At 58.0% G+C, this 52,794-nt stretch carries 54 protein-coding genes and 2 tRNA genes; 31 read left to right on the forward strand and 25 right to left on the reverse strand.

Annotated features, from left to right (window positions below; all coding sequences use genetic code 11):
* From HOC_RS15710 to HOC_RS15725, 4 genes are all read right to left on the reverse strand, one after another.
* Positions 1 to 323: sugar transferase (locus HOC_RS15710; RefSeq protein ID WP_162174880.1), on the reverse strand; the 323-nt coding region annotated here is incomplete at its 3' end.
* Positions 324 to 681: 358 nt separating this feature from the next.
* The gene (locus HOC_RS15715; RefSeq protein ID WP_035540361.1) at positions 682 to 1,272 is read right to left on the reverse strand and encodes a polysaccharide biosynthesis/export family protein; all 591 of its coding nucleotides are present in this window, start codon (positions 1,270 to 1,272) and stop codon (positions 682 to 684) included.
* 56 nt (positions 1,273 to 1,328) lie between these two features.
* Positions 1,329 to 2,243: a metallophosphoesterase family protein gene (locus HOC_RS15720; protein ID WP_084146388.1), complete on the reverse strand. Its 915-nt coding sequence runs from the start codon at positions 2,241 to 2,243 to the stop codon at positions 1,329 to 1,331.
* A gap of 70 nt (positions 2,244 to 2,313) precedes the next feature.
* Positions 2,314 to 3,333, reverse strand: a complete 1,020-nt coding sequence (locus HOC_RS15725; RefSeq protein ID WP_084146389.1) for a glycosyltransferase family 2 protein — start codon at positions 3,331 to 3,333, stop codon at positions 2,314 to 2,316.
* A gap of 282 nt (positions 3,334 to 3,615) precedes the next feature.
* Here HOC_RS15725 and HOC_RS15730 point away from each other — a divergent pair, with 282 nt between their 5' ends.
* From HOC_RS15730 to HOC_RS15745, 4 genes are all read left to right on the forward strand, one after another.
* Positions 3,616 to 3,906 (forward strand): putative quinol monooxygenase, encoded by a 291-nt coding sequence (locus HOC_RS15730; RefSeq protein ID WP_035540362.1) that lies wholly within the window; start codon positions 3,616 to 3,618, stop codon positions 3,904 to 3,906.
* Positions 3,907 to 3,922: 16 nt separating this feature from the next.
* Positions 3,923 to 5,146: an acyl-CoA dehydrogenase family protein gene (locus tag HOC_RS15735; RefSeq protein ID WP_035540363.1), complete on the forward strand. Its 1,224-nt coding sequence runs from the start codon at positions 3,923 to 3,925 to the stop codon at positions 5,144 to 5,146.
* Positions 5,147 to 5,173: 27 nt separating this feature from the next.
* Complete coding sequence (locus HOC_RS15740) at positions 5,174 to 6,631, forward strand: MFS transporter (RefSeq protein ID WP_035540364.1); 1,458 nt, start codon at positions 5,174 to 5,176, stop codon at positions 6,629 to 6,631.
* Positions 6,632 to 6,704: 73 nt separating this feature from the next.
* Positions 6,705 to 8,111: a Do family serine endopeptidase gene (locus HOC_RS15745; RefSeq protein WP_035540366.1), complete on the forward strand. Its 1,407-nt coding sequence runs from the start codon at positions 6,705 to 6,707 to the stop codon at positions 8,109 to 8,111.
* Here HOC_RS15745 and HOC_RS15750 read toward each other — a convergent pair.
* Both HOC_RS15750 and HOC_RS15755 read right to left on the reverse strand, forming a co-directional pair.
* On the reverse strand, positions 8,108 to 9,370 hold the full coding sequence (locus tag HOC_RS15750; RefSeq protein WP_035540369.1) for a cytochrome P450: 1,263 nt from the start codon (positions 9,368 to 9,370) through the stop codon (positions 8,108 to 8,110). The two genes, HOC_RS15745 and HOC_RS15750, sit on opposite strands and share 4 nt — an antisense overlap.
* A 69-nt stretch (positions 9,371 to 9,439) precedes the next feature.
* Positions 9,440 to 10,282 (reverse strand): TauD/TfdA dioxygenase family protein, encoded by an 843-nt coding sequence (locus tag HOC_RS15755; protein ID WP_035540372.1) that lies wholly within the window; start codon positions 10,280 to 10,282, stop codon positions 9,440 to 9,442.
* A 57-nt stretch (positions 10,283 to 10,339) separates the two neighbouring features.
* On the opposite strand from HOC_RS15755, the gene HOC_RS15760 reads away from it, so the two are divergent.
* Both HOC_RS15760 and HOC_RS15765 read left to right on the forward strand, forming a co-directional pair.
* Complete coding sequence (locus HOC_RS15760) at positions 10,340 to 11,653, forward strand: replication-associated recombination protein A (protein WP_035540373.1); 1,314 nt, start codon at positions 10,340 to 10,342, stop codon at positions 11,651 to 11,653.
* A complete protein-coding gene (locus HOC_RS15765) occupies positions 11,650 to 12,387 on the forward strand; it encodes an RluA family pseudouridine synthase (RefSeq protein WP_035540375.1) in 738 nt (245 codons plus the stop codon). Before HOC_RS15760 ends, HOC_RS15765 begins: the two co-directional genes overlap by 4 nt.
* On the opposite strand, the gene HOC_RS15770 is transcribed toward HOC_RS15765, so the two are convergent.
* Entirely contained in the window at positions 12,372 to 13,376 is a 1,005-nt protein-coding gene (locus HOC_RS15770; RefSeq protein WP_035540377.1) for an NAD-dependent epimerase/dehydratase family protein, read from the reverse strand. The two genes, HOC_RS15765 and HOC_RS15770, sit on opposite strands and share 16 nt — an antisense overlap.
* Before the next feature lie 161 nt (positions 13,377 to 13,537).
* A complete protein-coding gene (sppA, locus tag HOC_RS15775; protein WP_035540379.1) occupies positions 13,538 to 15,310 on the reverse strand; it encodes a signal peptide peptidase SppA in 1,773 nt (590 codons plus the stop codon).
* Positions 15,311 to 15,507: 197 nt separating this feature from the next.
* Between sppA and HOC_RS15780 the strand changes: the two genes are divergently transcribed.
* The 8 genes from HOC_RS15780 to HOC_RS15815 all read left to right on the forward strand — a co-directional run bounded on the left by HOC_RS15780 (position 15,508) and on the right by HOC_RS15815 (position 22,128).
* Positions 15,508 to 15,582, forward strand: a tRNA-Gln gene (locus HOC_RS15780).
* Between the two features lie 381 nt (positions 15,583 to 15,963).
* On the forward strand, positions 15,964 to 16,731 hold the full coding sequence (locus HOC_RS15785; protein WP_035540382.1) for a DUF3450 domain-containing protein: 768 nt from the start codon (positions 15,964 to 15,966) through the stop codon (positions 16,729 to 16,731).
* Between the two features lie 33 nt (positions 16,732 to 16,764).
* The gene (locus HOC_RS15790; RefSeq protein ID WP_035540385.1) at positions 16,765 to 18,165 is read left to right on the forward strand and encodes a MotA/TolQ/ExbB proton channel family protein; all 1,401 of its coding nucleotides are present in this window, start codon (positions 16,765 to 16,767) and stop codon (positions 18,163 to 18,165) included.
* A gap of 40 nt (positions 18,166 to 18,205) precedes the next feature.
* A complete protein-coding gene (locus HOC_RS15795; RefSeq protein WP_035540388.1) occupies positions 18,206 to 18,715 on the forward strand; it encodes a MotA/TolQ/ExbB proton channel family protein in 510 nt (169 codons plus the stop codon).
* Entirely contained in the window at positions 18,715 to 19,131 is a 417-nt protein-coding gene (locus HOC_RS15800; protein ID WP_035540391.1) for an ExbD/TolR family protein, read from the forward strand. The genes HOC_RS15795 and HOC_RS15800 overlap by 1 nt, the downstream gene beginning before the upstream one ends.
* Before the next feature lie 13 nt (positions 19,132 to 19,144).
* A complete protein-coding gene (locus HOC_RS15805) occupies positions 19,145 to 19,564 on the forward strand; it encodes an ExbD/TolR family protein (RefSeq protein ID WP_035540393.1) in 420 nt (139 codons plus the stop codon).
* 11 nt (positions 19,565 to 19,575) lie between these two features.
* Complete coding sequence (locus tag HOC_RS15810) at positions 19,576 to 20,199, forward strand: energy transducer TonB (RefSeq protein ID WP_035540396.1); 624 nt, start codon at positions 19,576 to 19,578, stop codon at positions 20,197 to 20,199.
* Between the two features lie 528 nt (positions 20,200 to 20,727).
* Positions 20,728 to 22,128: a tetratricopeptide repeat protein gene (locus HOC_RS15815; protein WP_035540398.1), complete on the forward strand. Its 1,401-nt coding sequence runs from the start codon at positions 20,728 to 20,730 to the stop codon at positions 22,126 to 22,128.
* Positions 22,129 to 22,359: 231 nt separating this feature from the next.
* Here HOC_RS15815 and HOC_RS15820 read toward each other — a convergent pair whose 3' ends face one another.
* From HOC_RS15820 to HOC_RS15830, 3 genes are all read right to left on the reverse strand, one after another.
* Entirely contained in the window at positions 22,360 to 22,887 is a 528-nt protein-coding gene (locus tag HOC_RS15820) for a bactofilin family protein (protein ID WP_035540401.1), read from the reverse strand.
* The gene (locus tag HOC_RS15825) at positions 22,877 to 24,094 is read right to left on the reverse strand and encodes a M23 family metallopeptidase (protein WP_035540404.1); all 1,218 of its coding nucleotides are present in this window, start codon (positions 24,092 to 24,094) and stop codon (positions 22,877 to 22,879) included. The genes HOC_RS15820 and HOC_RS15825 overlap by 11 nt, the downstream gene beginning before the upstream one ends.
* 207 nt (positions 24,095 to 24,301) lie before the next feature.
* The gene (locus HOC_RS15830) at positions 24,302 to 24,766 is read right to left on the reverse strand and encodes a peroxiredoxin (RefSeq protein WP_035540407.1); all 465 of its coding nucleotides are present in this window, start codon (positions 24,764 to 24,766) and stop codon (positions 24,302 to 24,304) included.
* A 99-nt stretch (positions 24,767 to 24,865) separates the two neighbouring features.
* Here HOC_RS15830 and HOC_RS15835 point away from each other — a divergent pair, with 99 nt between their 5' ends.
* Positions 24,866 to 28,252, forward strand: a complete 3,387-nt coding sequence (locus tag HOC_RS15835; RefSeq protein WP_035540410.1) for a YhdP family protein — start codon at positions 24,866 to 24,868, stop codon at positions 28,250 to 28,252.
* A 7-nt stretch (positions 28,253 to 28,259) separates the two neighbouring features.
* Here the strand turns inward: HOC_RS15835 and tyrS are convergent, their stop codons facing one another.
* The gene (tyrS, locus tag HOC_RS15840) at positions 28,260 to 29,510 is read right to left on the reverse strand and encodes a tyrosine--tRNA ligase (RefSeq protein WP_035540413.1); all 1,251 of its coding nucleotides are present in this window, start codon (positions 29,508 to 29,510) and stop codon (positions 28,260 to 28,262) included.
* Positions 29,511 to 29,559: 49 nt separating this feature from the next.
* Between tyrS and HOC_RS15845 the strand changes: the two genes are divergently transcribed.
* Entirely contained in the window at positions 29,560 to 30,690 is a 1,131-nt protein-coding gene (locus tag HOC_RS15845; protein WP_241767059.1) for an anhydro-N-acetylmuramic acid kinase, read from the forward strand.
* On the opposite strand, the gene HOC_RS15850 is transcribed toward HOC_RS15845, so the two are convergent.
* Entirely contained in the window at positions 30,687 to 31,364 is a 678-nt protein-coding gene (locus HOC_RS15850; RefSeq protein ID WP_034742076.1) for an alpha/beta hydrolase, read from the reverse strand. The genes HOC_RS15845 and HOC_RS15850 overlap by 4 nt on opposite strands.
* Before the next feature lie 112 nt (positions 31,365 to 31,476).
* On the opposite strand from HOC_RS15850, the gene HOC_RS15855 reads away from it, so the two are divergent.
* The 8 genes from HOC_RS15855 to HOC_RS15890 all read left to right on the forward strand — a co-directional run bounded on the left by HOC_RS15855 (position 31,477) and on the right by HOC_RS15890 (position 38,802).
* A complete protein-coding gene (locus tag HOC_RS15855) occupies positions 31,477 to 32,622 on the forward strand; it encodes a cysteine desulfurase family protein (RefSeq protein ID WP_035540417.1) in 1,146 nt (381 codons plus the stop codon).
* On the forward strand, positions 32,622 to 34,184 hold the full coding sequence (sufB, locus tag HOC_RS15860) for a Fe-S cluster assembly protein SufB (protein ID WP_156950513.1): 1,563 nt from the start codon (positions 32,622 to 32,624) through the stop codon (positions 34,182 to 34,184). The genes HOC_RS15855 and sufB overlap by 1 nt, the downstream gene beginning before the upstream one ends.
* A gap of 99 nt (positions 34,185 to 34,283) precedes the next feature.
* A complete protein-coding gene (gene sufC, locus HOC_RS15865; RefSeq protein ID WP_035540419.1) occupies positions 34,284 to 35,045 on the forward strand; it encodes a Fe-S cluster assembly ATPase SufC in 762 nt (253 codons plus the stop codon).
* Positions 35,042 to 36,268, forward strand: a complete 1,227-nt coding sequence (locus HOC_RS15870) for a SufB/SufD family protein (protein ID WP_035540421.1) — start codon at positions 35,042 to 35,044, stop codon at positions 36,266 to 36,268. The genes sufC and HOC_RS15870 overlap by 4 nt, the downstream gene beginning before the upstream one ends.
* On the forward strand, positions 36,265 to 37,488 hold the full coding sequence (locus tag HOC_RS15875) for an aminotransferase class V-fold PLP-dependent enzyme (protein WP_035540423.1): 1,224 nt from the start codon (positions 36,265 to 36,267) through the stop codon (positions 37,486 to 37,488). Before HOC_RS15870 ends, HOC_RS15875 begins: the two co-directional genes overlap by 4 nt.
* 10 nt (positions 37,489 to 37,498) lie before the next feature.
* On the forward strand, positions 37,499 to 37,888 hold the full coding sequence (locus HOC_RS15880; RefSeq protein WP_035540424.1) for an SUF system Fe-S cluster assembly protein: 390 nt from the start codon (positions 37,499 to 37,501) through the stop codon (positions 37,886 to 37,888).
* Positions 37,889 to 37,923: 35 nt separating this feature from the next.
* Positions 37,924 to 38,283, forward strand: coding sequence for a HesB/IscA family protein (locus tag HOC_RS15885; protein ID WP_035540426.1), 360 nt, complete (start codon positions 37,924 to 37,926; stop codon positions 38,281 to 38,283).
* A 30-nt stretch (positions 38,284 to 38,313) separates the two neighbouring features.
* Positions 38,314 to 38,802 carry a DNA-deoxyinosine glycosylase gene (locus tag HOC_RS15890; protein WP_035540428.1) on the forward strand — a complete coding sequence of 163 codons (489 nt, stop codon included), beginning with the start codon at positions 38,314 to 38,316 and terminating at the stop codon, positions 38,800 to 38,802.
* A gap of 11 nt (positions 38,803 to 38,813) precedes the next feature.
* Here the strand turns inward: HOC_RS15890 and HOC_RS15895 are convergent, their stop codons facing one another.
* The 4 genes from HOC_RS15895 to purC form a co-directional block, all read right to left on the reverse strand.
* On the reverse strand, positions 38,814 to 39,620 hold the full coding sequence (locus HOC_RS15895; RefSeq protein ID WP_035540430.1) for a lysophospholipid acyltransferase family protein: 807 nt from the start codon (positions 39,618 to 39,620) through the stop codon (positions 38,814 to 38,816).
* A 38-nt stretch (positions 39,621 to 39,658) separates the two neighbouring features.
* Positions 39,659 to 40,267 carry a TetR/AcrR family transcriptional regulator gene (locus HOC_RS15900; RefSeq protein WP_051624992.1) on the reverse strand — a complete coding sequence of 203 codons (609 nt, stop codon included), beginning with the start codon at positions 40,265 to 40,267 and terminating at the stop codon, positions 39,659 to 39,661.
* A 124-nt stretch (positions 40,268 to 40,391) separates the two neighbouring features.
* On the reverse strand, positions 40,392 to 40,637 hold the full coding sequence (gene purS, locus HOC_RS15905; RefSeq protein WP_035540432.1) for a phosphoribosylformylglycinamidine synthase subunit PurS: 246 nt from the start codon (positions 40,635 to 40,637) through the stop codon (positions 40,392 to 40,394).
* Between the two features lie 81 nt (positions 40,638 to 40,718).
* Positions 40,719 to 41,492: a phosphoribosylaminoimidazolesuccinocarboxamide synthase gene (gene purC / locus HOC_RS15910; protein WP_034742042.1), complete on the reverse strand. Its 774-nt coding sequence runs from the start codon at positions 41,490 to 41,492 to the stop codon at positions 40,719 to 40,721.
* Between the two features lie 174 nt (positions 41,493 to 41,666).
* Between purC and HOC_RS15915 the strand changes: the two genes are divergently transcribed.
* On the forward strand, positions 41,667 to 41,996 hold the full coding sequence (locus HOC_RS15915; RefSeq protein ID WP_035540434.1) for a DUF1476 domain-containing protein: 330 nt from the start codon (positions 41,667 to 41,669) through the stop codon (positions 41,994 to 41,996).
* Here HOC_RS15915 and HOC_RS21890 read toward each other — a convergent pair.
* The 4 genes from HOC_RS21890 to HOC_RS15940 all read right to left on the reverse strand — a co-directional run bounded on the left by HOC_RS21890 (position 41,986) and on the right by HOC_RS15940 (position 45,626).
* Entirely contained in the window at positions 41,986 to 42,492 is a 507-nt protein-coding gene (locus tag HOC_RS21890) for a thioredoxin domain-containing protein (RefSeq protein ID WP_084146391.1), read from the reverse strand. The genes HOC_RS15915 and HOC_RS21890 overlap by 11 nt on opposite strands.
* A gap of 50 nt (positions 42,493 to 42,542) precedes the next feature.
* The gene (locus HOC_RS21470; RefSeq protein WP_051624993.1) at positions 42,543 to 43,541 is read right to left on the reverse strand and encodes a family 16 glycosylhydrolase; all 999 of its coding nucleotides are present in this window, start codon (positions 43,539 to 43,541) and stop codon (positions 42,543 to 42,545) included.
* 136 nt (positions 43,542 to 43,677) lie between these two features.
* Complete coding sequence (locus HOC_RS15935) at positions 43,678 to 44,301, reverse strand: 5-formyltetrahydrofolate cyclo-ligase (RefSeq protein WP_035540442.1); 624 nt, start codon at positions 44,299 to 44,301, stop codon at positions 43,678 to 43,680.
* A 257-nt stretch (positions 44,302 to 44,558) separates the two neighbouring features.
* The gene (locus HOC_RS15940) at positions 44,559 to 45,626 is read right to left on the reverse strand and encodes an esterase-like activity of phytase family protein (RefSeq protein WP_162174881.1); all 1,068 of its coding nucleotides are present in this window, start codon (positions 45,624 to 45,626) and stop codon (positions 44,559 to 44,561) included.
* A 142-nt stretch (positions 45,627 to 45,768) separates the two neighbouring features.
* Between HOC_RS15940 and HOC_RS15945 the strand changes: the two genes are divergently transcribed.
* From HOC_RS15945 to HOC_RS15970, 6 genes are all read left to right on the forward strand, one after another.
* Positions 45,769 to 46,233, forward strand: coding sequence for a winged helix-turn-helix transcriptional regulator (locus tag HOC_RS15945; RefSeq protein WP_051624994.1), 465 nt, complete (start codon positions 45,769 to 45,771; stop codon positions 46,231 to 46,233).
* A gap of 171 nt (positions 46,234 to 46,404) precedes the next feature.
* Positions 46,405 to 46,479, forward strand: a tRNA-Gly gene (locus tag HOC_RS15950).
* A gap of 126 nt (positions 46,480 to 46,605) precedes the next feature.
* Positions 46,606 to 48,003, forward strand: coding sequence for a DUF6538 domain-containing protein (locus HOC_RS15955; RefSeq protein ID WP_035540446.1), 1,398 nt, complete (start codon positions 46,606 to 46,608; stop codon positions 48,001 to 48,003).
* A 211-nt stretch (positions 48,004 to 48,214) separates the two neighbouring features.
* Entirely contained in the window at positions 48,215 to 49,690 is a 1,476-nt protein-coding gene (locus tag HOC_RS15960) for a vWA domain-containing protein (protein WP_035540448.1), read from the forward strand.
* Between the two features lie 370 nt (positions 49,691 to 50,060).
* Positions 50,061 to 50,228 (forward strand): hypothetical protein, encoded by a 168-nt coding sequence (locus HOC_RS22590; RefSeq protein ID WP_206741590.1) that lies wholly within the window; start codon positions 50,061 to 50,063, stop codon positions 50,226 to 50,228.
* Positions 50,229 to 50,260: 32 nt separating this feature from the next.
* Positions 50,261 to 51,399 (forward strand): IS3 family transposase gene (locus HOC_RS15970; protein ID WP_241767061.1). Its coding sequence is split into 2 segments (ribosomal slippage): positions 50,261 to 50,519 and positions 50,519 to 51,399, totalling 1,140 coding nucleotides; the frame shifts between segments, so codons are not numbered across the junction.
* Between the two features lie 65 nt (positions 51,400 to 51,464).
* Here the strand turns inward: HOC_RS15970 and HOC_RS22210 are convergent.
* The 4 genes from HOC_RS22210 to HOC_RS15990 all read right to left on the reverse strand — a co-directional run.
* Positions 51,465 to 51,653, reverse strand: a complete 189-nt coding sequence (locus HOC_RS22210; protein WP_156950515.1) for a hypothetical protein — start codon at positions 51,651 to 51,653, stop codon at positions 51,465 to 51,467.
* Positions 51,654 to 51,688: 35 nt separating this feature from the next.
* Positions 51,689 to 52,006, reverse strand: coding sequence for a DUF736 domain-containing protein (locus HOC_RS15980; protein WP_035540453.1), 318 nt, complete (start codon positions 52,004 to 52,006; stop codon positions 51,689 to 51,691).
* 4 nt (positions 52,007 to 52,010) lie between these two features.
* The gene (locus HOC_RS15985; protein WP_035540455.1) at positions 52,011 to 52,247 is read right to left on the reverse strand and encodes a DUF2274 domain-containing protein; all 237 of its coding nucleotides are present in this window, start codon (positions 52,245 to 52,247) and stop codon (positions 52,011 to 52,013) included.
* A 14-nt stretch (positions 52,248 to 52,261) separates the two neighbouring features.
* The coding region (locus HOC_RS15990; RefSeq protein WP_035540457.1) for a TraB/TrbI/VirB10 family type IV secretion system protein at positions 52,262 to 52,794 on the reverse strand (533 nt) is incomplete at its 5' end.

Here is a 52,794-nt window from a genome sequence, read left to right on the forward strand (position 1 = left end):
GAATTTACACCAAGTCCCGGGACGCTACCAAGTTGCTCGCGGGCATCCGGAACCATCGAGCGCAGCTTGAAGCAATTAAAGGTCTCGCCGTTCAGGCCATAGCGCTTCTGGGAATAGAAAGCCCGACTGCCATCCTGCATGCGGATAAGAAGCGCGATGGCGAGAATGAGCGGGGCCAAAAACAAGAGCGCGGCGCCAGCGACAACAATGTCGACAAGTCGTTTGAATTGCGCGTGATCGCCACTCGAAGGCTGGCGCATTGTCGCTGCTGCATAAGCGGCGGCTTCTGCCTGCCTTGACGGGTTACTTAATCTCAAGCCCATTCTGGTCCCCTAATAATCTACTTGCGGTTTTGCTAATCGGCCGCGTCCACTCGACCTATTTGCAAATTTCCTGCCGCATCTGACTCTGACGCTTATTGCGTTCGAGCCCAGATTTGCAATCGTTATACCGCGAATTCCGCAAATAATTAACTGGTTGTATACATTTTCTGTCGTTTTCGCGTCTCTGGGGAAGTATTGGATAAATATTCATTCATACTCGGCTTTTCGACGAGTTTTGTGTATCGATACGAGACACACTGCTCAAAACACTGGCACAATATGTAAGCGCCCGCGTGTCCCTGAATCGGACACGCGGGCGTGCATATGTTTGGTAATGACTGACTGATTCGTTTGGAACCTAGAAGATGCGCTCGCTTACGCGAAGCGTGTCGCCAGGTTTCACAACCGTGTTGGTGTTAAGCTCGTACTTAACTTCCTGTTCAGCGCCCACACTCTTGATGTACACGACCTTCTTGTTGGCCCGATAGGTGAAACCTCCAGCAGCGGCTACAGCATTCAAAACGGTCAAACCTGAATTGAAGGGGTATTCGCCGGGCCGGCCCACTTCGCCAAGGATGTAAAACGGGCGGTAATTTGTAACCTCTACGCTGACACGTGGCTCAAGGAGGAAACCGTCCGACAGCTTCTCTGCGATGGCGGTTTCAAGTTCCTGGCTGCTGCTGCCCGTCGCGGCCACCTGACCGATCAATGGAAGGGAGATTGCGCCAGTTCCGTCGATTACAAATTGACCCGAAAGTTCGGGCTGACCAAAAACATTGATGCGAAGTTTGTCGCCCGTGCCCAAAGTATAAGCAGTATTCGTTTGGGCCTGTGTCGGTGCGGAGTTATCGACTACCTGACGGGTAGCCGTGCCGCCGGATTCACATGCTGTCACAAACATGAACATGGCGACCATCGCCGTAAAAATTGCCGAACGAAGCAGCGACATTTTGAAATCTCCATACAGAGGCGCTTAAAGACGCCCATCGTTTCACACTGACACACTCAGGTGGTCAGAAAGCTAATGTCCTTGCCGAAGAACCTTGCCGCAGACAGTTTGCCGCTCAGGAAGGCCCCGGTATCGAGGCCAATGCGGCGATTGTCACGGAATATACCTTCGGCTGGCGTATGCCCGTGGACTATGAGATGCGAAAATTGCTTCGTGTCGTCAAGGAACTCGTCCCGGATCCAGAGCATGTCGCGAATGGTCTGGTCTTGCATGGCCTTTTCAGGCCGCAAGCCAGCATGGACAAACAAATAGTCGCCAGCCGTATAGTAGGGTTTTAGGGATCGGTAAAAGTCGAGGTGGGCTTCAGGCAGCCTTTCCCGAAAGGCCGTCCAAAGCGTGGCCCAGGCATCGCGGGCCGCCGCCATGGCCTCATGCGAGCCGAGACTTCCGCGTGTATTCGGTGGTTGAAAACCGTAGGAGTAAAGTGTCTCTCCGCCGCCAAAACGAACCCATTGGCTGCCGAAAGAGGCATCCTCAAGAAACTTGAGGAATGCCTCTTCATGGTTGCCCATCAGGAAGACCGTGTTGAACTTATCCAGGCGGTCTCCGAGGAAGAATTCAATGACATCGCGGGATTGCAAGCCACGGTCAATATAGTCGCCAAGGAAGACAAGCGTGACGGTTGTACCTTCAGGCAAATTGGCCGAATCGGCTTCGATTTCCTCGACCAACCGTTCAAGCAAGTCACGCCTTCCGTGAATGTCTCCGATTGCGTAAAGGCACTCTCCATCAGGAGCCGATGTCACACGGGTCACCGCACTGCGGGCAGGTTGCGCCACCGACGGGGACTCCAGATGGACGCCACGCGTGCTGCCCGCACGAATCCGGGCGCGCAGCGACGTCGCCGAGCGCGTTAGGCGCCCGAACTGTTCCAGGAAAGACCTCTGCAAGAGTTGTGGCAATCTGGACATGGTTACTTTCTGGTCAATCTCTCTCTTTATAGTGGTTTCGTGATAAACGCCAATTTCCTGCCTCACCTGATTATCGAGCTCCCATAAGGGATTGCTTGATGAATCCTGCAGCCCAGCTCATATGCATCGTACCCGACGCAAGCCCTGCAAGAAGCCCGCAGGTAGAGCGTTTCGAGACGCTGACGATGATTGACGCAGCAACAAGTATGCCGAGATAACCAAAGGGCAGGATTAAGGCGACTGGAAAAAAGGGCGAGGCCAGGAGCCCGGCCACGCTGCCAAGCAGCGCCAGAACAGGCAACATCTGGCGGATTTTTGGTCTCTGGCGATGCTTGAATATGGTCCGCGCGCGGCCTTTTCCGTAATTGAAATACTGCTTGGCCAGCGTCCCGACAGTTGAGCGCGGGATGTAGATCTTGCGGATGGTGGCATCGAGGTATATGCGGCCGCCAGCCTGAGCGACCCGTTCGTCATACTCGGCGTCTTCGTTATGCGAAAATGATCCGTCATAGCCCCCCAGGGACCGGAAAACGGTAAGATCAAAGCCGGCATGATGGCCGTGATCGACATAGCCGGACTGGCGCCCGCCGCGGTGGGCTGATCCGCCGGATCCGAGCGGCGTGTCGACGATCCAGGCATTTGCCTTCTCAAAACAGGTTTTGCCGCGGGCATCCATTGGGATGACAACCGAAGCGGCGCTGGTGTGAATGAGGACGCTGGTGACTGACAGGATGAAGTCTTGAGGAAATACGGAATGGGCATCGCAACGAACGAGGAAACGGGTGTCCGCATCGGCACACTCGGTTACTGCACGATTGACCGCCGCCGACTGGAACCGTTCAGGATTGTAAAGAATCTTTAGGTTTGGGAATTCGTGGATAAGTCTTTCCACGATCTCTGCTGTGCCATCCGTACTGCCCCCGTCCACCACAACGAGCGGGACGCTGCGCAGCCAGACGTCACCTGTCATGAGCGAGCGGATGCAGGTCTCGATATGCCGCGCCTCATTCAGCGCCGGTATCACGGCCAGAACGTGCGAGGCATCGATCCTAATATCTGTTCTCTCAAGAGGGATGACGCTTGATTCCACTGTGAATCCTGTAAGTTGGCTCGTTTCAACGGGACATGAGCAAGTCCCGTTCCAAATTACGCGCAATACACGAATTAGCGGCCGCTGAGACTCGAAATACTACACTCGAACATCGAAAAGCTGTCAGGACCAACGGATTTTGATCCACATGCCTAACGTTTCAGCCGGACCTTCCCGCCTTGAACCATCTTTTTTGGAGTCCGCGCCCTTAGGTCAAGCTTGCCCCCGCCCGGGAAGCTCATAGTGTGCAAAAAAACAAATCGTACTTAAGGGAGAGACCACATGATCGGCGTTGTTGCGAAACTCAAGATTCAGGACGGCAAGCAGGCCGAGTTCGAGCAGATTGCCAAGGATTTGATGGCCAAGGTCAAGGCGAACGAGCCGGGCTGTCTGACCTACCAGCTTTACAAGACCAAGGGTTCTGAAACCGACTATATCTTCATGGAGCAATACGCTTCGGCCGATGCTCTCAAGTCTCATGGCCAAACCGAGTATTTCAAGGCAGCTGGCCCGAAACTGGGGGGTGTCCTCGGCGGAGCGCCGGAAATCCAGTATTACGACATCGTAGAATAAGGCGGAGTGCCGAAGAATGGATCTGTCATTCACGCCCGAAGATACCGCGTTCCAAAAAGAAGTACGCGACTGGATTGCCCAATCTTACACGCCTGACCTTCGGGCAAAGATGGCGCTGTCCAAGAATGGTTATCTCGACAAGGAAGGGCAGGTCGCCTGGCAAAAGAAGCTGTATGAGAAGGGCTGGATTGCACCCAACTGGCCTGAGCAATACGGCGGTCCGGGGCTGACCCCGTCGGAACGGTATATTCTGAACATGGAACTATCCTCAGCGGGAACGCCCATTGTCAGCCCTATGGGCGTTGCGATGGTTGCGCCGGTGATCATGGCTTTCGGATCAGAGGCGCAGAAGAAGCGACACCTACCGTCAATCCTCTCGTCCGATGTCTGGTGGTGCCAGGGATATTCTGAGCCCGGCTCTGGTTCGGACCTTGCGTCCCTCCAAATGAGCGCAGTGCGCGATGGCGACGACTATGTGCTCAACGGATCGAAGATATGGACCACGCTGGCACAATGGGCTGACTGGATCTTCTGCCTCGTGCGGACAGACAAGAGCGGCAAAAACCAGGAAGGCATCAGCTTCATTATCTTTCCGATGAACCTGCCTGGCATCACGATTTCAGCTCTGCCCACGCTCGACGGCCCGCCTGAAGGCGAGCAGGAAATCAATCAGGTCTTCTTCGAGAACGTACGCGTTCCGATAGCGGAATCCCTGATTGGCGAGGAGAACAAGGGATGGACATACGCCAAGTACCTCCTTCAGTTCGAGCGCGGCAATGCCTATGCGCCGGGGCTTCGCAACATGTTGAAGAAGGTGCGCAAGCTGGCCAAGGTCGATAGTGTCACGGGTGGTGATCTCCTGAATGACCCTGATTTTGCGCGCAAGCTCACGCAAATGGAGATCGGTATCGAAGCACTTGATGCCACGGAACAGCGCATATTCTCTGCGCTGTCGGCAGGTGAGGCGGTAGGGCCGGAAAGCTCGATGCTGAAATGTGCCGGTTCTGAAATGCAGCAAGCGATCACTGAACTCGCGATTGAGGCGGCAGGCACCTACGGGGCGCCATTCGTGCGGAACACTATGGAATTGGCACGCGACGGTGCGAACGCCGACACGCTAACGCCGATTGAGGCCGTTACGACCGTGCCGAGCTATTTCAGCTATCGCAAGACATCGATCTACGCCGGCTCGAACGAGATCCAGCGTAACATCATGTCCAAGATGGTCCTTGGTCTTTAAGTCTTTACGCTGAACAGGGGGCTGCGCATGGCCATTGGATCCCAAGGCAAACCGAGCCACCTGACCCGCATCGCGTTTGGCGTAGGGGGCATCGCAGATGGCGTGAAGAATAACGGCTTCGATTATTTCCTGTTGTTCTATTACAGTCAGGTTCTGGGCGTATCGGCCTCGCTTGTGGCGGCGGCGCTGTTCATCGCACTCATTGTCGATGCAGTTTCAGACCCGGTGGTCGGATACTGGTCGGACAATTTCCGGACACGCCTCGGGCGACGACACCCGTTCATGTATGCTGCTATGGTACCCGTCGCCATTGCGTATTTCTTCGCGTGGAATCCACCCGCCGGGTTGGAGGGGAATGATCTTTTTGGCTGGCTGGTTGCGCTGACGATCTGTGTGAGACTGCTCTTCACAATTTATGAAGTGCCACAGAACGCCCTCGCCGCCGAGCTGACCAGCGACTATGACGCCCGTACGTCGCTGATGTCGTATCGATATTTCTTTGCCTGGGTCGGCGGCCTGAGTATCCAGATTGCGCTTCTGGCCCTGCTGTTGCGGCCAACCGAGGCGGATCCGTCCGGGTTCTTCAACAAGGAGGGTTGGCATACTTACGGGCTTTGGGCGGCCATCGTCATTTTCCTAGCTGTCCTCGCGACGACGGCAGGAACGCATGGTCATATTCCACATCTGAAGTCCCCGCCGCCTCAGCGGAAACTTACGGTCGGACGCATTTTCAAGGAAATCCTGGAGACGGTTTCAAACCCGTCATTCCGCGCGCTCTTCCTGGCGACGCTATTCGGGCTCCTTGCGACAGGTATCTCTGCGTCGCTGAACCAATATATCAATGGACTCTTCTGGGGCTTCACGACGGACCAAACGGCACTTCTTACGGTGGCGGTTTATATATCGGCCGTTATTGCCCTCTTTGTGGCGCCTCTTGTAGGTAAGACGCTTGGCAAGAAGCGAGGTGCAATCATCGTGGGGCTGATGGCTTTCACGATAGCGCCGGCGCCGGTTCTGGCGCGCGTGATTGGCATCATGCCGCCTAACGGGACGGACCTTCTGTTCAATATCGTGATAACCGTCACGGTGTTCGACGTCGCCCTTATCATCGCCACCCAGATGCTGATGGGCTCCATGATTGCCGATATCGTTGAGGATAGCGAACTCCAGACCGGAAGGCGGTCGGAAGGCATATTCTTCGCGGGTATCAGCTTTATCCGCAAGCTCGCACAGGGCTCAGGCGTGATGCTTGCGGCGATTGTCCTGTCAGTCGCCTCCATTACGCCGGGCATGCGGCCGGGCAATGTGCCGGAATCGCAGCTACAATTGCTGGGCATCGGTTATGCTGTCTCGCTGCTCTCGATCTGGATGCTCATGATATTCTGCGTCTCGTTCTATCGGATCAGCCGGGAAGGGCATGAGGCCAATCTTCGGGCACTGGCAGAGCGGGCTGGTACGATTGGACCAAATCCGCATTCTGACTGAAATGTCATATATTGACGAATTGCCTCCTGAGTGATGCCGCAATAGAGCCATAGTCATGATGCACTCACTACCTATGACGAAACACATCTCGAAACTGTTGGCTGTAGCGGGTCTGGCAGTTCTGGCGCTCCTCATCGTCGCGCTTTTGCCCTTGTTTGCCGAAGCCGAGGAAATCGTCCCACAGAGCCGCACCGAGATGGAACTCTCGTTTGCGCCACTGGTGAAGCAGACCTCTCCTTCAGTTGTAAACGTCTACACACAGAAGCGTGTGACTTCACGCGTTTCTCCAATGGAGCAGTTCTTTTCCGGCGGTGTTGCGCCGCGCGAGCGCGTGCAGAACTCCTTGGGATCAGGCGTGATCGTCGGGGCGGATGGTGTGATCGTCACCAATAATCATGTCGTGGAGGGCGCTGAGTCATTTCGTGTCGTGCTCAGTGACCGCCGGGAATATCCTGCTGAACTGGTTCTGGCGGATGAGCGCACCGATTTGGCCGTGCTGAAGATCGACACGAATGGCGCCAAGCTGCCAACCTTGCCCTATGCCGATACGCGTGCATCGCAGGTTGGGGATCTCGTGCTGGCCATCGGGAACCCGTTCGGTATCGGGCAGACAGTCACCAGCGGCATCCTGTCGGCAACGGCGCGTACGGATGTCGGCATTTCCGACTATGCCTTCTTCCTGCAGACCGACGCGGCCGTGAACCCTGGCAATTCCGGTGGTGCGCTCATCAATACCAAGGGCGAGCTCGTCGGCGTCAATACGGCGATCTTCTCGCGTTCAGGAGGTTCCAACGGTATCGGCTTTGCCATTCCTGCTGAGATGGTGAAACGGGTGGTGAATGCGGCCATCAATGAGGGGTCGTTTGTGCGCCCTTGGCTGGGCCTTGCCGGGCAGGCCGTCAGTTATGACATGGCGAAAGCGCAAGGGCTGGACCGCCCGATCGGCGTGATGGTGACGGAAGTTTACGATGATGGTCCGGCGGATCGCGCGGGCCTGCGTCGGGGCGATCTCGTGACGGACATCGACGGTCGCGAAGTGTTTGACGAGAAAGGCCTGAAGTTTCTGGCTGCGATCAAAAGCCCGGGTGAAACGACAGAGCTGACCCTGTTGCGCGGTGGCAAGCAGATGACCAAGAAGGTGAAGCTGGCGCCGCCGCCGGGCGCAACCGAAGCTGATGTCGTCTTGCTCGATGGCCAGAATGTATTCTCAGGTGCGCGCGTCGTTGAGCTTTCGCCACGCCTCGCGGAAGAGAATGGTCTCGACCCATTCCAGAAGGGGTCTGGCATTTATGTGCACTCGGTTCTGCGCCGTTCGGTTGCGCGGGGTTATTTTCGGCCCGGCGATATCATCCGCTCTGTGAATGGCGTTCAGACAAAGTCCGTCAAAGACCTGAAGGCCTTGCTCAAGCCCGATACCCATACATGGAATATCGAACTTGAGCGGAACGGGCACATGATCCAAGGCACCGTGACCCTCTAGTCAGCCTGGCGCGCATGAACGATTACCGGCACATTCTCAAAGCCAAGCACGAAATTCGACAGGACGCGCTCCGGTTTGCCGACGACTTCGATATGTTCAAACCGAGCAAGGATTTCTTCCCAGAGAATGCGTAACTGCATCTCGGCGACGCGGTTGCCCATGCAACGATGGATGCCGAAGCCGAACGACAGATGCCGACGTGCGTTCGCCCGGTCGATAATGAACTGGTCGGGGTTCTCGATGACGGAACCGTCCCGGTTGCCTGAAACATACCACATGACGACCTTGTCGCCCTTGCGCATCTGCTTGCCCTGAAACTCGACATCCTCGAGCACCGTCCGGCGCATGTGGGCCAGCGGCGTTTGCCAGCGAATGATTTCAGACACCATGTTGGGAACGAGGGAAGGATCGGCCTTCAGTTTCGCGTATTGCTCCGGAAAATCATTAAGCGCGACAACGCCGCCCGAGATGGAGTTGCGGGTCGTGTCATTGCCGCCGACGATGAGCAGCATGAGGTTGCCCAGAAGTTCCATTGGATTGTTGATCATGTCCTTAGTCTTGGGATCATGGGCAAACAGGGAGATGAAATCGAACTTGCGTGGCTGGGCCGCGCGTTCCTGCCAGAGCCCCATGAAATAGGCGAGGCATTTATGGAGTTCCGCTTCGCGGTGCTTCATGTCGACTTCAATGCCCACGGTTTCAGACGTCGTCGTGACATCGGACCAGTAGGGCAGGAGGTGGCGGTCTTCGAAGGGGAAGTCGAAGAGTGTTGCCAGCATCTGGGTAGTCAGCTCCTTCGAGACATGCTCGACCCAGTTGATCTCTTCCCCGATTGGTAGTGCATCCAGAATGGTGCACACGCGCTGGCGTATCAGGGCTTCGATGTCGCTGAGCTGCGTGGGCGCGACAGCGGGCTGTACCGCCTTGCGCTGGACGTCATGTATCGGCGGATCCTGAGCAATGAACATCGGCGTGTCGAAATCGTCCGGGGCGTCGCCAATCACGATATCCCGCTTGGATGAGAACACGCCGTGGTTTGAGTCCACGGCCATTATGTCTTCATACCGGGTTATCGACCAGAAGGGGCCGAACTGGCTTTTCTCGCAGAAGTGAACGGGGTCTTCTTCACGGAGGCGCCGGAAGTAGTCGCCATGGCGATTGTGGAGAAAGAGCTCCGCCCGCGACACATCGAGTGTCGCGAGTGGGATATCCCACGGATTAGGTATGTCAGGTCCCACCTGATGCAGGGTGTCCGCCATAGTATCCTCCCATGTGTTTTTATTCTTATGGGAAACACGCTACGCCTGATTGCGCGTACAGGGAAGACGTCAGGCCGAACCGATTGTTGTGCGATGCAACAGACGGTCGTAGCCCTTGTATCCGCCAGTTGCCATGTGGAGCAGGCTACGATTGTCCCACATCAGAAGCATTTCCGATTGCCATTTATGCCGATACTGGAATTGCGGCTGCGTTTGCCACCGGTAAATTTCGCTCAGGAGGTCCCAGGATTCTGCTGGGTCCATCCCTTCAATGCCGATGATGTAGCCGGCGCAGCCAAAGAGCGCGTCGCGCCCGGTTTCAGGATGGGGCTTGATCAGAGGGTGCCGCTGAGTGGCATCTGCGTCTGCGGAAGGACGGATATCCATTGAGCGACCGGCGGCCCTGTCAGATTCGCCGTAAGCGCCGGAGGGAGCGTAGGCGTTGCGGGCAGAGTGAATGGCGTAGCGCCCTTCGATCCTCTGGCGCAGCGAGTCGGGCATCTGCTCAAGTGCCAGGTGCTGGTTCGCGAAGAGCGTGTCGCCACCTTCGGGCGGAATGGTAATGCCGTAAAGGCACGTTCCGGCCGGCGGCGTGGCCTGGAAACTCCAGTCGGTATGCCAGGTTTCGGCGAATATGGGGGCTGTTTCATCTGCGGCACGTTTGACGGCGATGATGTGTTTGCGACCGGGAATGGGGGCGATGAAGGGATCGTCGCCGAAGGGCCCGAACAGGAGTGTGAAGCGCTCCAGATCGTCATCGCTTATGGACTGGCGGGGGAAGGCGAGGACGTGGTGCTTGAGCCATGCATTTCGTATTTCCTGCACCAGATCAGGCGATACGGGCTGGGACAGGTCAAGCCCGGTTACGGATGCGGCGAATGGCTGTCCTGACGGACTAATCTCTATCGACATGTTATTTTCCTCCATGGTCACCTTATCATGCAGCTAGTTCCCGCCTAGGAGTGCTTTATGTCCGATCTGTTTGCTGCTTCAGGCCTTTCCGAGTCCGCTCCGCGACCACTCGCGGACCGTTTACGGCCCGCGCGGCTGGCCGATGTGGTTGGCCAGGACCATTTGATCGGTGCGGACGCTCCGCTGAGCCGGATGCTTGAGGCCGGGCGTTTGTCCTCCATTATCCTGTGGGGCCCTCCCGGCGTGGGGAAGACCACGATTGCCCGGCTGCTGGCCGCAGAGACGGATCTCGAGTTCGAGGCGATCAGTGCGATCTTTTCGGGCGTGAAAGACCTGCGCGCCGTGTTCGACAAGGCGCAGGCGCGCCGCGATATGGGAAAGGGCACGCTGCTCTTCGTTGATGAGATCCACCGGTTCAACCGGGCCCAGCAGGATGGGTTCCTGCCGTATGTCGAAAGCGGCGCCGTGACGCTTGTTGGCGCCACGACCGAGAATCCGAGTTTCGAGATCAATGGCGCGCTTCTCTCGCGCTGCGCGGTTCTCACGCTGAAGCGGCTGGAGCCGCAGGCGATGGAGACGTTGCTGCAACGGGCCGAAGCGCTGGAGGGGCGGCCGCTGCCTGTTGTTGATCGCGCGCGGCAGGCCGTGATCGACATGGCGGACGGCGATGGTCGCTATTTGCTGAATTTGGCCGAGCAGGCTTTCATGATGGCGAGCGCGCCGCGTCTCCTGTCGCTTGAGGAATTGAGCGCGGCTGTTCAGAAACGGGCACCAGCCTATGACAAGGACCGGGAAGAGCATTACAATCTCATCTCGGCCTTGCATAAATCCATTCGTGGGTCTGACCCGGATGCAGCGCTGTATTGGTTTGCGCGCATGCTGGAGGGCGGTGAAGACCCGCTTTTCCTGGCGCGCCGCCTGGTGCGGATGGCGAGCGAGGATATCGGATTGGCGGACCCGACAGCGCTTATGATTTGCGGGGAAGCAGCCCGCACGTATGAGCGGCTAGGTAGCCCTGAAGGTGAACTTGCGCTTGCACATGCCGTTATCCACTTGGCGACCGCTCCGAAATCCAACGCGGCCTATGTGGCTTACAAGGCGGCACGCCGTGCGGCGGCCCAGACGGGAAGTCGTATGCCGCCAAAGCACATTCTCAACGCGCCGACGTCCATGATGAAGGATCAGGGTTATGGCGACGGCTATCAGTATGATCATGATACTGAAGAGGGCGTGTCAGGGCAGAATTACTTTCCGGACGGCATGGAAAGTGAGCGCTATTATGAGCCGAAAGGGCAGGGGCGGGAGCGCCCCATTGCCGAGCGCCTGAAAGAAATCGCGGCTATCCGTGCGCGTAAGCAGGGGGGCAAATGACACGAAACAAGCCAGTGCCGGATATTTCACCCGAAGATGTCGCGTTCATGCGTGGACTGATAATTTATCAGGACTTCGACTTGATCGGCTTTGACAAGCCATCTGGCCTGCCTGTCCAGGATGGGCGAGGCATTGATCGTTCTCTGGATTCCCTTCTGGTCGCCTTTGCGCGATCCAACGGCAAAAGACCAAAGCTGGTGCACAGGCTGGACGCTGGCACATCGGGTGTCATCATCGTGGCAAAGACGCAGCCAGCCGCCGCTTTCTTTTCTGCTGAGTTCGCGGAGCGGCGGACGCGCAAGACCTATGTTGCGATGGTCAGTGGCGCGATCCCATCCGGGCGTGAGGGCGTCATCAATGCACCGCTTGTAAAGGTGCAGGAAGGCGGGCGGGCGCGCATGATTGTTGCGAAGGCCGGACGTAAGGGCGCGCAAGCTGCTCGAACAGGGTGGAAGGTGCTGGCAGCATCAGGAACGCATGCGCTGATACAGCTAAGTCCGGAAACAGGCCGCATGCACCAGATACGCATTCACCTTGCGCATCTCGGCTGTCCGATTCTCGGCGATACAATATATGGCACAGGCCTGCAGGGCGCCCCGCGCCTGATGCTGCATGCCCTGAAGCTGGAAATCGCCCGGCCGTCAGGTGTGACTGCGACGCTGGAGGCGCCGCTGCCCGACATTTTCGGTGAACTCGCGGAAGTGCACGGGCTCGAAGATTATTCGGGCTTGTAATACTCGCGATACCATTCGACGAATGCGGTGACGCCAGTTCTGACATCCGTTGTCGGAACATATCCCGTGAGCGCTTTCAGCAGGCTGGCATCAGCATAGGTCTGCTTCACATCACCGGGCTGCATGCCGATCATGTTTTTGACCGCCTTGCGGCCAATCGCGTCCTCGATCGCCTCAATATAATCCATGAGACGTACGGGTGTCTCATTGCCGATATTGACGAGGCGATAGGGCGCAACCGGGCTCAGGGAGTCGGTCTGGCTCACGGGCGCGCCCATTTCAGGCGGCGTGTCCATCAAGCGGCGGATCGCCTCTACAAGGTCTTCAACATAGGTGAAGTCACGCAGCAGATCGCCGTGATTAAAGACATCAATCGGGATGCCTTTGAAGATCTTGTCGGTGAACAGGAAGAAGGCCATGTCCGGCCGGCCCCATGGTCCATACACGCTGAAGAAGCGGAGCATGGTTGTCGGTGTCCCATAGAGATGGGAGTGGCTGTGCGCGATCAGTTCGCTGGCAAGCTTGGTCGCCGCATAGATGGTAAGCGGGTGTGGCGCGGCATCTGTTTCCTCGAATGGAAACTTCTGGTTCGCGCCATAGGCCGAGCTTGTCGATGCCATGACGAGATGCTTGGCGCCTGTCTGGCGCGAAAGCTCGATTACATTGAACGAGCCGACGACGTTGGCGTCGATATATTCGCGCGGATGGTCGAGACTGTAGCGTACTCCAGCCTGCGCTGCGAGATGCACGACAATCTCCGGCATGAAGTCGTGAAACACCTTTTTCATTGCGTCGTCGTCTTCGACGCGGATCGGGTGCATTTCGAACGATGGGAAAGGCGTCAGGCGCGCGACGCGGTCATGTTTGAGCTGTACGTCATAATAGGGTGTGAAACAGTCAACGCCGCAGACGTCGTGGCCTTCAGAGAGCAGGCGGTGAGCCAGTTCGCTTCCAATAAATCCGGCAGCACCGGTCAGCAGGACTTTCATGGGTAAACTCGTATCTCTCTACTTGGCCCAGATTGGGCGCCGTGTAACAGGGGCGAGGCCGCTATTGCACACAATACCGGTCTCGCGAAGGCTTACGGCCCGAGTGTGCAAAAGGCCTGCCAGTTTCCCGGCAGGCCTTTAGGTAAATATCGATGGATGTATCAGTGCTCGCGAATGCGAGGGCCGATGGCCATCATCTGCCCTGAGTTTGCCGCGTCTGCTGCGGTCATCTCTTCGAGCAGTACCTGCATGCGGTCGTCATTGGCGACGGTTCCGAGCATATAGGCGACCTTCGCGCTTTCCTCCGAGACACCGAAAATGCTTTCGAGGGCTTCAAAGCCCGACTTGCGGCGCGGGTAGTAAGTCAGGCGCGGCGTGACATCGGCCTCGATGCCGCCGAGTTCCTTGGCCTTTTCAATGGCATCCATGAAACCACCGATCTCATCGACCAGGCCTTTGCTGATGGCATCCTCGCCGCTCCACACGCGGCCACGTGCAATTTCATTGACTTCATCATAGGTCATGCCGCGACCGTCGCCGACAATGCCGAGGAAGCGGTCATAGCCGCGCTTGAGCCACGCTTTCACTTCAGCTTCCTGGCTTTCGGTGAACTTGCCCGTCCCATAGGCATCAGCGAACTCGCCCCCGACACTGACCGTATCGAACGTTACGCCGATCTTGTTGAACGCGCCTTCAAGGGCGAACTTGCCGCCGAAGATGCCGATCGAGCCAGTGATCGTCGAGCGGTCCGCCATGATATAGTCAGCGCCTGCGGAAACGTAATAGCCGCCTGAAGCGGCAAGCGAGCCCATCGATACGACCACCGGCTTGCCGTTTTCCTGGACGCGTTTGATGGCACGCCAGATCTGGTCAGAGGCTGTGGGCGATCCGCCTGGGCTGTCGACGCGGAAGACGATGGCCTTTACCTTGTCATTGTCACCTGCATCAAGAATGGCGCGGGCTATCGCGTCTGATGCAAAGGCTGGCGGGCTGGAGAAGGGGGAGCCCCCCTCGGCGCCGCCTGTTACAATCGCACCTTCGCCACCGACGACGGCAATAAGTGGAGCTTTCAAGCTGACCATTGGCGCGATGTAGCCTGCGAGCTCGACAAGCTCGGCATCCTTGCCTGCGCGTTCCTTGGCAGCGTCTTCGGCTTCTTCCGGCCATCCAAGCTTGTCCATGATCTTGAGATCGATGACTTGCTGGGCCGTTTTCGGGCCGCTTTCGAGTTCTGCCTTGAGCTTGTCGACTGGGATACCGCGATCTTCTGCAATCTCGCGGAGCGAGACATTCCAGATCGATTCAGCCAGAGCCGTCATCGCCTCGCGGTGTGGTTCCGTGTAGGCGGTCTCATTATATGTGTTGGGTGCGTTCTTGTACTCGTAGAACGGGTAGATTTCCGAGGTCACGTCGATCTTGTCGAACAGGCCTTTGAGAAATTCAGTCTCAAAAGTGACGCCTGTGGCGAACAGGTCCGTTCCAGGTTGGATCCAGATCTCGTCGGCAGCCGTGATGGAGCGAAGCGCGGACGGGCCGCTCATGCCGTAAGTGCCTTGCGTATGCGCGATGATGAACTTCCCCGAGTCGCGGAAACTGTGGAAAGCCTGGCGCAATTCTTCCGCGCGAGAGCTGCCGACACCGATCATGGCGCCCCTCACATAGAGGCCTTTGACGGAATCGTCGGTCTCAGCTGCCTTAAGTTTGGTCAGCAGGTCTATAAAACCGGGCGTTTGTGAAAAAGCTGCCAATCCACCAACAGGACTTTGATCGGGGTATTCTGCATTGAGATCGAGGCTCAGAACAATTTTATCTGGTTTGGGAGGGGCGGAACTCGTTGCCCCGGCAATGAGCACCACGACAAATGAAACCATCAGCAGGATGAAAACGAGCATGGCCGCGAAGGCGCCTGCCATGGAGAGAAAGAATGTTTTCATAGGGTGCGAACTCCGTTCGGTGTGATCATTGATCGTCACGAGGACGTTGCCGATTATCGATAAAAATGTAAAGGCCTGGCAGCATGTGACAAAGAAACATGCGCCTTGTCACAAGGTTTGATGGGATATGACCGCTCAAACCGTGTGATCGGGTGTTGCCAGCGTGTGCAAGAGTGGCTATCTCGCCTGCTTCGCGTTGGGGTGTCGCCAAGCGGTAAGGCACCGGTTTTTGGTACCGGCATTCCCAGGTTCGAATCCTGGCACCCCAGCCATCCATTTTGCTGCTCTGCAACATAGTAATACTAGGTATCGCTGTATTGCGAGTGTTGCCTTCGAATGGGACGCGGATATTTTCTAAACGAATCGTAAAGCCTTGTTGATCCCGCCGTTCAGGGTTGTTAGCGTCGGGTTTCGCAAATTAGGGCGTTGCGGACTTGTTGCCAGAATGGCAAGGGTCAGAGCGAGAGAGCGACCAGCGCTCCAGAAAAATGGGTAGGTGTCGGGCGCTTAAGCCTTGCGACTTCCAACTAACTCGGCCGGTGTGTTTTTTGGCCAGGCATTGAAACCGGGACATCTTCGCTAGCAGGCTGCCTGATTGTCGAATTTTCCGCGCAATAAATGCGCGACCGTTTGGAGAGTGAGAGGCAAACCTCATGAAGAAACTTCTGTCACCAGCTCGCAGCGTTATTGCTGTGGCGCTGATTGCTGGACTGGCCATCCCGGCCCAGGCTCAGTTGCGCGAAGCGCTAAACACGGGCGAGCAGGCCACACGGCAAGCTGAAAAAGTCCAAGAACAAATCAACCAGCTTGATGATGAGCGTACCGACATGGTTCGCGAATATCGTACGCTGCTGCAGCGCCGCGATGCTGCGGAACTGTACTCCAAGCAACAAGAGCTGGTCGTCAAAAGCCAGCGCGAAGAGATTGTCTCGCTGACCGAGCAACTTGGCTCGATCGACGACATCACTGCCCAGACAGTTCCAATGCTGTTGAGCATGATCGAAGATCTTCAGAATTTTGTTGCGGCTGATCTGCCATTCAAAAAGACGGAGCGCGAGGCACGCCTCGATGGTCTCGTCGGCATCATGCAGCAACCTGACGTCACTGCAGCTGAACAGTATCGCCTGATCATGGACGCCTACCAGGCCGAAATGGAATACGGTCGTACGATCAGCACCTGGCAGGAAGAAATCGACCTCGACGGCAAGCCGACCACTGTCGACATGTTCCTCTATGGACGTGTGGCACTCGTTTACCTGACGCCGAACGGCAAGGCTTCTCGCTACAACCGGGCAACCGAAGCGTGGGAACCACTGAGCGGCAAGTATGTGCCCGATATCGCCAAGGCGATCCGGGTCGCGCAGGGCAAGGCACAACAAGACGTGCTGTTTGCTCCGGTCCAGAAGTTCTCGGTCGAATAGTCGGCGCGATCCAGGCAAGAAGAGGTATAGAAGATGTTTAAGTTTAAATCCTCGCTGAAGGCTCTGGGCGCGGCAACGCTGCTCGGTCTCAGCTCAGTAACCCTCGCTGCTCCGGCAGATGCACAGGCGACTTTGAAGTCGGTTCTGGACAGCATCAAACGGGACTCGAATGAAATGTCCGCCGCTGATCAAGCTCGCCTTCGCGAGTTCCAGCAGGACAAGAATGCTCAGGAAGCCAAGATGACCGAAGCGCGTGGCGCGCTTGCGACTGTCGAAGCGAAGGGCAGGGCTCTCGGCGCCGAATTTGACGCCAATGAAGCGGAACTCTCGGCTCTTGAAGGCCAGGTTTCCGAACAGGCTGGCGACTTTCAGGAGCTGCTCGGCCAGTTCCGTACGGCTGCTGGTGAAACGATGCCTGAAATTGCGAACTCGTTCGCAAGCTTCAACTATCCAGACCGCGTAGAAAGCATTGCCCAGGTTGCGGAAGCCCGCACATTGCCAACGCGTTCGCAGCTCGAGAATCTGCCCAAGGCCATGCTGCAAGAGATGATCGCGCAGTCCGAAGTGAAAACCTTCACTGCCGTTGTCGACGGCATTGGCCCAGATGGTTCGAACGCTGAAGCTGAGCTGATGCGCGTTGGTGTCTTCACCGCTGCGACGACGCAAGGCAAGAAGTTCGTCGAAGTCAAGAAAGGCGATGACGGCGACACGTTCCTTCAGGCATTCAAGCAACAGCCTGCCGGTTCTTATAGCTCGGCAATGGGCTCGCTGATCAATGCTGGCCCGGACCAACTCGTCCGCGCACCAGTCGATCCATCCAAAGGTAACCTGTTCGGTATCCTTGGCGACCTTCCGAAATTCGCTGACCGCCTTAAGCAAGGTGGCTCGGTTGGTGCAGTTATTGCTGTGCTCGCCGTGATCGGTATCCTGATTGGTCTCTATAAGATCTTCACGCTCTTCACGATGGGCGGTGCAATGCGCAAGACGGCGAAAACCCGTCAGGCCGGTACCGGCAACCCACTGGCTCGCGTGTTTGAAGCCTACGAAACCAATAAGAATGCAGACATCGAGACGCTTGAGCTCAAACTTGACGAGCAAATCCTCCGTGAATCGCCCCGCATCGAACGCTTCAACGACATCATCAAGGTGTTCGCTGCTGTTGCTCCGCTGCTCGGTCTTCTCGGTACCGTTATCGGTATGATCATCACCTTCACCACGATCACGATCTATGGTGCAGGCGATCCAAAACTGATGGCAGGCGGTATCTCGGTTGCTCTTATGACAACGGTGTTTGGCCTTGTGGCCGCCATTCCGCTGCTGCTGATCCACGCTGTCGCTTCGTCGATGGCTCGTGGCAACCAGCAAATTCTCGACGAGCAGGCCGCTGGCCTGGTTGCTGAGAAAGCGGAATCCACGCGTGGGGTGATGGCGTAAGCCATCCCCCTCGTTTCACTCGAGGAGGAGGAACCCGATCATGGGTTTTGCAGATCTACAAGCTTTCCTCGATCGTGGCGGTCCCGTGTTGATTGTCATCATGGCAGCAACATTCTTCATGTGGGCACTTATCCTGGAACGGCTGTTCTATTTCAGGTTTGCTCACAAGCAAGTGGCCGCGGAAGCGATCGCGGAGTGGCGTTCCCGCTCCGATCGGAAGTCGACACTCGCGCACTGGGTGCGTGACAAGCTGGTCTCGGAAGTTCGTGCGAAAGCCGAGCAGAATGTCCAGCTCACGAAGGCCATGGTGGCTCTTGCGCCACTCCTTGGTCTACTCGGAACAGTGACGGGGATGGTGGCCGTGTTCGACGTTATGGCTATCACCAACGGTGCTGACGCAAAGGCAATGTCTGCGGGTGTGTCCCGCGCGACAATTCCGACAATGGCCGGCATGGTCGCGTCGCTCTCTGGCATTCTGTTTACATCCGGCATGGATCGCCGCGTGGATCGGTCTGTCCAGTGGGTCGAAGACGAGATGGAGATCGGCTGATGCGTGGACGTAAGGTAAGAAATCCGGACGAGGCCAACGTTGACCTCACGCCAATGCTGGATGTGGTTTTCATCCTACTCATCTTCTTCATCGTGACGGCGACGTTCGCGCAGGAAGAAGCTCTGGGTCTTGAACCGCCACCGCCACCGGCTCCGGAGACAGATCAACAGGAGCAGGTGCCAGCCATTCTGATCCTGATCGATGAGACTAACCTCATCACTGTGAACGGCCGAGCGACGGATATCGGTTCAGTACGTGCGAATATCGAGCGTGTGCGTGCCGAAACTCCAGAGAGTGCCGTTGTCATCCAGGCGCACCCAAAGGCAAAGAGCGGCGTGATCGTTCTGATCCGGGATGCGGCTTACAATGCAGGCTATAGGGACCGGGTAAACCTCGTCCTTACGGCTGTAGAATAGAGGAGCGACACACATGGCACGCAGAAAACGCCAATCAGTCGCCGGTGGGGGAGGAGCGGAAGACGATGTCAACCTGACGCCCATGCTGGACGTTGTGTTCATCCTTCTAATCTTCTTCATTGTGACGGCGCAGTTCATCAAGGAACCAGGTGTCCCCATTGTCCGTCCTGAAGTGGACAACAAGGCGCAGGTCAAGCCACTCGCGATCCTGATCGCGATCGACAAGAACAGCGATATCTATATCGACAAAAAGCAAGTTTCGCCTGACGAGATCGGCTTCACGTTCAAGCAATTGCGTGAAGACAACCCAAAGGGTGAAGTTGTTGTTCAGGCTGATGTAGATGCTGAAGCCGAGGTGCTGGTCGATGTCATGGAAACGATCAACAAGATCGATGGCGCGACGGTGATCAATATTTCGGCCAAGCGAGAATAGGAGACTCAGACATGTTCAACAGTCCGTTTATGAGATTGGGAGCTGCCCTCGTTATTGCCGTTCCGATCGTCTATCTTCTGTTCATCATGATGAGCTCGCTGATCAACGTCACCGAGATCAAGGTGGACAAAGGTGAGCAACGCGTTCTGGCTGCTATCACGCCTCAAAAACAGGATAGCGAAGTTCGCACGCGTCAACGGTCCAAACCGAAGCGCCTGGATTCGGCTGCCAAGCCGCCTCCACCGCCAAAAGTGTCGGCAACAAAATCGCAGATCAACCTGCCGACTCCGAAGATCGAAGGCGCAGCTCCTACGGAGCTCAACCTTGGCCGTATGCAATCGCTCGCGATTGATCCGGTTGCGATCTCTGACCGTGATGCTCAGCCGATCCGCCCACCGACGCCATCGTTCCCGCAGCGCGCTGCAGAGCGTGGCATCGAAGGTAGCTGTGATGTCCGTTTCGACGTGGATACACGGGGCCGCCCGTATAACGTCTCGGCCTCCTGCACGAACGACATGTTCAAGTCGGAAGCAGAACGCGCCGTTGCACGAGTTGAATTTGCTCCGAAGATCATTCGTGGCAAGGCAGCTGAGCGCAAGAACGTTGTGTATCCGCTGGAATTCAAGCTGCAGTAGGCGATGAACATTGATTGCACACTGACATTCAAGGAGCGCCCCGAAATGGGCGCTCCTTTTTTTCAGAGCGTTTTGATGAAAGTCCAGATTTTCCAGATTGCGGTACCAATTGCACAAGACGGCAGAAAATGATACTATGTAACAAATGGAGTCGCGTCGGATACTTGTGATTGCTGCACATTCCGTCACTTTTTGGAATGGCTGCGCGGGTATTACGGGAGCCAAAAAATGGTCAACCCAATACCTTCATGCCTCATTACCGGCACGGTTTTCTGAAGGTTGAGCAAAGCGTGATTTAGATCCTGAATTCCGAATGGGAAACGCTATGATCGAATGAAGAATTGATGTTGATTGGCATTGACGAATTGGGTCGGTGAGACCCATACATGAAGTGAATAAGTAACAGTCTTTTAATGGGCAGAAGCGCGCTACAGATTACGTAAGTTACCGCGCGGAAGTTATTGATCCCGCCCAGCAATTCCGGTTGATTGGGCCAAACCCCGCGAGCTGCGCGGAGAGGAGAGGAAAATGGGAATTAGAGCAACTCTCAAGGGCGCCGTGCTCGTTGGCTTTATGGCAACGATGGGTGCTGGCGCTGCAATGGCGCAGTCTTGTACCGAAACCGAGTTCAGCTCGAAAACGGGCCAGACCTATCTCGAGGCCGAACAGGCTGCGATGGTCAAGAAGGACTTCAATACGGCGATTTCAAAACTCAACTCGCTGCGTTCAACCGAGTTGAACTGCTACGAGGAAGGCGCTGTTATCAAGCTCTCCGCGTATATCAAGATTGAGAACGGTGATCGTGCTGGCGCTGTCCAGGATCTGCTCACTGCGCTTAACAAAGGTTATATCCCTGCAGCGGACGCCGCTCAGACCTACTATAACATTGCCCAGATTTATCTTCAGGAAGAAGACCTTGGCAAAGCGCTCGAGTACATGACCAAGTGGCAACAGGCAGGTGGTAAACCTGACCGTACGCAAAAATGGCAGCTTGCTGTGCTCAACCAGCGCGCCGACAAGTTCAAAGAAGCTGTTCGGTGGGCCGAAGAAGTCCGCGCCGACGATGGCAATAATTACAAGCAGGAAGTCTATGACCTTCTGCTCTATCTTTACAATGAGACCGGTCAAAAGGCGAAGTTGGCTGAAGTGCTGGAAGTTCTTGTCGAACGCAATCCTAACGAGCGCAAATATTGGGATGCAATTGCCGGCAACTATTTCGCTGATAATGAAGAGCGCAAGGCCTTCGAAGTTCAGAAGGCCATGTATCTTGGCGGCTTGCTGAAAACCGAAGACGAGCTCATGCGCGTCGTAAACTTCTACAACCGTTTCAACGCTCCCTACCATGCCGCACGCGTTCTCGAGAAAGAGATGAATGCGGGCCGTATCTCCAAGAACCTCGATCACCTCGAACTCCTTGCAAACCTGTACCAGGTGGCACGTGAACACGAGAAAGCGATCCCGGTTATCAAGCAGGCTGCTGATGCTGGTGGCGGCGGCGCAATGTATGAACGTCTTGGCCGATCCTATGCTGACCTCCAGAAATGGAAAGACACAGAAGACGCGCTCAACAAAGCGATCAGCATGGGCGGCATCAAGGACCGCGGAAACGCTTACGTCCTGATTGGCCAGTCGCGCTATGAGCGTGGCGATCGGGCAGGGGCCCGGGAATCGTTCAAGACGGCCGGCAACAATGCGGGGCGCAGCTGGATCGACTTTATGAACTCCGAGGAAAACACCAAGCGCGCCTTGGTTTGCTTCGAAGTTCAGTCCGCATGGCTGAACGTCGAGAATGAAGCGAAGATCTGTAAGCGTCTGGCCGTTCTGGGTGAAGACAACATTCCTGAGAACTGCAAGACCATCAAGGAACGTCTCTCCGAGGCTGAAGCGAAGTACAACGCGACACCGGAGTGCAAGGGGCAGGCAACCTGATCCCGTAAGGGCACGGCCTTTTAAGGCACCCTACAATCTATCAAACGAGAAAAGCCCCGGACAAAGCGTCCGGGGCTTTTTCTGTAGCATGAGTACACAGAAGGCATTGGGGCACTCGCGCTGTGCTTTCGATTACCCTCAAGGGGCTCGCCCGATTGACGGCAAAACAAAACCGCCGACATCATAAAATGTCGGCGGTTTGGGAAGAGGTAATTGTAAAGCGGGCGTGCGTCAGGACGCCGTTGTCGAAATCCCGAATGCGGTAGGGCTTGAGCTGCTCATCGGCGTCGACGATTCATTGGAGACCGAAGAAGCTGACGCGCCCTTCGGGCCTGTCTCTTTCAGCGGGTCATCAGCGTGCTTCACCTGACCTTCGAAGACAGCATTCGACTGGATCTGAAGCGACGAATGAACGATGTCGCCTTTAACATGGGCGCCGGATTCCAGCTCGACCTTGCGAGCGCGGATGGATCCACGGATCTTGCCTTTTACCTTCACGACTTCGGCTTTCACTTCGCCCGTGATGTGTCCGGAAGCGCCAATCGTAATGTCTGTTGCGCTGACGTCACCATCAACAACGCCGTCGATCTGAAGGGCGCCTTCAGAAATGACAGACCCGTTTATCTTCATGTCGGCGCAAATGATCGACGCCGCGCGCGCCGCAGGCTTCATCGCTGCGCCGCGGATTGCATCCTGTGCAGTAGCTGCTTTGACGGGTTCAGGAGTGGTGGTTTCTGGTGTTTTGTTTTTAGTGAACATGTCGGCCTGCTTTCAAGAATTTCGCTGGATCATAAGGTTTGCCGTTGAACCAGACTTCATAGTGAAGATGGTCGCCCGTGCTTCGTCCGGTGGTCCCCATCTTGCCGACCAAGTCTCCGATTTCCACGGTATCCCCCTTTGATACCGTAATTGCGCTCAAGTGACCATAGCGGGACTTGAAGCCATGTCCGTGGTCGATCTCGACCAGGCGCCCGTAGCCGGAGCTGGCGCCCGCGAATGATACCTTGCCTGGTCCGGCCGCAACAATTGGCGCGGCATGGTACGCAGCAAGGTCAAGGCCGTTGTGCCAGCCTGGGCGCTTGCGGAATGGGTCAATGCGCATGCCATAGTCGCTTGTCTGGCGGAATGGAACGCCGACGGGTCGACCAAGCGGCAAGCTGGCAACGATCTGTTCGTAATAACGCATCTCTTCGACGCGTGCGCGTGTCTGGTTGAGGCGATTGTAAAACGATGCCTCATCGGTTGTCAGGTTTGAGGCGCTGGATGTGAGCGTCGCGATTGGTACAAGCGGGCCGCCCATTTCAGCGCCAGACATGATCCTGTCGCTGCCAACCGAGGTCAACTGCAGAACACCGCGCGCGCGCTCGGCGCGATCAATGGCCAGGTCTTCCGCTTCATCCAGGATACGCTCCTGGTCATATTTCAGGTTCTTGAGGCTCACGCGTGTGCCACTCGTGTCGAAGGCGGCAGTAATGGGCTCGAAATGTCGTGACTGACGATTATCAGCTTCTTCGATTGACGCCTTGACCAGAAGGCCCGTGCCGTCACCCTTCAGGGCCGAGACTTCAAGGTTTTCGTCGCCTTTGAGTTTGTCGAAAAGATCTTCCAGGGCTTTCTGGCGGTCTTCCCACTCAGCGGTCTCTTTCTGGAAGGCGTCTGTGCGTTCCTCAAGGAGCGAGCGGGAGAGAGCATCCTTTGCGCGGAGTTCCTGAACCCAGCGCTCATACTTGGCGAGTTCACGATCATCGGGCGCGCCGGCAATTGTGCTGCTGGGCCCGCCGAGAACATAACTGCCTGTAACGAAGAGGGTCCAACCGGCCAAGGCAGCCGCACCAGCAGCAATAATAGCCTGCTGCCAAGGCGATACCGAAATATAGCGAACCGTGCCACCGCTGCGATGATAGATCTGGCGTTCAGGAAACGCCCGATCAAACGTCGCTTTTACGCTTGCACTCCACTTTGCCATGCACGCCACCTGTCGACTGGAAATCACACCCCATGCTGCAACAATTACTACAGCACGTTTCCCAAACCCGTGGACCCATAAATACCCATTTCGAACTGGGGTGAAAGCCCTACAGAGCACAATTCATGCGATTTTTCGCCTATTTGGGTAAATCCCCTGTTAACGCTAAGGAAATTGGGTGAATTGTGCGTAATGAATAGGCGGTGCTCAGGTCTTCACACTCTCGAGCACTTCCTCAGCGTGTCCCTTCACACGAACCTTGGGCCAGATTCGCTTTATCTTGCCGTCAGGACCGATCAAAAATGTCGAACGGGCGATTCCCATATACGTGCGTCCATACATGTTCTTCTCCACCCAGACGCCGAACGATTCGCAAACGCTGCCGTCCTCGTCCGCTCCGAGCGGAATTTTCAGATCATGCTTGTCCGTAAACTTGCCGTGCTTCGCCAGCGTATCGCGCGACACGCCAAGTATTTCAGCGCCGGCCGCAGCAAAGTCGGCGGCGAGGGCGGAGAAGTCTTTTGCTTCATTCGTGCATCCAGGCGTGTCGTCTTTCGGGTAGAAATAGAGAACGAGGGTCTTGCCCTTGTACGATGATAGCTGCTTTTTGCCGTCTGTCGTCTCGATGGAAAAAGACGGCGCTTTTACGCCCTCAACCAGTGGTTTGCTCATGTAATGCTCCTATGGTGCACATTAACGACTGTGCTTATATCAAAGGCTCTGCAGCCAGGCTGTTCGATATGAGTCGCATGAAGCTTAAGGAGCGTGCCCTTGGTTCGCCAGACCGCCTCGACGGTTATTCTGGAAATACTTGGCGGATTGATCCTGCTCATCATGGTCGTCGCTGGTCTGCTGGCATTTCGGCTGGCGAGCGGGCCGTTGCCCCTCGGCATCTTCAAGGATGATATCGAGCGCGCGCTCGCGCAGGCGCGCAGTGGGCACAATGTAAGTATCGGTGAAGTTTACCTGGAATGGTCTCAGGCTGATCGCCGCGTTCTGGTCAACGCTCGCGACGTCAAATTGTATGATGAAAAAAACGAACTGAGCGCCGAGGCCGCACATGCGGAGCTGGTTCTGTCCGGCTCGTCCCTTGTTCTTGGCAAGGTCGAAGTCCTTACCATGGATCTTGACCAAGGCTGGATCAATGTCGATCAGGTCACTGATACAAAATGGAAAATAGCCGGCGATCCCCTGCCTGAAATCCCAACCGGGCAATTGCCGACAACCCCAGCCGAATGGCTGGCTCGCGCGAACGAAGTGTTGCCACAGCTGCTGGTCGCGCTTCAGCAGACAGAGCCGACCATCGATCTGCAGCGAGCGTCCTTTGACAATTTTGAGGTCCGCGTCAGGGGGCGCGAAGGCGCCAATCTGCTGACATTGAAAGCGGCCAAAGGCCAAGTGGCGCGCGCCGCAGGCGGAATCGTCCTGTCGGTTTCAGGAAGCGGCGTCGGCGACGGCTTGCCTGCGGGACTTGCCGCCACGCTGGAGACATCCAATTCGGGGCAGCATTTGAAAGCCGAGTTTGCGGTTGCGAAATGGCCACTTGCTGACCTGGCGATCCGGTTCGGAATGAGCAGCGAGCGGTTTGAGGGCCTTCCGGCGAATGTTGTCGTGTCCTTTGATGTCTCCAAGGCCGCAGGCGTGGAGCAGATCATCATCGATGTGGACGCTGGCGCTGGACGTTTGCCGATGGGCAGCAATGGCCTGGCCGTTAACGACCTGAAGCTGAAGGCTGCCTATGCGGCTTCGACTGACACGCTCTCCATCGATGCGCAAACAAGTGGCGCCGGTCCCCTGAAAGGGAACGCGGTATTATCGCTTCAGGATGCGATGAAGGGAGACGGGTTCAGAAAGTTCAATCTTGCGAGCCCTGAACTCGAACTTGATCTCACCCCTCGGTTCGAGCATCCGATCGCGATCTCTCGGCTGACACTGGCCGGCGAAGTCGACCTTGCGAACTACGCATTTCGGGGCGCGGAATTGACGCTGCAAACCGGCGCCGACACGCTGAAAGCGTCCGGGGCGTTTCAACTGACGCCGGACAAGAAACCCGGCGAACCGCCGATCATTGGCAGTCTTGATTTTGCGTCCGAGGGAGATTTGAGCCGGGAGACTGTGCTGGCTTTCTGGCCCGTTCAGCTCGGTGACGGCGCGCGCCGCTTCGCGGTGAATCGGGTAACCGCCGGTGTCGTTACGTCGGCCGAGGGGCACATCGACCTGCTGCGGGACAGTCTTGCCGAAGGGTACCTTCGTAATGAGAACCTGCAGCTGGATTTCACTGTGCGCGATGCTGCGGTGAGGTTCCTTGACGATCTGCCGGCCGTAGAGAATGCGACCGGGAAGGGTGAACTCACGGGCAACGGGTTCAAGGTTGTCGTCGAGAGCGGCGATTATGGCGGCTGGGTGCTGGACGACGGGGTGGTGGATTTTCCGGCCTTCAATCCGAAGGGGGTGCCCTTCAGGGTATTCGCGAAGGGGCACGGACCGGCCACCAACGTGATGAAGACCCTGGCGGAATCGCGCCTTAAGTCAAAATTCGATCCTGCGCGCCTCACGGGTGATGCAGAGATGACTTTCGAAATGTTCCGCCCGGCGCTGGACGATGTGCCTTATGAGCAGGTCCGCTTCTCGGTTCTCGGGACGGTGACTGATGGCGGCCTAAAGAATGCGGCCTTGGGGTTCGATCTCACAAATGGCAAGTTCAACATCAACGGCAATCAGGCCGGGATCACGGTAAGCGGATTTGGTGACCTCGGTCCGTCGCCCGTTCAGTTCACCTGGCGCGATGCGTTCAACGATGGCGAAGCGCCGTCAAACCTCTCCGCGACCGCCGTTGTCACGCCGGATGTCCTGAACCGGTTCGGGCTGCTCGGGCGGGCCTATCTCACCGGTGAAGTGCCGCTGGAGGTACAGGCGCGTCTTAATGATGAGAACCTGCTATCCGCCGATACGTCGCTCGACCTTGGTGAGGCGCGTATCGATCTGTCCGAAATCGGTTGGGTGAAGCCCAAGGGCGTGCCCGCCAAGGCATCCGTCCGTTATGAGAAAGTGGGAGACGACACAAAGTCGACCATCCTGTTCACCACGGAAGACGCGCGGGTCGATGGTGACTATTCGCTGGGCCCTGACTCCAAACTGGTGTCAGCTACGCTGCGGCGGGCCTACCTGAAGAACAAGGCTGACCTCGGCGGCAATGTTGTACGCGCCGCAGGTGGCGGATTAGCGCTGTCGCTGAAGGGCACTTATCTTGATCTTTCCGGCGCCATGTCTGGCTTGGGGGCAGCTGGTGATACGGCCAATAACAGCACAACGCCGCTCACGATTGATGCCGAACTGGATACGCTGACGCTGAGGTCAGGGCTGGATATGCGCAATGCCGTCTTGAAGGCGAAGACGGGTGCAAGCGGTCTCGCCTTCTTCGAAGCCTCCGGGAAGGCCGATGACGGCTCGCCGCTGATGGCGAGATATGATTCTACTGCCCCGGGCGGAGCGACCGTTGACGTCGAGAGTGGCAATGCCGGCTTCATGGCGCAGGCCTTGCTCGGCGCGGACTTTCTGGAAGGCGGCAATCTGGAGCTGAAAGGAAAGTTCACCAAGGATTCCTCGCCGGCCAACTTCGATATTGCGTTGACAAATGTACGTATGCGGAATGCGCCATTCCTGACGCAGATCCTGTCGCTCGCTTCTCTCAGGGGGCTGGCCGATACGCTTAGCGGCGAAGGCGTTCTTTTCTCGCGTATCGACATCCCCCTCAAGATCGCTGATGGCCGTTATATCGTGACTGGCGCAAAGGCGCAGGGGCCGGCACTTGGGCTGACCTCCAGCGGCTATGTCGAGAGCAAGACCGGCGGCATTGAGTTTGATGGCGTCTTGGTGCCGAGTTTCGGTTTGAACTCAGCGCTTGGCCAGATCCCGATCATTGGCGACCTCGTCGTGGGGCGTGACGGGGAGGGCGTTTTCTCGCTGACCTATTCCGTGAACGGCACGCTTGAAAAAGCCAACGTCTCGGTAAATCCGTTGTCTGCGCTTGCGCCGGGCGTCATCCGCCGGATTTTCGAAAACCCGGCGGACACAAGTATTCCCGAGGCCAAACCGCGCACGCCTGACGAGCCTATTCCGTCAGAATTGCCGCCGATCCCCGAAGAAAGCTTCAAATAGACCAGGCCTAACTGATCTTCAGCAGCGCATGACGCTTCTTGCCGGCTGACAGTTTGATAGCCCCATCGACCAGATCTGCCGCGCTGAGCGTGCCGTTCTGGTCGCTGATCAGGACGTCGTTCACCTTTGCGGCTCCTTGCTTGATTAGGCGACGCGCTTCTCCGTTTGACCCGGCAAGTCCTGCAGCAGCGAACGCCGCAGCAACGAGCATGCCCGCCTCGAGTTCGGCCTTTGGCACTTCGACTGTTGGCAGCGCGTCCGCTGAGGCGCCGTCGCCGAAAACCGCTGAAGCAGCGGCTTCCGATTCCGCCGCGACGTCTGCGCCATGGAGCAGTGTCGTCGCGGCATTCGCGAGCGCAATCTTCGCTTTGTTGATATCGGCGCCCTCGAGCTTTTCGAGCTCTTCAATCTCAGCGACATCGAGATCTGTGAATAGTCGCAGGAACCGGCCCACATCCGCATCCTCAGTATTGCGCCAGAACTGCCAGTATTCGTAGGGGCTCTTCCGGTCGGCATTCAGCCAGACAGCGCCATCCGCCGTCTTGCCCATTTTGCCGCCTGACGCCGTGGTGATGAGGTGCGATGTCAGGCCATAGGCTTCACCGCCTGCGACGCGCCGGGTGAGCTCGACACCGTTGATGATATTCCCCCACTGGTCCGATCCGCCAAGTTGGAGGCGGACGCCGTGACGCCTGTACAGCTCAAGGAAATCGTATGCCTGCAGCAGCATGTAGTTGAACTCGAGGAACGTATAAGGCTGCTCGTTTCGCAGTCGGCGGTCGACCGTTTCCTGCTTGATCATTGTGTTGATCGTGAAGTGCACGCCGTAGTCGCGCAGGAACTCGACATAGCCGATCTTCGACAGCCAGTCGTCATTGTTGACCATGATGGCATCGGTTGGGCCGTCGCCGAACGTGAGGAAGGGCTCAAACACCCTCTTGATGCTTGCCATGTTGGAGGCGATCTGCTCGTCCGTCAGGAGGGGGCGCGATTTTTCCTTATCCGTGGGGTCGCCGACCTTGGTGGTGCCGCCGCCCATGAGAACGACGGGTTTGCCGCCGCAACGCTGGAAATGGTGCAGCATCATGATCTGGAGGAGGGAGCCGACGTGCAGGCTGTCTGCCGTTGCATCGAAGCCGATATAGCAGACCGGTATGCCTGAAGCGCAATAGGCGTCGAGTTCAGTCGGGTGCGTCATCTGCTTGATGAAGCCGCGTGAATCGAGGGTTTTCAGGAATTCCGACTTGTATTCGGTCATTGTCTCGTGTCTCCGTAAGCGCAGGCGCGTAACACGGAAAGCGGGACTCTTGAACCATCCAATTCACGATCAGGGGCCGCAATGGGTGGCGGGGTTCATGTCGGGAACCTCACTGGATGCAACAGATGCGGCGCTGATCCTGACGGATGGAGAGCGGGTACTGGAGTTCGGGCCGGTCGCAGAACGCAAATATACGGTGCGCGAGCGGCAGGCTTTGCAGGACGCGACGGATGCTGCGCGGGCCTGGAACTGGACAGGTGCGGCGCCGGAAGACGCTTTTGAAGCGGCACGGAAGGTGATTACCGAGACCCATGCCGAGGCCTTCGAGATGCTGCGGGATGGGGCGGGACGGGGTATTCCCGGACCGTTGGCGGGTATTCACGGGCAAACCGTGCTCCATCGGCGGCCCAGACCTGGGCAAGTCGGGGCCACTTTGCAGCTGATTGATGCGATCGCGCTTCAGAAGGCGCTGGGCGTGACGCTGGCCTATGATTTCCGGACGGCGGATGTGGCTGCAGGCGGGCAGGGCGCGCCACTGGCGCCGGCTTATCATGGTGCACTGCTGGAGCGTGCCGGGGATGGCGCGAGCGCGGTGCTGAACCTGGGCGGGGTGGCAAACATCACGGCGCGTATGGCGGATGGGACGTTGTTTGCGTTTGATACCGGACCGGCGAATGGGCCAATCGATGAGTGGGTCGAGGGGCATGGCAAGGGCACCCATGACGTGGGCGGCGCCTATGCGGCGGCTGGACGGGTTCACGAGGGGCTTTTGGGGCAGTTGATGGACCATGACTGGTTCCAGGAATTGCCGCCGAAGTCGCTGGATCGCTATGACTTCAATGCCAGCATGGCGCGGGGACTATCACTCGAGGACGGTGCGGCGACGCTCACAGCCTTTTCGGCCCGCGCGGTAGCGGCCGGCGTCGCACAGCTGCCCGATATTCCGGAGCGGGTGATCGCTTGTGGGGGTGGGCGGCATAATCCGGCGCTGATGGCGGCGCTGGCGGAGGCGCTGCCGTGCCCTGTTCTGAGCGCAGAAGAGGCTGGCTGGCGCGGGGATTCGATTGAGGCGGAGGCGTTTGCCTTCCTGGCGGCGCGGACTGTGCGCGGCTTGCCGATCAGCTGGCCGACGACAACGGGCGTTCCGGCCGCCATGACGGGCGGCCGGGTGCTCGGTTAGTCTTTTTCAGCTTCGATGCGGAGTTTTTCTTCAGCATCTTCAAGGCGCTGCAGCAGGTATTGCTCGCAGAGGCCGATCAGCTCGTCGCGCTTGTCGACGTAGAAGTGGTTTGCGCCTTTGACGCGGGCGCGTTCGATGACTTCGCCCTTCTGGACGCGCACCTTGGTGAGAGCACGCTCAATGTCTTCCGGGCTCGCGATGGCGTCATTGTCACCATTCACGATCAGGCCGGAGGCCGGGCAGGGCGCCAGGAATGACAGGTCATAGTGGTTGGCCGGGGGTGAAATGGCGAGGAAGCCATCGATTTCCGGGCGGCGCATCAGGAGTTGGAGCGTGATCCAGGCGCCAAAGCTGTAGCCGGCACACCAGACGTAGCGAGGGCTTTCGCTGAGGTTCTCGATATAGTCGAGGACGTAGGCGGCGTCTTCAAGTTCGCCGATGCCTTGGTCATAGACACCCTGGCTGCGGCCGACGCCGCGGGAATTGTAGCGCAGGACGCCAAAACCGTGACGCTCGAACATTTGGTAGAGCATGATCGAGATGGGGTCCTGCATCGTTCCGCCCGCTTTGGGGTGGGGGTGAAGGACAAGCGCAATAGGTGCGCCAGGAAGCGGCGGCTCTGTGTAGCGCGCTTCGATACGGCCCTGTGGGCCCGGAATGATCAGTTCTGCCATGACACCCTCGGTTTAAATCTCTTGTAAGGGCGCGGTCATAAGCCAAATGGACTGCGAAATGCAAATTTTTCTGCAGGTGCACTGTGGGGCTGGAGCGAGTATACCTGAATCCATGATTTATGCTGACCACAATGCGACGGCCCCGATGCGCCCTGAAGCGCGGGAAGCCATGCTGGCGGCGCTCGACTTGGGCGCGACGAACCCCTCCTCGGTGCACACCAAGGGGCGGGCGGCGCGCGCGGTCGTGGAAACGGCGCGTATGCAGGTGGGCGGCGCCATCGGTAGCCGGGCTGCTGATGTGATCTTCACGGGTGGCGGCACGGAATCGGATGCGCTGGCTGTGCAGGGGGTCGTCGATGCGCTTGAAGGGCGTTGCACCTTGATTGTCTCGGCGATTGAGCATGAGGCGATTACAAAGTCTGCGGCACATTCCGGTGCGCCGGTTCAGACGGCCTATGTCACGGCAGCCGGGATTGTGGACGTGGAAGACCTGCGCACGCGGATGGCTGACTGGGATTCTGAAGCCCATGGCACGCCTGTTTTGTGCCTGATGCTGGCCAACAACGAGACCGGGATCGTCCAGCCGGTTGCCGACGCGGCTGCCATTGTGCGTGAGGCGGGTGGCCTCACGATCTGTGACGCGGTGCAGGCCTTGGGCAAGATTCCGGTCAATGTGGGCCTGTTGGGCGTCGATTACCTGTCGGTTTCAGCCCATAAGATCGGTGGGCCGCAGGGCGTTGGCGCCTTGTGGCATCGGGCCGGGGCACCGCTGAAAGCCATTCTCTATGGGGGCGGGCAAGAACGGTCCTTGCGGTCAGGCACGGAGAATGTGGCTGGAATTGCGGGTTTTGGCGCGGCTGTTGAGGCCGCCGTTCGTGATTTGCCGAAATATGCGGCGCTGGCGAAGCATCGTGATGCGATGGAAGCGCGCCTGAAAGCTGAGGGCGATGTGGTCGTGATTGGCGAGGACAGCCCGCGCCTTGCTGGCACATCAAACTTCGCGCGCGCTGGCTTTCGGGCCGAAACGCAGGTCATGGCGCTGGATCTGGCGGGCGTGTGTGTCTCTGCAGGTTCCGCTTGCTCTTCGGGCAAGGTCAAGCGATCCCTCGTGTTGATGGCCATGGGTGCATCTGACGCCCTTGCGGAATCAGCGATACGCACCAGCTTTGGATGGAATAGCGAACCCGCCGATTTTGACGGCGTGGCGAATGCCTGGCTTGAAGCAGCCCGGCGAACGGTTTTGAAGGAGAAGGTGTGATGGACTGCTGCGGCGGCACCACCGAGCACGAAGACGACTGCGGAGAGGTCAAGGTCAAGGACAGTATCGACGCGAAAACCGTCGAAGCTGCCAAGGCCTTGGAATCCGAGAACTATTCGGCAGGATTCGCCACGACGATCGAGACCGATTTTGCGCCAAAGGGCCTTTCGGAAGACACGATCCGCTATATTTCGGCAGCCAAGAACGAGCCCGAATGGCTGCTGGAATGGCGCCTGAAAGCCTATGAGCGCTGGCTGACCATGGAAGAGCCGACCTGGGCGATGGTTCGCTATCCCAAGATCGACTACCAAGCCTATTACTATTACGCGGCGCCGAAAGCCGGGGCGAAATATGCCTCGATTGACGATGTGCCGAAGGAAATCCTTGAAACATACGAGAAGCTGGGCATCCCGCTACGCGAGGCTGAAGTGCTTCTCGGCGTGGAAGGCGCGGTCGAGACCGCGGCCGAGGGGCGCGAGAAGCCGCGTGTGGCCGTTGATGCCGTGTTTGACTCGGTTTCGGTGGCGACGACGTTCCGCAAGGAGCTTCAGAAGGCCGGCGTGATCTTCATGTCGATCTCCGAGGCCGTGCACGAATATCCGGACCTGGTGAAGAAGTATCTGGGCACTGTGGTGCCCCAATCCGACAATTTCTTTGCGACGCTGAACAGTGCGGTGTTTTCGGACGGGACCTTTGTTTACATCCCCAAGGGCGTGCGCTGCCCGATGGAGCTGTCGACCTATTTCCGCATGAATGCCGAGAACACAGGCCAGTTCGAACGGACTTTGATTGTTGCCGATGAGGCGGCCTATGTGTCCTACCTTGAAGGCTGCACAGCGCCGATGCGCGACGAGAACCAGCTGCACGCAGCGGTCGTCGAGCTGGTGGCGCTCGAAGATGCCGAGATCAAGTATTCGACGGTTCAGAACTGGTGGCCGGGCGACGAGGACGGCAAAGGCGGCATCTTCAATTTCGTGACCAAGCGCGGCGATTGCCGGGGCGACCGGTCGAAGATCTCATGGACGCAGGTCGAAACTGGCTCGGCCGTGACGTGGAAATACCCGTCCTGCATCCTTCGCGGCGACGACAGCGTGGGCGAGTTCTACTCAATCGCGGTCACCAATGGCCGCCAGCAGGCCGATACGGGCACGAAGATGATCCATCTCGGCAAGCGCACGAAGAGCCGGATCATTTCCAAGGGTATTTCGGCGGGCAAGTCAGACAATACCTATCGCGGGCTCGTTTCGGTGAACCGGAAGGCCGTGAATGCGCGTAATTTCACCCAGTGTGACTCGCTGTTGATCGGCGAGAAGTGCGGCGCGCACACGATTCCCTATGTCGAAAACCGCTGCGCCAGTGCGCAGCTGGAGCACGAGGCGACGACGACGAAACTGTCGGAAGACCAGCTGTTCTATGCCCGTCAGCGCGGGATTGCCGAGGAAGACGCGGTGGCCCTGCTGGTGAATGGGTTTGTGCGCGATGTGCTGCAGCACCTGCCGATGGAATTTGCTGTTGAGGCGCAAAGCCTGCTGAAAGTGAGCCTGGAAGGCAGCGTTGGGTAGGCATCTGGCCGAAAACGGCTGGATTCAGCCGGTTCGACACATGGTGTTTCTCTGTCGCGGGGGCTTTCCCTTGGGGGCCGGGCAGCTTACATGCGCCCTATGTTGAAAATTACAGACCTGAGCGCCACGGTAGGCGAAGATTCCGAAGCCAAGACCATCCTCAATGGCCTGTCGCTGGACGTGCCTGCGGGCGAGGTCCATGCGATCATGGGGCCAAACGGGGCGGGCAAGTCGACCTTGTCCTACGTGCTGACTGGCCGGAGCGGTTATGAAGTGACCGGCGGCAGCGCCACGCTCAATGGCGAGGACATTCTGGGCATGGACCCGGAGGAGCGCGCGGCCAAGGGCATGTTCCTGTCATTCCAGTATCCGGTGGAGATTCCGGGCGTACCGGTGATGACCTTTGTGCGCACGGCCATGAATGCCCAGCGCAAGGCGCGTGGCGAGGCCGAGATTTCCGCGCCGGACTTCATCAAGAAGTCGCGTGATGTCGCCAAGATGCTGAACCTTGATGCCGAGATGCTGAAGCGGCCGGTGAATGTCGGCTTCTCGGGCGGCGAGAAAAAGCGGCTCGAGATTTACCAGATGATGATGCTGGAGCCGAAATTCCTGATCCTCGACGAGACGGACAGTGGCCTCGACATTGATGCGCTGAAGACTGTGGCCGATGGCGTGAACGCGATGCGCGACCCTTCGCGCGGCATGCTGGTGATCACGCATTATCAGCGCCTGCTCGACTATATCAAACCAGACAAGGTGCACGTGCTGGCCAAGGGGCGCATCATCAAGACGGGTGAAGCCGACCTTGCGCTGCGCCTTGAAAAAGAAGGCTATGACGGAGTTCTGGGAGAGGCGGCGTGACCACCGCCCTGCGTGACTTCATCAAGAACCCGACGGCGGCCGAGCTGGAGCTGGTTGCGCGCTACGGCATGCAGCCGGAAGATGCGCGCCGTGAGCGGGCTTTTCTCGCATTTGCCGAAACGGGCCTGCCGCATCGGCGGATGGAGGGCTGGAAGTGGACTGACTTCAAGGCGGCGCTGAAGGCCCTTGAGACGCCTGCGGCGGCTTCTGCGAAAGATCCGTTGCCGGATGATGGCGCGCTTGTCTTTCGCTTCACGCCCAAGGGCTTTGAGGCGCCGGCCAAGCTGCCGGATGGCATACGTATGGTGGTGCAGCCGGGCGTGCAGGCTTTTCCGGGAGCAGAAGATGTGCCGATGGGCGCATTGGCTGCAGCGCTGGCGGGCGGCGGCAAGCGGCCAGCGACGCTGGCATTTGAAATTACGTCAAGCGAGGCACCGCGTCTGCACTTTGTGTTTGAAGGCGCGGGCGAAGCGAGCTTTGCGCGGATCGTCTTCCTGGTGAGGTCCGGCGCTTCGCTGACTTTGACGGAGAGTTATCTTGGTGGTGCTGGCCTGACGGCTTCTGTGCTGGAATTCGATCTGGAGCGGGGCGCCAAGCTCAACCGCACGATCTTCCAGCGGGGCGGGGCCGGCGAGGCGCTAGCCGTGACCGGCATTGCGCATCTGGGCGCTGAGGCGGAGATGACACAGACGACGCTTGCATTCGGCGCGAAAGTTGCGCGGATGGAAACGCGGGTTGTGCATCAGGCGTCAGGTTCGAAACTGAACCTGAATGCCGCCTACCTTTCCGGCAAGGGCTTCCACGCTGACATTACGACCAATGTGCGCCACGGGGCGCCATCTTGTGTGACACGGCAACTAACCAAGGGCGCCGTGCTCGATGGCGGCACGGGCGTATTCCAAGGTAAGTTCTTTGTGCCGCGCAAGACGGGCCAGCACACGGATGCCGATATGCAGCACCAGGCCCTTTTGCTGGAAGACGGTGCGCAGGTGTTCGCCAAGCCCGAGCTGGAAATCTACGCCGATGACGTAGAGTGCGCGCATGGCAATACGTGCGGCGCCTTGGACGATGCGCAGATGTTCTACCTGCGCCAGCGCGGCATTCCCGAGACGCAAGCGCGGGCGATGCTGACGGAAGCATTCATTGCCGAGGCGCTGGGCATGGCTGATGAAGCCGTGCGCGATGTGTTGCTGGCTGAGGCGCAGAACTGGCTCTCGTCATGACGCGGCCGTTTGATGTTTCCGAGATCCGCAAGGAATTTCCGATCCTGTCGCGGCAGGTGAACGGGAGACCGCTGGTCTATCTGGACAATGCGGCGAGTGCGCAGAAGCCGAACGCTGTGATCGACGCGATCGCGAACCAGAGCCGCACGGCCTATGCGAACGTTCACCGAGGAATCCACACGCTATCGAACGAGACGACGGAGGCCTACGAAGCCGGGCGTGAAGCCGCGCGTGGTTTCTTGAACGCGCCCGACACACACGGCATCATTTTCACGAAGGGTGCGACCGAGGGGATCAATCTCGTGGCATCGGCGCTGGCGGGAACGATCCAGCCAGGCGACGAGATCGTTCTGTCGGTGATGGAGCACCATTCGAACATCGTGCCGTGGCATTTCCTGCGCGAGCGGCATGGCGCCGTTCTGCGCTGGGTGGGGCTGCATGAGGATGGCTCGCTGGATATGGACGCGCTGCGTGGCGCTGTTGGCCCTAAAACTCGCATGGTGGCGATCAGCCATATGAGCAACGTGCTGGGCACTGTGAATGATGTCGCGGAAGTCGGACGCATCGCACATGCCGCTGGGGCGCGCGTGCTTTTGGATGGGTGCCAGTCCGCTGTCCATATGGGCGTTGATGTACAGGCGCTGGATTGCGATTGGTTCGTTTTTTCAGGGCACAAGCTGTACGGGCCGACAGGGATCGGCATCCTCTATGGCAAGGCCGATGCGCTGGCCGAGGCGCGGCCCTATCAGGGCGGCGGCGAGATGATCGAGACGGTCAGCATGGACCGGATCACGTACAATGAAGCGCCGCACAAGTTTGAGGCCGGCACGCCACCTATTCTCGAGGCGATCGGGCTTGGCGCTGCGATTGGCTGGTATCGGCAGTTTGATCAGGCTGACGTCGAGGCGCATGAGCATGCTTTGTACCAGCGTGCGCTTGAGGGTCTGCGCGGCATCAACGGACTGCGAATCCATGGTGAGGCGCCCGGCAAGGGCGCAGTGCTGGCCTTCAGTCTTGAGGGTGCGCATCCGCATGACCTCGCCCAGATCCTTGACCGCTATGGTGTGGCGATCCGTGCAGGCCACCATTGCGCCCAGCCATTAATGACCCATCTAGGTGTTAGTGCTACGGCACGTGCGAGCTTTGGAATCTACAATACAGAGGCCGAAGTGGACGTATTCATTGAGGCGCTGGAAAAAGCGCGCGGAATGCTGGTATAGAAGGTCAGATATGGCAGACGACATGACCACTCGCGACATGGTTGACGTATCCGAAGACGCGGATGCGGCCCCTTCGGCGATTCCGCAGGATGAACTCAACCGCATCACGGACGCCCTGATTGCGTCGTTCAAGACCGTGTTTGACCCGGAAATCCCGGTGGATATCTACGAATTGGGCCTGATCTACAAAGTCGACATCGATGACGACCGCAAAGTGGACGTCGACATGACGCTGACAGCGCCAGGTTGCCCGGTGGCTGGCGATATGCCGGGCTGGGTCGAAACGGCCGCCAGAACTGTAGAAGGTGTTACGGACGTCGAGGTGCGACTGACGTTCGATCCGCCATGGGATCCATCGCGGATGTCAGACGAAGCGCGCCTCGCGCTGAACATGCTTTGATTGAATCATAACCCAACGGACCCTATCTGTAGCCCATGGCCAGAAGACCCCGCCCGAAACCCGTGACCCTGACTGACGCCGCTGCGGTGCGCGTCAAGGAGATCATGAATGAACGCGGCGCAGGCTTCCTGCGTGTTGGCGTCAAGAATGGCGGCTGCGCGGGCATGGAATATGTCATGGATTATGCCATGGCGCCTGAACCGCTCGACGAAGTGGTTGAGGAAAATGGCGTGACGATCCTGATCGACGCCAAGGCCGTGCTGTTCCTGCTGGGTAGTCAGGTCGACTACGAGACCACGCTGCTGCACGAGAAATTCGTGTTCAGGAACCCGAACCAGACAGATGCATGTGGTTGCGGCGAGAGCGTGACGATTGTGCCGGCGGTTGACGCTTAGGTCAGTGATCCGGCCTGATGTGGGGCTGAGATGATCATCCAGAGCTTTGCACCTATCGCCGCGCCTGATGCGGAAATTCTTATTCTTGGGAGTATGCCTGGTGTCGCTTCGCTGGAGGCTAACCAGTATTATGCTCATCCCCGGAATGCCTTCTGGCGCATCATGGGTGAGTTGTACGGGGCCGGCCTTGAACTGCCCTATGACGTGCGCCAGTCCGTCCTGAAATCCAGGCGCATTGCCGTGTGGGATGTCCTTCAGTTCTGCAAGCGCGATGGCAGCCTCGACTCCAATATCAAGGAAGAGGTGCCGAATGACTTTGCGCAATTCTTCGCAGCGCATCCGCACGTTCGACGGGTGGGGCTGAATGGCGGCAAGGCTGCAAAGAGTTTCGAGAAGTATGCGCGGCCTTACTTGCCGACATCGGCGATTGCTCTGCCCCTTCCGTCCACAAGTCCCGCCTATGCGGCCAAGCGTTTCGAGCAGAAATGTGCGGAATGGCAGGCGGCCTTAAGAGGCTGAAAAAGTCTGCCTCAAGGCTTCTGGAATGCCGCCAGATTATCGGGTGTTGGCTTTGCTTCCATGCCCTTGGGGGGATCGGGGATCACGGTTGCGCGAACGGCAGGACCGCCGCGCACTTCGGCCACAAGCTCTGCTGTACGCGATTCGATCGCATTCGTGAGGCGGGCCATGAATTCGTCTTTGTCGAGACCGGGCGGAATTGGCTCCAGGAATTCGATGGTCGCCGTGCCTGGCGTCTTTTGGGTTTCCTGCTGGCGCCAGAACAGGCCGATATTCGTGGCGACCGGCACGACCGGTACACCCATCGCTTCCGCCATATGCCAGACACCCGGCTTGTAACGGAAATGGTAGTCCACGGGCGCGAGGTGGCCTTCGGGATAGATCAGGACGCGGCGGCCTTCCTTGCGGGCGGTCTCCATACCTTCACGCAATGACTCAGCCTTGCGCTCCCCACCGCCGCAGGTGTCGATGACGATGGCGCCGAGCTTGCGCAGGATGCCGCCCACCAGTGGGAACTTCTCCAGATGGTCGCCTGTGACGAAGGCGAGATTATTCACTTCCGGATAGATCAGGTAGCCGTCGCCCCAGCTTTGGTGCTTGGCGGCGATGACGAAGGCGCCCTCGGGTAGCCGATCCCGGCCGCGCACTTGCTTTCGGATGCCGCCGAAGATGCGGAGGTTCCAGTTCATCGCGCGCGTATAGCTACGGATGATGATCCTGACAGGACTACGGCCTGGCAGGGCCAGGAAGGGCAAGGATACCAGGACGTAGATGACTGAGAGCAGGTAATAGGTGACTGTAAACAGGAAGCCGCGCATGAAACTGAGCCTTCTTGAGGGGGCGATGCCGTTTTCGTCTAGCCGGAATAGAGCACGGCGAGGATGCCCTTGGTGAAGGCATCCTTGTGCTGCGAGAGAGGGCCGGGAAGGCGGTTGTAGATCTTGTTCTGGCCCGCCTGCATGATGACGCCGAGCGCCATGGCGGCCTTCACGGCCGGGTCGCCCTTTGGGAGGGTTCCGTCCTGCATCAGGCCGGCAATGACGCGTTCCGTGATCGAGACGGGGTCGTCTTCGCGGCGTTTGTCATAAGGCAGGTAGCGATTCAGCGAGACGAGATGGAACGAGAAGAGCAGGAAGTCTTCGTCGGCAAGCTGGCAATAGGCCGAGACGGCGGCACCAACTTTTTCGTCGAGCGTTCCCTCCGCTGCCAAGGCTTCCATCATCATCTTGCCGAGACGGTTGTGGGTTTCCATGAACAGGGCCAGCGCGAGCTCGTCCTTGCCCTTGTAATGACGATAAAGTGCGCCTTCAGAGACGCCGGCCTGCTCGGCAATTTCGCGCGTCGTAGCGGCATCAACGCCTTCATGGATAAAGAGTTTGAGCGCCGCGCGTTCAATCTTGGGGCGCGCATTGCGGGCACGGGGTTTCTTGGGGGGCTCGCGGGAAGGTGCTGGTGAGCGCGGCATGTCGGCAGTCCTTATCGTTACCTGACATATAGCAGTTCGCCCAAATCCACGCAAGTGAATAATCGCTCACTTGTGACTCTGTGTTATGGCTGTGCCATGGCGCTGGGTGAGGGACTGGACCTCGCTAGGAGGCGAATTCGACGCGGTAGCTTTCGATGACGGTATTTGCGAGCAGCTTCTCACACATTTCCTTCACGCGCTTCTCTGCGGCTTCGGAATCGAGCGTGTCGTCGATATCAAGCTCGATGACCCGGCCAATGCGGGCCGCTTCGACTTCCTTGTATCCCATACGTGTCAGGGTGTCGGCTACGGCCTTGCCTTGGGGATCAAGAACGCCGGACTTGAGGGCGACGTGGACAATGGCTTTCATCGGGCAGGGCTCCGTTAGGGTGAGTCGCGCTCCGTTTAGCGCACTCCGGTTCAGAATGGAACGCGTTGGCTTGCGTTGCGCCTACTTGCCGCCGGTGAAGCTGACCACGTTGTCCGTTTCGCCGGATTCCTTGATGATCCCGAGGCGACGCGCGACTTCGGCATAAGCCTCGGTCACACCGCCAAGGTCGCGGCGGAACCGGTCCTTGTCGAGCTTCTCGCCGGTGTCGAAATCCCAAAGGCGGCAGCTGTCAGGGCTGATCTCGTCAGCAAGCAGGATGCGGGGCATCTCGCTGTCACCTTCGAAATAGCGGCCGAACTCCAGTTTGAAGTCCACGAGGCGGATGCCGACGGCTGCGAACAGGCCGGACATGAAATCGTTCACACGCAGTGCAAGGGAGATGAGGTCATCATACTCCTGCGGGCCGGCCCAGCCGAACGCCGCGATGTGCTCTTCGGTCACGAGTGGGTCACCGAGGGCGTCGTCTTTGAAGTAGAACTCGACCATCGGGCGGGGCAGGACCTGGCCTTCCTCGATGCCGAGGCGCTTGGACAGGGTGCCGGCGGCGATATTGCGCACCACAACCTCGAGCGGGATGATCTCGACTTTCTTGATCAATTGCTCGCGCATGTTGAGGCGGCGGATGAAGTGTGTCGGGATGCCAACAGCGCCAAGGCGGGTCATCATGAACTCGCTGATGCGATTGTTCAGGACGCCTTTGCCATCAAGGACGGCCTTCTTCTGCGCGTTGAAGGCTGTGGCGTCGTCCTTGAAATACTGGATCAGGGTACCTGGCTCAGGTCCTTCGTACAGGATCTTGGCCTTACCCTCATAAACGACGCGCTTTTTCGACATTCGACAGAGCCCTTCCATGGGTGATCAAGGGCCCCTAGCGGCTTGGAATCGCCATCATACCCTCTAGCCCGCGACTGTTACGCCAAGTCGCACCGATAAACAATTATTGCGCACACCTCTTGTGGCACCCTATATGGGCCCAAATCCGGAAATTCTCGCTGAAAGGCCCCTTCCATGAGCTCATTTGACGATCGCGAACGCGCAGAAGAGGCGAAATACGCTCTCGACCAGGAAACCCATTTCAAAGTCCTGGCCCGCCGTAACAAGCTGCTGGGCCTTTGGGCGGCAGACCTGATGGGCCTGATGGGCGATGATGCTGAGGCTTATGCCAAGACCGTTGTCTTGTCAGATCTCGAAGAAGCTGGCGAAGAGGATGTGTTCCGCAAGGTGCGCGGCGACTTCGACACGGCCGGTATTGATCGGACCGACGCCCGCATTCGTGAGCAGATGGCGCAGTTGATGCCCGTTGCCCGTGAGCAGATCATGAAAGACATCAAGGCATAGGATCGGCACTTGCCCGCGCATTCATTCGCGGCGGGCAATTCGTTCCTTTTGGTCTTCTGGCGCCTGCACTTACGCGGGTCGCCAGGATGACGCTTTCCTGTAGCAGATCAGCAATCTGGTCCGTTGCCAGGGCTGATGTGATACAGGTCAATGGTTCGCCATTGTCGGCGGCAACTATGACGGCGATGCCAGCATGACCGCCATACCAATCCCAGAGATAGGCCACGTTGTGGGATGCTGTGAGCTGATGGAGGCGCTCCATGAGGGCAGTATTGGCTATGTCATCTCTGCGCGTAAGCTCCGTTTGATCCAGATTGACCAGGATTGCTCCGCGATCCTCAAAGCGCTCAACAGCATCGTGCAGACGCGGATCGAGCATTCGACAAACCGGACACCAGTTGGCGGTGAAGTTAATCACCTTGATCGTGGGGTCAGCGGCAGCTGGTAGGGCACAGGCCAGCGTAACCAAGATGATTGTAAGTAATCTTTCGCGCATGCCCTCAGATTAGCCCGCTCTGGTGCCGGCTGAACAGCCTAAAGCTCAGGCTAGCGTGTCAATTGGGCCGTCACGAGCCCGGCGTGTTTTGGGCGATTCGGCAGGTAAAGATCGCTGCAGGCGCGCGTGTTGTCGCCTAGTGGGGCAAAGGAAATGCAGGAGTAATGGGCCGCCGCGCCTGATTCAAAGGTAGGCTTGCCTGTCCAGCCGGTGATGAAGGGCTTGCCAGCCCAATTGTTGAAAATGATGCTGCCCGCCGTTCTCGGCACGAAGGCGTCGCCTTCGACCGTTTTGTAGTAGGGCTTGCCGTCGACGTACCATGTGATGCCTTCGGGGCTCCATTCAAAGGCATAGAGGTGATCGGCTTCCGAAGCGTCGAATGGAAGGTCGAAAGTTGCTGAAGCGCCTGTCTTGCCCTTCCGGAAATAGTTGAAATGGATGCGCGAAGTATCGAGACCGAGAAATTCGATATCGATTTCGTCATGAGCCGTGCCTTCATAAGACCCCGTATAGGTGAAGAATGAAGAGACAAGGCCAGAGCCCTTCGACGGACGCATGACAACTTCATAGCGGCCATACCCATAGGTGTTGACCGTCTTCATCTCGGCGCCTGTGAAGGGGCCAGAGCGCGATTGCTCATGATGGACCTCAAGGTCTGCGCCCTCAGCGGTTTGCTTGATGTTTTTGGGTGACCAGTCGCCGCCATAGTGACCGTCCGGGTTTGCGAAATCTGACCGATAGAAAAACGCATCATTTTGCGCATCGCCGAGCAGGGAGATGAATCCTGGCGATGACGGTATGAGCGCGGCGCGCTTGGTCGGAACTGGGACGGGGCGCGTTGGTGTAGCGGCAGGCGTTTCCACTATAGGAGCCGATGGCGTCTGTTTCGGCTCGATCTGGTCGATTGGTGCGGGAACGGCCGCTTCCGGTGCGGCGGGATCGATCTGAGCCACGCTTATTTCGATGTCCGCGCGCGGCTTGACGGCATTCAGGGTTAAAATGCCAAAACTGCACACTGCAACCAGCATGGACATGATGAAAATGTCCATTTGCGAGCTGCTGCTTGCACCGATTTGATTTTGTTCAGAATTATTCAACTTTTCGCCGCGCTATTCAGGTTAATCGTTCCCTAAAATAGCAAGAATTGCGCCAAGTCGTATGATTAACAACCCCTTGTGCTGAGGTTCAGGCCGCGCCGGGGCCGGCGTCGTTGGAATTCAACGCCTTCATATTGCGCATCATGAATAGTGGCACGGAGCCGATCGGCGTCAGGGCCCAATCTAGAGGCTGATCGTGTGACTCCGAAGGGACTGAGTCGATTTGTTGAGCAGGATAGGCGAGCGCGCAGGCAAATGCGCGGCCAGCAGAGCGCAGGGAGCTGATCGCCCGGTCATAGTGGCCTTTGCCATAGCCCAGACGGTTGCCCATGGCATCGAAGGCCAGCAGCGGCGTCAGGATCAGCGTCGGATTGACCTCAGGCGCATCCATTCCCGGTTCTGAAAGGCCGAAAGGGCGGCGTTCGAGCGGCTCGCCAATGGACCAGAGGCGCCATGTCATACGGCCATCATCCTCGATACGCGGCAGGCACAGTTCAGCGCCTGCACGGCTGAGGCGCTGCATCAGAGGAGCCGGGTCGATTTCTTCGTTGATGGCAACATAGCCCGCCACAACAGGTCCGTAGCGTTCCAGCAATTTCATTGGAAACAGGTCTGCCAGCTTGTCAGCGGCATCAGGGTCGCGCGCAGCGGCTTCGGCTCGCAGGGTGCGCATGCGGTGGCGGAGTTGTGTCTTGTCGGGAGCCTGGGACATGATCAGAGCCTTAACGCGGGTCTGTGCTCACGTCACCCAGCAATAATAGCGCACAAGAACCACAGTCGTCGCTGGGCATATTCACTCCCGTCAACCTAGAGACTAGGTGGGCGCCGGGTGAGCCCAGACCAGGGTCCGAACCAGAATGCCAGCTCCCTGACGATGAGTAAGGTCGCCGGAGATCAGTCCCATTGCGGGCGCCGCAGCCCTTGTGCAGCGTCAGATGTAGGCCTCAACGGCGTCGAATGTAAGAGCGTTTATTCGGAGGATATGTCGACATCGAAGGCGTAAAGCAGCGTTTGCTGTTTTCCGGAGAAGTTATTGTCGGAAATCATCCAGATGCGAAGCCTGCCCTCTGCACCAATTTCACCGGCTACGCCTTCGAAATTATCAACCAGCATGGGCCTCTTGAGCTCAATCCGCTCGTCTGATGTCGACCAGGTGATAATGTTTCGGTTGCCCCGGATGGGATCATAGCTGCGATACAGCGTAATGATGATGGGCGATTTGGATGAAACGGGGACTTCGTCACGGCCCACAAAGGAGTAGCCGCGTGGGTTGGCGGCATCCTCGCCTGTAAGCTTGCTCGTACCGTTCGCAAAGACCTCGCCCATAGGCGATGGCCCGCCAAACAGGCTTTCAAGGCCATAGGTCAGGATTCCATCACGGGAGATGGAGAGTGCCTCGGCGCCCTGATTTTCGTCAATCGGTTTGCCGTTTGCCTCAGCCGGAAGTTTTGCGACAAGCGCAGCACGTGCGGCTGCACCGCAGTTTTCCAGATCAAAAGCCTCAAGCCGGTGATTACGCTCGAAGCTCACAATGGCGAGCCCATCGCGATAGGCGAGGCCTTCAGAATCGCCCTCTGCCTTGCCTGACAACTGGCCCCCATCCTGCCCCAGCATATAGGCAAGCTCGCCAGTGCCATCCGGGTGGCCGTCAGTCATACCCAGCCACACGAAAGCGCCGACATCGGAAATGGACAGAAGTTTGCCATCCGGGAGTGTCTCGAGGCCGGAAAGGCCGCCAAAATTGGTATTATCGGATGTCAGGCTCCATCCGCCAGCAAAAGTCGCCACATCTGGTAGTGGCGGATTGGCGTCTTCATCGTTCAGCGAAACGGGCGTCGCGGTTATGTCCAGCGAAAGAGGCGCCCCAAAGCGTGTGCCGGCTGGGCATGATTCCTCGCGCAAATTGCGGGAGGCAGATTCGAAGCTCCAAAGGGCCGTCGCAGGCGAAGGCTTAGTAGCAGCCGTTTCTGCGATTTCCGGCGCCGCACAGGCGCCTATCGACATGAGCAGGAGCGCGATGAGGCACGTTTTTTTCATCTGAAAAGCCATCGGTGAAAAGGAATTCCTGATCCAGCCTCTCCCATTCGAAGGCGACAAATACAAGGCGCAAATCGCGAAATTTGCGTGACGGCCACGAGAGGTCTGGATTTAGAAAGCGAACCCATACAAGAGAGTCTCAATGACGCAGATTCCTCTCGCCCGCCGCTCACCGATTCCACCGGAAAGCTGTAACCTCGCCAGTGCTATCGAGGTTGTAGGTGACCGCTGGACGTTATTGATCCTTCGCGCTGCCCTGTACGGTGTGCGGCGCTTCGATGACTTTCAGGCGGAACTCAAATGTCCGCGGACAGTCCTGTCCGGGCGCTTGAAGGGGTTAGTTGATGCCGGCCTGCTGGTGAAGCGTCCCTACAAGGCGCCAGGTAAGCGCGCACGGCCGGAATATACGCTTTCGGCCATGGGACTCTCCCTGCGACCTATCCTTATCGGGCTGACTCAATGGGGCGATGCGTGGCTGGGTGTCGGGGAATCGCCGCCTATAAGCTTTACCAAGGCGGGCACGAAGGCAGCCATACGTGCTGCTTTTGTCGATGCGGATGGGAGGGAAGTCCGTCCGGACCAGATTCGGACCGTGATAAGGGGCTGAATCCCGTCGATCCGGGCGTGCCTTGCCCGATGTGTATCGGCTGTTTCAGATCAACGCGGGAGAAGTCCACAAATTGTGCAGCGTTAGGCCAACTATCCGCTTGCAAAGCCGGGCATGATGCGCTTTATCACGCCTCTCGGCGGGGGTTCCTGCCGAGTACCAATTCAGGATGCGGGCGTAGCTCAGTGGTAGAGCACAACCTTGCCAAGGTTGGGGTCGAGAGTTCGAATCTCTTCGCCCGCTCCAGAATATTTTCCAAAAAGATAAGTACAATCAAAGCCCTAGCGGGCCCATGGCGCTCGTTCGCTTGACGTTGACCCGATTTTTCCCTACAAATATCCCTACTTATTTCCCTACAATCAGGATTGAGTCTTGGATAAAGAGAACCGGCATCTGAAGGCCAAACTGGGTTACTGGCACTATCAGCGGCGGGTCCCGAAACGCTTCCAGGATTTCGATGGGCGCGGTGTTATCGAATGCTCCCTGCGCACCCGATCTCTCGAGATTGCGCGGCTCAGGCGCGACGCGATGGAAGAGTCCGATGACCTCTACTGGGCCATGCTGTCAGGCCGGGCAGACGACACGTCCAGTCCTGAAAATCTCGCCTTCCAGATCGACCAGGCCCAGCGCCGGTACAAGGCAGCCCAGGCCCGGGCGCTCGCCCGCGGCTTTGTCTATGCCCCCATCGAACAGCTCGCGAACCAGGCTGACCTTGATGATCTCGTCGCGCGCATCCGCCGGGTCGATGTTGCAGATGCCGGCAAGCCCAGCCGCTCGGAAAAGGTCGAGGCCGATGCCCTCCTCGGGACGGTCCCGCCGCCGCCCGTGACCGTCTCGGCAGCGTTCGAGACCTATTGCTCGGACATTGCGGCCAGCGAACTCATCGGCAAGTCGGAAACCCAGGTGCGCGCCTGGAAGAAGACCAAGCGCCGCGGCGTCCAGTATTTCATTGATGTCGTGGGCGACCGGAACATGCGCGACATCACCCGCCAGGACGCCCAGCAATACTATAACTGGTGGAAGGACCGGGTCCTGCCCAAGCCGGGCCGGGCGGCTCTGAGCACCAAGACGGCCAATCGGGACGTTGGCAACATGCGCCTTCTTTACAGCGCTTATTTCAAATATATCGGCGAAGAAGATCGGCCCAACCCGTTCCGTAACCTCACCTTCAAGGACCGCCAGTCCACAGACGTTCCGCCATTTGAAGAAAACTGGGTCCGCGAGAAGGTGCTTGCGCCCGGCGCCCTGTCCGGCCTTGTCGGCGACGCCGACCTGATCCTCTTCGCCCTCATCGAAACTGGCTGCCGCCCTGGTGAGATCGCAAACCTCCTCGAAGAAGATATCCACCTCAAGGACAACGTTCCCTACATCTCGATCCGGCCAAAGAAGGACCGCGAGATCAAGACCGTTTCCTCGATCCGGGATATCCCGCTCGTGGGTGTGTCGCTGGAAGCGCTTCGTCTCGCCCCGAAAGGATTTGCGCACTACCGTGACAAGCCTGACCTCCTTTCGGCCAACCTCATGACGGCGTTCAAGTCACGCGGCCTGTTCCCGAGCCCGGCGCACAAGATTTATTCGTTCAGGCATTCGTTCGAGAAGCGCATGCAGGAGGCCGAACTCGATTACGGGTTCCGGTGTATGATCATGGGCCACGCCAACTCAAGGCCGGCCTATGGCGATGGGGGATCGATGGATTATCGCCGCGATCAGCTCATGAAGATCGCGCATCCTGTTCCTCACGGCTGGGCAAGCGCATTACGACGGCGGTGATGGTCGTGGTGGGCGCAGAATTATTCCGAAATCGATCGTAAGCGCTTTTGGTCAAATATCCCGAAAGCAGCCGTCCGCGTTTTGGCTCCATGATCCCAGGAACTCGGCGATTACATTCTACCTTCACTGTAGTCTGTTTCTCGAGCACCTTGGGATTAGCGGCTTGACGAGAACGTAGAGGGAACACATACTTCGCGCAGCGGGAGGAACGATGCGCGCTTTGGTTGTTGTCCTGGGCTTGGCCCTGTGGTCGATACAAGCTGGTTGGGCGGAACCAGTCTACTTCGTGATCGACGCGTCCGGGTCTATGGATGCGGATGAGAGAGCCGATGCAATTGCGTTCGTCGCCGAGACAAAGGAGAGTCTGGTTCAGGGCTCGCGCACGTCTACCACGTTCTTTGGTTCGGCCGAGAATGGTGGAAATTGCGGCTCGGTCGTAATCAACCCATTGATGCCCGTGATCGAGGACGTCCCTGACAAATACGATCCGGGCAATTTCACTCCGGTGGGCACAGCGCTCCGAGCAGCTCTCGATGAGGCCGCGGCGAACGACGGTCGTGTGATCGTTGTCTCAGATGGAGCGGACACGTGCGAAGTGGACGTCTGCGAAGTGGTTCGCCGGAATCTGCGTCGGCATCCTACAGCTCGACGTCCAGAGTTCATGCCCATCGGAGCGTCCGACGAGACTATCGACGCCTATGGATGCTTTGTATCCGCGGTTGCGTCGAGCGCCTTAGGGATTATTGCCGCCCCGATGAGCCAGCCGAAGGACACTCCGGTATCTTGGGTGTTTGGCCTCATGGTTCTATGTGCACTGCTGATGGGGTTGTCTGTGGTGTTGGGGATCAGAGCCATGGAGGCCCGCGCTCGGGACTTGAAAAAACAGATCAATACACTCACCGAGACTGGAACGGCCTGTGTCAGTGAAGTGAGCAGGTGGCGCTACGCTTGGGCAGTCGTGCCAGCTGTGATGTCCGCGATGATAACTCTGCTGACGGCCTGGCTGGCAACGGAAAACTTTTTCCTCGGGTGGGATCATGTATGGTGGTTCGTGAACCTACCATTTGGATCGATGTTGCTTCCGGCCGTTTTTGTCGGTTTCGCCGGTTGGGCATTGCTTGAAATGTGGAACATCGATGCAATCGGCAGGCAATTCACCGAGGCCAACGTTAAGGTTCAGCTTGAGAAGCAGCGCAAAGACGAACGGAAGACGGTCGCAGAAGCAAGAGCTGCTGAAAGGGAGCAACGGCGTCAAGAGCGAGAAGCTAGCAAAAGAGCAGAGTACTTAGCGCGCATCTCGGACTCAAGTGCTGCCGCGCGTAAGCGACAAAACGAGTTTCTTGCAGAAATATCTTTAGGATCGACCAACGCCGAAGTATCAAATACGGCGGTAAAGCTGAACGCCATCACCGACGCGATTGAGGAATTGATCGCCGGAGTCGAAAGCAATCAGATTTTATCATCGTTTTCTGATACGCCCCGGACTGACTACCCTACCATTCTGAACCGGCTTTTGAACCGGAATCTCATTACCGCTGACGTCTACTTTGAGCTGGACGAAATATTCAAGGAGTGGAGCAGGCTCCTCTCTGGTCGAATTGAGATCAAAAGCATCAGTGAGCGGATTACAGAGTTTGATATTCGACGCCTGAGGCCGCGATCCCCGCCCGATTCATCAAGCCGCTAGTCGCACGAGTACTGCCTTGGCGTGTGACGCGTCGTTTTTCAGAGATAAAACAGGCGCGTCGCCAACGAATATGCAATTTGACCGATCCCGAAACCAGGAACTCACATTCCTAATGCTCGGTTTTGCGCCCACAGCTGTCGTCAGGATCATCCCAAAACCGGTCGTTAGGGCTTGAACTGACCCAAAGCAGCAGTAAATCCGCCGTTCGCGAACCAACCCGCGACCGTCAATTTGGGCCACTAGCGGACGTTAAAAACCAAATGGCTGGGTGGCAAAGACCCGCCAAAGACGGACGTTTCCATCCCATGGCTCCAGGTTTGGAATGCGCTCCTTTGGGCCAATCATTCCTGTGCAAATCCTATAGGCGTGATTGATTCCAACTAATGATTGCGGCAACTTCATCACCATGAGCGTCTCGGACGATATAAAGAAAAACGCGGCCGATACCTTCGGCCAGAAGTGGACGGTGCGTGACGGATCGGTCGTGCCGGCCGCTAGTGATCTTGGTCTGCATCCGGAAAAGTGGTCCGGTATTTGAGTTAGTTCCGGCTTCAGATATGGAGCTGAGACATGGGCAAGAGAGCCAAGCCTGAAGAGATCATTGCGAAGCTGCGGGAGGTGGAGGTTCGCCTGGCCCGTGGTGAGACGGCTGCCACGGCTGCGAGAGCGGTCGGCGTGACGGAGCAGACCTATTACCGCTGGCGCAAAGAGTATGGCGGCCTGCAGGTCGACCAGGCCAAGCGGATGAAGGATATGGAGAAGGAGAACACCCGGCTTCGGCGTGCTGTTTCCGACCTCACGCTCGACAACCAGATCCTTCAGGAAGTCGTGCGGGGAAAGTTCTAAGCCCTTCACGTCGTCGCATTGCGGTCGATCACGTGGTGGAAGGGCTTGGCGTCTCCGAACGCCGGGCGTGCCACGTGATCGGCCAGCACCGCTCGACCCAACGCAAGCAACCTATCCGGCGAGACGATGAGGAAGCCCTAACATCGGCTATTATCCACCTGGCTGAACGGTTCGGTCGGTATGGGTATCGCAGGATCACCGCCTTGCTCCGCGCCGATGGATGGCATGTGAATGAAAAGCGGGTCTATCGCATCTGGCGACGTGAAGGGCTCAAAGTACCAATGAAACAACCGAAGCGCAGCCGCCTCTGGCTGAATGACGGCTCCTGCGTGCGGCTACGGCCAACGCACAAAGGTCATGTCTGGTCCTATGACTTCGTCCAGGACCGCACCCATGATGGCAAGGTCTTCAGGATGCTGTGCGTGATCGACGAGTTCACCCGGGAATGCCTTGCGATCAGTGTCGCGCGCAGACTGAACTCGCGAGACGTGCTTGATACGCTGGGCGAGTTGTTCGTGCAGCATGGAGCGCCGGAGCACATACGTTCCGACAATGGTCCGGAGTTTATCGCCACGGCCTTACGAGACTGGCTCGGCCGTATCGGCGTGAAGACCCTCTACATAACGCCAGCAAGTCCATGGGAAAACGGCTACTGCGAGAGCTTCAACTCCAAGCTCCGTGACGAACTTCTGGCGAGGGAAATCTTCTATGATCTGCGCGAGGCAAAGGTCCTCATCGGGGCTTGGAGACAGCACTACAACACGGTACGTCCGCACTCATCGCTCGGCTACAAACCACCGGCACCAAAAGCCGTCTTGCCCGCGGCGTTCATACCGCCTTACTATGGAGGTGTAGCAGCATGAACGCCGCTACGTGGAAACCGCCGGACTAATAAAACACGCGGACCACCTCGAAGGGGCAGGCCAGCTCACAGCGTGCGCCTGCTATTTTGCAAGTGTGCGGACAATCTCCTGCGGCGCTGCTTGCGGATGCCGAGTTCGCGTTCAAGTCGCTCAAAGACGGGCCAATAGGCATCGCCGTACCTGTCGATAAGACGGGCAAGGCTGCTGAGACTGGTCTCGATCTCCTGTTCAGTGACCTGCTGGCCTTTGTCCATGAGCTTTGCTTTCTATTTCCTGCCTTGGTGCTCGCCTAGGCTGAGGCCTTTGCCCGGTTCCACACCATGACGCCGGTGCCTTCTTTCTCGTTCTCGAAGAAGGCGGCGCGCACGGGCGCGGCGAAACTCGGATCATCGAGTTTGACCGCGAGGTAGGCTCTTTCACCATCTTTGGAATCCTGCCGCCAGGCGGCGCCGAGTTCCGCGCCGCCGGCATAGAGCCGGAAATCCGGTGCGCCGTCGCTGCCCTTGTCCTTGTTGGGGATGAGCTGGGCTTTGACATTGATGGTCATGGTCCGGATGGTCCCGGTATAGCTTCCATCTTTCGCGGTGAAGGTGCCGATCTGAGCCATGGGCCTAGTCTCCTGTGCTGGTCTGTGTGTTGAGGGCGCGGCGCGCCCGTTTGAACCCGGCATCATTGCCGAGAAAGTTTTCGAGCATGGCGGGGATCAGCACTTCCGGCTTTTCTTCCGCGTCATAGGTCTGACGGTAGATTTCAGCATAATCGGTGAGGGCTGCGGCGAGCTCGGGGTCGACCGCGATGCTCATGCGCACAGGGGTGCGGTCCGGAAGTTTGTCGAGACGAAGAGACATGGGGGCGCTCCTGTTCATTGCGGTCTGAGTATGAGGTCGCGCGTGACGACCACGCGGACAGGCCAGCCGGGGCGGACCCTGATCGTGGGCTGGATGCCAAGATTGCGTTCGACGACGCGCTGCCCGGCCTGATTGACGGTGTCGGTTGTGCCCCGGCGGATCGCGCGTTCGATATCGCCGTCGCCTTCACTTCCCAGTTCAGCGCCGACGCCAAGGATCGTCGCGAGACCAGCTGCGACGAACACGCGGTTCCAGTGATGATCTGTTCTGTCAGCGAGGCCTGCATAGCCCTGCGCGTCTGCGCCGGGCGCGGAAATGGAGATTGACGCTCCATCCGGGAAGATGATCCGGTCCCACGTAACCAGAGCGCGGTCCTGGCCGAATGACACTTCAGACTGGTAGCGGCCAATGAGGCGCGAGCCCTGCGGGATCAGGACGTATTGTCCGGTGACGGTGTCGTAGACCGGCTGGGTGACCTGCGCGACAATCGTGCCCGGCAGGTCGCTGTTGATACCGGTTACGAGGCTTGCCGGGATGAGTGTCCCTG

It is taken from the genome of Hyphomonas oceanitis SCH89 (assembly GCF_000685295.1).
GTDB lineage: Bacteria > Pseudomonadota > Alphaproteobacteria > Caulobacterales > Hyphomonadaceae > Hyphomonas > Hyphomonas oceanitis.

What these genes read in the sequence shown, in the direction of transcription:
- HOC_RS15815 (WP_035540398.1), top strand. Translation starts at nt 20,728, where the DNA reads ATGGGAATTAGAGCAACTCTCAAGGGCGCCGTGCTCGTTGGCTTTATG.
- HOC_RS21470 (WP_051624993.1), bottom strand. Translation starts at nt 43,541, where the DNA reads ATGGACATTTTCATCATGTCCATGCTGGTTGCAGTGTGCAGTTTTGGC.
- HOC_RS15755 (WP_035540372.1), bottom strand. Translation starts at nt 10,282, where the DNA reads ATGTCGATAGAGATTAGTCCGTCAGGACAGCCATTCGCCGCATCCGTA.
- tyrS (WP_035540413.1), bottom strand. Translation starts at nt 29,510, where the DNA reads ATGACCGAATACAAGTCGGAATTCCTGAAAACCCTCGATTCACGCGGC.
- HOC_RS15730 (WP_035540362.1), top strand. Translation starts at nt 3,616, where the DNA reads ATGATCGGCGTTGTTGCGAAACTCAAGATTCAGGACGGCAAGCAGGCC.
- sufB (WP_156950513.1), top strand. Translation starts at nt 32,622, where the DNA reads ATGGACTGCTGCGGCGGCACCACCGAGCACGAAGACGACTGCGGAGAG.
- HOC_RS15850 (WP_034742076.1), bottom strand. Translation starts at nt 31,364, where the DNA reads ATGGCAGAACTGATCATTCCGGGCCCACAGGGCCGTATCGAAGCGCGC.
- HOC_RS15855 (WP_035540417.1), top strand. Translation starts at nt 31,477, where the DNA reads ATGATTTATGCTGACCACAATGCGACGGCCCCGATGCGCCCTGAAGCG.
- HOC_RS15825 (WP_035540404.1), bottom strand. Translation starts at nt 24,094, where the DNA reads ATGGCAAAGTGGAGTGCAAGCGTAAAAGCGACGTTTGATCGGGCGTTT.
- HOC_RS15915 (WP_035540434.1), top strand. Translation starts at nt 41,667, where the DNA reads ATGAGCTCATTTGACGATCGCGAACGCGCAGAAGAGGCGAAATACGCT.
- HOC_RS15985 (WP_035540455.1), bottom strand. Translation starts at nt 52,247, where the DNA reads ATGTCTCTTCGTCTCGACAAACTTCCGGACCGCACCCCTGTGCGCATG.
- HOC_RS22210 (WP_156950515.1), bottom strand. Translation starts at nt 51,653, where the DNA reads ATGGACAAAGGCCAGCAGGTCACTGAACAGGAGATCGAGACCAGTCTC.
- HOC_RS15720 (WP_084146388.1), bottom strand. Translation starts at nt 2,243, where the DNA reads ATGTCCAGATTGCCACAACTCTTGCAGAGGTCTTTCCTGGAACAGTTC.
- sufC (WP_035540419.1), top strand. Translation starts at nt 34,284, where the DNA reads ATGTTGAAAATTACAGACCTGAGCGCCACGGTAGGCGAAGATTCCGAA.
- HOC_RS15880 (WP_035540424.1), top strand. Translation starts at nt 37,499, where the DNA reads ATGGCAGACGACATGACCACTCGCGACATGGTTGACGTATCCGAAGAC.
- HOC_RS15875 (WP_035540423.1), top strand. Translation starts at nt 36,265, where the DNA reads ATGACGCGGCCGTTTGATGTTTCCGAGATCCGCAAGGAATTTCCGATC.
- HOC_RS15770 (WP_035540377.1), bottom strand. Translation starts at nt 13,376, where the DNA reads ATGAAAGTCCTGCTGACCGGTGCTGCCGGATTTATTGGAAGCGAACTG.
- sppA (WP_035540379.1), bottom strand. Translation starts at nt 15,310, where the DNA reads ATGAAAACATTCTTTCTCTCCATGGCAGGCGCCTTCGCGGCCATGCTC.
- HOC_RS15830 (WP_035540407.1), bottom strand. Translation starts at nt 24,766, where the DNA reads ATGAGCAAACCACTGGTTGAGGGCGTAAAAGCGCCGTCTTTTTCCATC.
- HOC_RS15900 (WP_051624992.1), bottom strand. Translation starts at nt 40,267, where the DNA reads ATGCCGCGCTCACCAGCACCTTCCCGCGAGCCCCCCAAGAAACCCCGT.
- HOC_RS15800 (WP_035540391.1), top strand. Translation starts at nt 18,715, where the DNA reads ATGCGTGGACGTAAGGTAAGAAATCCGGACGAGGCCAACGTTGACCTC.
- HOC_RS15785 (WP_035540382.1), top strand. Translation starts at nt 15,964, where the DNA reads ATGAAGAAACTTCTGTCACCAGCTCGCAGCGTTATTGCTGTGGCGCTG.
- HOC_RS15760 (WP_035540373.1), top strand. Translation starts at nt 10,340, where the DNA reads ATGTCCGATCTGTTTGCTGCTTCAGGCCTTTCCGAGTCCGCTCCGCGA.
- HOC_RS15750 (WP_035540369.1), bottom strand. Translation starts at nt 9,370, where the DNA reads ATGGCGGACACCCTGCATCAGGTGGGACCTGACATACCTAATCCGTGG.
- purS (WP_035540432.1), bottom strand. Translation starts at nt 40,637, where the DNA reads ATGAAAGCCATTGTCCACGTCGCCCTCAAGTCCGGCGTTCTTGATCCC.
- HOC_RS15935 (WP_035540442.1), bottom strand. Translation starts at nt 44,301, where the DNA reads ATGTCCCAGGCTCCCGACAAGACACAACTCCGCCACCGCATGCGCACC.
- HOC_RS15805 (WP_035540393.1), top strand. Translation starts at nt 19,145, where the DNA reads ATGGCACGCAGAAAACGCCAATCAGTCGCCGGTGGGGGAGGAGCGGAA.
- HOC_RS15980 (WP_035540453.1), bottom strand. Translation starts at nt 52,006, where the DNA reads ATGGCTCAGATCGGCACCTTCACCGCGAAAGATGGAAGCTATACCGGG.
- HOC_RS21890 (WP_084146391.1), bottom strand. Translation starts at nt 42,492, where the DNA reads ATGCGCGAAAGATTACTTACAATCATCTTGGTTACGCTGGCCTGTGCC.
- HOC_RS15820 (WP_035540401.1), bottom strand. Translation starts at nt 22,887, where the DNA reads ATGTTCACTAAAAACAAAACACCAGAAACCACCACTCCTGAACCCGTC.
- HOC_RS15790 (WP_035540385.1), top strand. Translation starts at nt 16,765, where the DNA reads ATGTTTAAGTTTAAATCCTCGCTGAAGGCTCTGGGCGCGGCAACGCTG.
- HOC_RS15885 (WP_035540426.1), top strand. Translation starts at nt 37,924, where the DNA reads ATGGCCAGAAGACCCCGCCCGAAACCCGTGACCCTGACTGACGCCGCT.
- HOC_RS15745 (WP_035540366.1), top strand. Translation starts at nt 6,705, where the DNA reads ATGACGAAACACATCTCGAAACTGTTGGCTGTAGCGGGTCTGGCAGTT.
- HOC_RS15810 (WP_035540396.1), top strand. Translation starts at nt 19,576, where the DNA reads ATGTTCAACAGTCCGTTTATGAGATTGGGAGCTGCCCTCGTTATTGCC.
- HOC_RS15895 (WP_035540430.1), bottom strand. Translation starts at nt 39,620, where the DNA reads ATGCGCGGCTTCCTGTTTACAGTCACCTATTACCTGCTCTCAGTCATC.
- HOC_RS15890 (WP_035540428.1), top strand. Translation starts at nt 38,314, where the DNA reads ATGATCATCCAGAGCTTTGCACCTATCGCCGCGCCTGATGCGGAAATT.
- purC (WP_034742042.1), bottom strand. Translation starts at nt 41,492, where the DNA reads ATGTCGAAAAAGCGCGTCGTTTATGAGGGTAAGGCCAAGATCCTGTAC.
- HOC_RS15940 (WP_162174881.1), bottom strand. Translation starts at nt 45,626, where the DNA reads ATGAAAAAAACGTGCCTCATCGCGCTCCTGCTCATGTCGATAGGCGCC.
- HOC_RS15735 (WP_035540363.1), top strand. Translation starts at nt 3,923, where the DNA reads ATGGATCTGTCATTCACGCCCGAAGATACCGCGTTCCAAAAAGAAGTA.
- HOC_RS15740 (WP_035540364.1), top strand. Translation starts at nt 5,174, where the DNA reads ATGGCCATTGGATCCCAAGGCAAACCGAGCCACCTGACCCGCATCGCG.
- HOC_RS15765 (WP_035540375.1), top strand. Translation starts at nt 11,650, where the DNA reads ATGACACGAAACAAGCCAGTGCCGGATATTTCACCCGAAGATGTCGCG.
- HOC_RS15960 (WP_035540448.1), top strand. Translation starts at nt 48,215, where the DNA reads ATGCGCGCTTTGGTTGTTGTCCTGGGCTTGGCCCTGTGGTCGATACAA.
- HOC_RS15945 (WP_051624994.1), top strand. Translation starts at nt 45,769, where the DNA reads ATGACGCAGATTCCTCTCGCCCGCCGCTCACCGATTCCACCGGAAAGC.
- HOC_RS15795 (WP_035540388.1), top strand. Translation starts at nt 18,206, where the DNA reads ATGGGTTTTGCAGATCTACAAGCTTTCCTCGATCGTGGCGGTCCCGTG.
- HOC_RS15715 (WP_035540361.1), bottom strand. Translation starts at nt 1,272, where the DNA reads ATGTCGCTGCTTCGTTCGGCAATTTTTACGGCGATGGTCGCCATGTTC.